Here is a 57671-nt window from a genome sequence, read left to right on the forward strand (position 1 = left end):
CTTTGGCACGTGTCAGACGTTGTTGCCCATACAGAGGGGGAGAAACGCGTCGGCCGCAAGGAGGCAGAAGGCGATGCGCGTGGGTATGTTCGTGCTGGCCGCCCAGTTCCCGGGCCAGGGCCAGGGGGAGGCGTTGCACCGGGCGGTACGGACCGCCGAGGCCGCCGAGGAGGTGGGGCTCGACTCGGTCTGGCTGGCCGAGCACCATTTCGTTCCGTACGGCGTCTGTCCGTCGGCCGTGACCCTGGCGGCGCTGCTGCTGGGCCGCACACGCCGCGTCCGGGTCGGCACCGCGGTCAGCGTGCTGCCGAGCGTCCATCCGGTGGCACTCGGCGAGCAGGCGGCGCTGCTGCACCTCATCTCCGGGGGACGGTTCACCCTCGGCGTGGGACGCGGCGGTCCGTGGGTCGACCTGGAGGTCTTCGGCGGCGGCCTGGAGGCGTACGAGAAGGGCTTCCCCGAGTCGCTCGACCTGCTGCTGCGCTGGTTGACAGAGCAGCGGGTGGGAGCCGCCGGCGAGCGGTACTCCTTCCGCGAGGTGACCGTCGTGCCGCGCCCGGACGAGCTGATCGGCGGGGACGCGGCCCCCGAGGTGGTCGTGGCCTGCACCTCCCCGCACAGCGTCCGGCTCGCCGCCGAGCGCGGCCTGCCGATGCTGCTCGGGATGCACTGCGGCGACGAGGAGAAGGCCGAGATGGTCTCCGCCTGGCGGCGTCGCGCGCGCGAGGCAGGGTACGACCCGGACGAGATCGCCCGGATCGGCGCCGGGCACGTCTCGGCGGGCGTCGCCCAGATCGCGGACCGCGGTCCGGACGCCTCCGAGGCCCTGGTGAAGGCCATGCCCGGCTGGCTGCGGCAGGGCCTCGACGCCCATGTCACCGTGGACGGCCGGCTCCGGTCGATGCGTGACCCCGTGGCGTACACGGAACTGCTGTGCGCCCTGCACCCCGTGGGCACACCACGGCTCGCGGCGGACCGGCTCGCGGCGACCTCGGAGCGCACCGGCATCACGCGCTTCGCCCTGCTCGCCGAGGGCTCGGGCGACCTCGCCGCCACCGAGGAGAACGTTCGGCGGCTGGGCGCGGAGGTACTGCCCCTGCTCGGATGAGGCGCACGCGCGCGGGAACACGGTGCCTCGTGGCGTCGCGCGGGGGATGCTGCCGCCCCGGAGTACCTCGCATCGTTCGTGTGTCCCGCGATGCGGAGCGGCAGCACCGTGCCTCAGCAGTCGCGGAGTTCCGGCGACTGGTTGAGCAGTTGGCCCCGTACGGAGGTGAAGCGGGCCAGCCGCTCGTCAACCGCCGGGTCCAGCGGGAACACCGCCACACGGTGGCAGTTCTGGAAGGCCAGACGCACGCCGAAGTGCCGCTGCAGCGCACCACGGATCGCGTCGCTCGCCAGTGCACGCAGCAGCTGACCACGTGCCTGCTCGTTCGGCGGCGGCGTCTGGTTGTCGGCGAACTCGCCGCCGTCGACCTTCAGCTGGGCCACCAGAGAACTGATCATCTCCCAGGCGTAGGGCAGGGAGGTCCGGACGCAGTCGACGAAGTCGGCTTCGTCGACCTCGCCTCGCTCGGCCTGTTCCAACAGCGCCGGTGAGACGTCGAGCGACATGGGTTCTCCTCTCGCGACCCCGACGGACGGGGTCTTACGGGCAGGGATGAAGGAGCCCCCGTGCAACACGCAGCGTGCACGGACGACGACCTCCTGCTTCCACGGTAAGCGCGCCGTCCGAAGCACACCAGGAGATTGAGAGCACAACCGGCCAATAACCGACGGGCGCGGGACGGGTGTTAACAGCCGAATCGCGCGGATGAGCATGTGTCTTGTAGCGTTGCCGACCATGCGCCTCGTCATCGCCCGCTGCTCCGTGGACTACGCGGGCCGGCTCACGGCCCACCTGCCCTCCGCCCCCCGTCTGATCCTGGTCAAGGCAGACGGCAGCGTCTCCATCCACGCGGACGACCGGGCGTACAAACCGCTCAACTGGATGTCCCCGCCGTGCACCCTGAAGGAGGGCGTCGACGGCGAGGCGGGCATCTGGACGGTCATCAACAAAGCGGGCGAGAAACTGATCATCACGATGGAGGAGATCCTCCACGACTCCTCGCACGAACTGGGCGTCGACCCGGGTCTCATCAAGGACGGCGTGGAAGCGCACCTCCAGGAACTGCTCGCCGACCGCATCGAGACACTCGGCGAGGGCCACACCCTGATCCGGCGCGAGTACCCGACCGCGATCGGTCCGGTGGACATCCTGTGCCGGGACGCCGACGGCGCGACCGTCGCCGTGGAGATCAAGCGCCGCGGCGAGATCGACGGCGTGGAGCAGCTGACCCGCTACCTGGAGCTGCTCAACCGCGACCCCCACCTGGCGCCGGTGAAGGGCGTCTTCGCCGCCCAGGAGATCAAGCCGCAGGCGCGGGTGCTCGCGACGGACCGGGGCATCGGCTGCGTGGTCCTCGACTACGACGCGCTGCGCGGCATCGAGGACGACAAACTGCGGCTCTTCTGAGAGCCGGCGGGGTGGCCTTCGGCCGCGGGGATCTGAGGGCCTGTCGACCGAAGGCCACCCGACAGGCCCTGAGGGCTGTCCCGGCATCCGCGGGGTGCCGGAGCGAGACCCGGGCCTGACGCGGCAGCGGTACCGCGTCCGGTCGTGACACGACGGACGGCCCGTCAGGCGGGGGCACCCCCGTCGGAGGGGGCGGTGGACTCGGGCGGGCCGCCGCTCAGCGTCGCCGAGGCGGAGTTGCCGGGGTTGTCGCCCTCTGTACTTCCGGACGGCGACGGTGATGTCGTCGTCGCCGAGGGCGAGGGCGACGGGCTGGACGGACTCGGGCTCGTCGACGGACTCGCGGACGGACTCGAAGAGGGGCTCGTCGGCGGCTTGGTCGTCGGGCCGGGGCTGCTCGGTGTGGTGCCGGGCGTCCCCTTGGTGGGGCTGCTCGGGCTCGTCGAGGTCGCCGGGGAAGACGGGGTCGCCGCCGTGCCGGTCGGCCCGGTGGAGGCCGACGCGGAGACGCTGGGAGAGGCCGACCCGGTCGGCTCGTCCTCCGGGTCGTCGGCGGCGGGCTCGTCGATGTCCAGGCCGTCGTCGCCGGTCTCGTCGGCGGTGCTGTCGGAGGTGACCCTTCCGGTGCCCGGATCGTCGGCGTTGCCGGATGTGGCGCCGATGATCACGACCGTGCCGAGCACGGCGGCCAGCAGGGCTCCCGTGCCGACGGCGACGATGTTGCGCCGCGCCCCGGCGACGACTCCCCGGAGGCCGGCCGGCCGGGGCTTCCCGTCGCCCTCCCCTGCCCGGTCGGGTCCGGTGACGAGGGTCGGGCCGTCGGCGAAGTCCGGGAAGGGCCGGACCGGCTTGGTGACGGCGGCGGACGGGCCGGGGGGCAGTGCGGCGATCGCGACGGAGGGAGTCCCCCGGGGCGGCGAGACGGGGCCGCCGAGCCGGGCGGTGGGCGCTTCCGTATCGGTGGGGACCCGGCCCGCGACACGGTCGGCGACCAGGGCGAGCGCCCGCCGGCCGGCCACGGTGCCCCGCTTGTCGGCGAGGACGCCCCGCATGCCGACGGATGCCTCGAGTTCGGCGCGGGCCCGTTCCAGGTTTCCGCCGCAGAGGGCCAGGACGCCCAACTCGTGGTGGAAGTACGCCTCTTCCGCGACCTCCCCGGCAAGCCGGGCGGCCTCCTGTCCGCTGCGCAGCGTCCGCTCCCAGGCACCCCAGTACAAGCCGGCGGCGAACGCGGGGGCGGCGCTGCGGGCGAGCAGGACGGCGGTGGCGGGGTGTTCGGGGTCCGTGCCCGGGACGAGCGCGGTCAGGGCCGCGATCAGGGCGTCCGCCTCGGCGACGGCGCGCGCGGGGGTCACGGAGGGGTGTCCGGCCCACCAGGCGTAGTGCTGGGCGACGGTGTGGGCGCGCTCGGCGGTGTCCTCGCCGTATCCCTGGGCGAGGAGCTGGGTCAGGACGCCGGCGGCGAGCCGGTAGCGGCCACCGGCCGGGGAGAGCAGTCCGCAGTCCATCAGCTCGCCGAGTGCGGCGTCCGCGTGGGTGTCGCCTACGAGGGCGGGGAGGTGCGCCTGGTGCGGCACCTCTCCGCCGAGGGCGACGGCGAAGCGCAGGGTGTCCTGCGCGGAACGGCTGAGCCGGGAGGCGAGCAGGGCGGCGGGGGCGGCACCCTCGCCGAGGGTGGGCAGGGGTATGTCGAGCAGTTCGACGTCGGACTCGTCGACGGCGTCCGCGGGCTCGTCGTCGCCGGAGTCGCCCGCGTCAGCCGCGTCGCCCGCGGAGAGGCCCGCGCCCGGCCCGAAGGCTTCGTCGAGGGCTCCGAAGGCGTCGAACTCGGCCGGGGTGACCCGCAGCCGGTCGCGCTGCCGGAGCAGGGCTCCGGCCTGGACGAAACGCAGCGGCAGGCCCTCGGACTCGAACCACAGGTCGCCGGCCCAGTTGCCCTCGTCCTCGGTGAGCGGTCGGCCGACGACGCTCTCCAGGAGCTCCAGGGCGGCGGCACGGCCGAGCCCGGCGAGGCCCACCTCCTCGACGTGCGCGCCGGGCGAGGCCCCGGGAACCTCGGGCGTGGCACCGAAGAGGAAGGCGCACTCAGGGGCGGCGGTGAGGAGTTCGTCGAGGGTGGTGCCGCCGAACTCGAGGTCGTCGACGACGACGACCGCGCCGATTCCTGCGACTCCGGCGAGCAGCGCGGTGCGGTCGGGGCGCTGGTCCGGTGCGTGCTCGACCACCGCGAAGAGTTCGTACAGCAGCTCGGTGGGGGTGCGGTTCAGACCGGAGAGCCGGACGACGCCGTCGGGTGCGAGGCCGGCGCAGTCGGCGGCGACGGTGTCGAGGAGGGTGGTGCGGCCGGAGCCGGAGGGTCCGGTCAGCCGGACGGAGCGGCCCTGGGACAGGAGCCGGACGAGCGTGTCGCGCGGGTCCTGTCGTTCGAGCAGCGGATGGGGCACCGCGGCGGGGCCGGGCGGCACGGGCGGGGTGGCGGTGCGGGCCGTCTCGGCGCGCTCCTCGGCGGTGCGGCGGCGGGGTGGCTCGGGCTGCTCACCGGGCGGGCACGCCTCGATCTCGCTGCCGTCGACGGGGTTGACGGTGAGCAGCAGGTCACCCGAGACGAGCCGGGTGATGCGGGCCCGGGCGGGCGTGGACGGGACGCGTTCGGGCAGCAGGCCGCCGCGGTGGTCGCGGGTCTCGTCGTCCTCGTTGTCGTGGCCGAAGTCTTCCGGCCCCCGGTTCATCGGGTCCATGATCAAAGCCCCCAAAAGCGGTGCGCGCCGAAGCCCCTCCCGGCCGATCTGCACGCTCGCTGCCGCTTCTGGTCCGGTGCCCGCCGAGTGGGTTCGTCAATGGGCAGGCGTGCCGAACCCTAGACCGTCTTCCGCCATCCGGGAACAGGCGGGGTACCACCCCGCCCCAGACGTCACGGTCTCGCGAGGATGGAGAAGGGAACATGCACACGAGCGTTTCACAGACGGTTCACACCCGTGGCAGCGACTCGGCCGCCAGGCCGCCCTCGATGGCGAGGATGCGGTGAAGCCGGGTCGCGACCAGGAGGCGCTGCATCTGGGGCGGTACCCCGCGCAGCACCAGGCGCCGCCCGCAGCGGCCTGCGCGGCGGTGTGCGCCCATGATGACCCCGAGCCCGGTCGCGTCCCAGGAGTCGAGACCGGTCAGGTCCAGGACCAGGTCGCCGACGCCGTCGTCGACGGCCGAGTGCAGGACCGTACGGGCGTCCGCCGCGCTCCGGACGTCGAGGCGGCCCCCGACGACCAGCTCGACATGGTCGCCCCTGATGTGCATATGCGCTCCCCGGGAGTGCTCCGTCTTTGCAACAACTGACTGCCCCACGAGCAGAAGCGTTGCGCCTTGTAAGCGAACTGATACCGAATTCACCCTGTGGGGTGATGGTGAACCGACCGAACAGAACTCGGTTCCGACTCGTAGCCGACTCAGTGCTCGTAGAAGCCCTGCCCGCTCTTACGGCCGATGTCACCCGCGTCCACCATCCGGCGCATCAGCTCCGGCGGGGCGAACTTCTCGTCCTGGCACTCGGTGTAGATGTTGCTCGTGGCGTTCACGAGGATGTCGACACCCGTCAGGTCGGCGGTGGCGAGCGGCCCCATGGCGTGGCCGAACCCCAGCTTGCAGGCGATGTCGATGTCCTCGGCGGTCGCCACACCGGATTCGTACAGCTTGGCCGCCTCGACCACGAGCGCGGAGATCAGCCGCGTGGTGACGAAGCCGGCCACGTCGCGGTTGACGACGATGCAGGTCTTGCCGACCGATTCGGCGAACGTCCGTGCGGCGGCGAGGGTTTCGTCACTGGTCTTGTACCCGCGGACGAGCTCGCAGAGCTGCATCATCGGGACCGGCGAGAAGAAGTGTGTGCCGACGACGGCCTCCGGGCGCTCCGTCACCGCGGCGATCTTGGTGATCGGGATGGCGGAGGTGTTGGAGGCGAGGACCGCACCCTCCTTGGCGATCTTGTCGAGGGTGCGGAAGATCTCGTGCTTGACCTCGAGCTTCTCGAAGACGGCCTCGACGACGATATCGGCGTCGGCCACGGCCTCCAGCTCGGTGGTGGCGGTGATGCGACCGAGAGCGGCCTCGGCGTCGGCGGCGTCCAGCTTGCCCTTGGCGACGAACCGGTCGTACGACGCCTTGATGCCGTCGGTGCCACGGGTGAGGGCGGCGTCGGTGACGTCACGCAGGACGACGTCCCAGCCCGCCTGGGCCGAGACCTGCGCGATTCCGGACCCCATGAGTCCGGCCCCGATGACGGCGAGCTTCCTGGCCACGATCTTCCACCCCTCAACGCCTGTTCACTTCTCTTGCTCTCCGGCGGAGATTAGCGGTCGTGAGCCGTGATGTGACCGCTAAGTAATGCGCGTCACGCCCCGTTTGACGGACGTCACACTCACGACAGGTCCGTCGGGGTGGCGCGCCGGTCCGGACGGCGCGACCCGGGCGGGGGCGGCGTCGGCCGGAGCCGCCGGCTCGGCGGCTCCCCGGCCCCCGGTCCGCCCGGCGCACCTCGGCCGACGGGCACCGGCCGTCCCGGCACTACCCTGAGGCCATGGTCAATCTGACGCGCATCTACACCCGTACCGGCGACCAGGGCACCACCGCGCTGGGCGACATGAGCCGGACCGCCAAGACCGATCTGCGGATCTCGGCGTACGCCGACGCCAACGAGGCGAACGCGGTCATCGGAACGGCCCTCGCGCTGGGACAGCTCGACGAGGAGGTCGCGAAGGTCCTCGTCCGCGTGCAGAACGACCTGTTCGACGTGGGTGCGGACCTCGCCACGCCGGTGATCGAGAACCCCGAGTACCCGCCACTGCGGGTGGAGCAGTCGTACGTCGACAAGCTGGAGGCGGACTGCGACCGTTTCCTCGCGGAGCTGGACAAGCTCCGCTCCTTCATCCTGCCGGGCGGCACGCCCGGCGCGGCGCTGCTGCACCAGGCGTGCACGGTGGTCCGCCGGGCCGAGCGGTCCACCTGGGCGGCGATCGAGATGCACGGCGAGACGATGAACCCCCTGACCGCCACCTACCTCAACCGGCTGTCCGACCTACTGTTCATCCTGGCCAGGACGGCGAACAAGACGGTCGGGGACGTGCTCTGGGTCCCGGGCGGCGAACGCTAGCCGGCGCCGGGAGAGGAGCCGGTGCGGCGGGCAGAGGCGCCGTTGGCCGGCCCCGCACGCCCCCAGACGCCTGGCGGGCCCCGGCCGGCCGGGGGTCAGGCCGTACGGTCGGAGGTCCCGCCCTCGCCACTCCCCCGCTCCGCGGCCTTCGGCTTCCTCTTCGGCCAGATCACGTACGTCAGCGCGATCAGGCCGTGGACACCGGTCACCCGCCAGGCCACGGACATCCAGTCCGACAGCGGCGCGGTGGCCCCATCGTCCCCCACGTACCCGATCGCGAGCAGCAGCAGTCCGCTCGCGACGGCCGCCGCCACCACCGATCCCAGCCAGACCCGGCCCTCGTGCCGGGCGCGGGCCATGCCGTAGCGCGGGGGCCCTTCCGGCGGTGGCGCTCCGCCGAAGCGGTGTGCGGCGTGCCCGTCGAGCCAGCGCACGGTGCGGTGACCATGGCCGACCGTGTAGCCGATGTAGAGCGCGGCCAGGCCGTGCTTCCCGCTGGGCTCGGCGCCGTTCCTCAGGTCGACCGCCGTGACGACGAGCAGGAGGACCTCCAGCAGCGGCTCGCACAACAGCAGGGCGAGCCCCGTCCGGGGCATCCTGAGCGGATAGCGGGCGGCGAGTCCGGCCGCCAGCAGGACCCAGAAGCCGACCTCGCAGACCACGATCAGCGTGACGATCACGGCTTCCTCCCTCCGGTTCCCTTCCAGACTCCCGCCCGGGCCGCCGTATCTCGTCGTCTCCGTGGACGACGTCCGCCTACATCCTTCGGCGGAGTCCCGGATCGCCCCGGGCGGCGAGGCCGGGCACCCTCGGGGCGTGTTGGATGGGACGGTGACCTTCACCCGACCACACCGCGACGATCTGCTCATCGCCGCGGCCGGTCTCGCCTGCGGCCTGCTGCTGTGGTCCTTCGGCCTGCACACCCAGGCCGATCCGCTGGTTCGGGCCCGATGGGTGAACCTGCTCCCGCTGGTCGTCATGGCCTGCGTGGAGGCCGTGCGTCGCACCCTGCCGCGGGCCGCACTGATCATCGGCACGCTCGCGCTCGTGGCCGACCAGCTCACCTACGGCAGCCTCCTGACCATGCTGATGTTCACCGACGTCGTGTACGCGTCCGTGGTCTACGGCTCGCCCGCCTCCGCCCGGCGCATCCCGTACTCCACCGGACTGATCACCATCGCCGTCACGGTCGGCTTCCTCGCCTGGCTGCAGGACGCGATCGCCCTGCTGATCGGCCTGGTCACGGGCATGGTGTCGTTCCTGCCGGCCGTCACCGGCGCCGTCGTGCGCAATCACCGGCAGGCCGCCGACGCCGCCCGGCTGCGTGCGGAACAGACCGCGCTGCTCGCCGAGATGGACCGCGCCCAGGCGGTAGCGGCCGAGCGCGCCCGGATGGCCCGCGAACTGCACGACATGGTGGCCAACCACCTCTCCGCCATCGCCATCCACTCCACGGCCGCGCTCTCGATCGACGAACCGGGGACCACCCGGCAGGCGCTGACGGTGATCCGGCGGAACAGTGTCGACGGGCTGTCCGAGATGCGTCGGCTGATCGGTCTGCTGCGGGACAGCGGCGGCGACGCCGAGCCGGCCGCCGCGCCCACCCTGGACGGGCTCGGCGCGCTGCTCGCCCAGGCCCGCGCCAACGGAGCGGCGAGCGGGCTGGCCTTCACGCTCGACGACTCCCGTGTCCGGACCGCCCCCGGCCCGGAGGTGCTGCCGGCCCCGGTCGAGCTCGCCGCGTACCGCATCGTGCAGGAGTCCTTGACCAACGCCCTCAAACACGCCCCGGCGGGCACGGTCGCCGTCTCCCTCGCCCGCGACGAACGCGCGCTGACGGTACGGGTGACCAGCCCCTTCGGCGACCGCCTCGGCCCCCGCGCACCCGGGTCGGGCGCGGGCCTGGTGGGCATGCGGGAGCGGGCGGTGCTGCTCGGCGGCGGGTTCGAGGCGGGGCCCGTCGAGAACGGGGACGGAACGAAGACCTGGCAGGTGCGGGCCGAGTTGCCCGCCGAGGAGAGGACACCGGACGCATGACGATCCGGATCGTGGTGGCCGAGGACCAGAGCGCGGTACGGGCGGGGCTCGTCCTCATCCTCGGCAGCGCCCCGGACATCGAGGTGGTCGGAGAGGCGGCGGACGGGGAGCGGGCGGTGGAACTCGCCCGGGAACTGCGCCCGGACCTCGTACTGATGGACGTCCAGATGCCCCGGATGGACGGGGTGACGGCGACCGGGCTCATCGTCTCGGAGGGGTCCGCCGAAGTCCTGGTGCTGACCACCTTCGATCTCGACGCGTACGTCTTCGGAGCGCTACGGGCCGGGGCGGTGGGCTTCCTCCTGAAGAACACCGAGGCGAAGGACCTGATCGAGGCGGTACGGACGGTGGCGGGCGGCGAAGGGGTGATCGCGCCGGCCGTGACCCGGCGTCTGATCGCCGAGTTCGCCGCGCCGGGCCGGCCTGCTCGGGCGCCGGACGCGCCCGACCCGTCCGTACTGGACGTGCTGACGCGCCGGGAGCGGGAGGTCCTCTCGACGCTGGGCGAGGGGCTGTCGAACGCGGAGATCGCGGTCCGGCTGGATATGGCGGAGGCGACGGTGAAGACGCACGTCAGCCGGGTGCTCGCGAAGCTGAAGCTGCGCTCGCGGGTCCAAGCGGCCGTGCTGTCACAGGAGTTGGGCGGCTGACGGCGGTCGTCCGGGAGGCGGGTCCGAGCCCACCGAGGTTGGTCTGGACCTCTTGACGATTGGTCCAGACCTTCCTACGCTCGCGGGGCGCGCGCACAGTTCACGGACCACCCCCACCTTGTCCGTCCGCAACTTGAGGAGCACCGTTGAGCACTCAAGCACCGACGCGCAGAACAGGGTTCAGACACCGGGCCGCCGCCGGTCTGACCGCCCTGATCCTGCCCCTGGCCGCCATGGTCGGCCTCGCCACACCCGCCGAGGCGGCCACCTCGGCCACCGCCACCTACACCAAGGTCTCCGACTGGGGCTCGGGCTTCGAGGGAAAGTGGACGGTGAAGAACACCGGCACCACCACCCTCTCCTCCTGGGCCGTGGAGTGGGACTACCCCTCCGGCACCTCCGTCACCTCCGCCTGGGACGCCACGGTCACCAGCTCCGGCACCCACTGGACCGGCAAGAACGTGGGCTGGAACGGTTCCCTGGCCCCCGGCGCCAGCATCTCCTTCGGCTTCAACGGCAGCGGCTCGGGCGCCCCGAGCGGCTGCAAGGTCAACGGGGCCTCGTGCGACGGGTCCACCCAGCCCGGCGACGACGCGCCCTCCGCGCCCGGCACCCCCGCCGCGTCGGACGTCACCAACACCTCGGTGAAGCTGACCTGGACCGCCGCCACCGACGACAAGGGCGTCAAGAACTACGACGTCAAGCGCGACGGCGCCACGGTCGCCACGGTCAACGGCCTGACGTACACCGACACGGGTCTGACCGCCGGCACCGACTACGGCTACACGGTCGTGGCCCGCGACACCATCGACCAGACCGGCCCGGCCAGCGGCATGGTCTCCGTCCGCACCACGGGCGGCGGCGGGGGCGACCCCCAGCCGAACGTCATCAAGATGGGATACTTCACCAACTGGGGTGTCTACGGCCGTAATTACCATGTCAAGAACATCGTGACCTCCGGCTCGGCCGCCAAGCTCACCCACATCAACTACGCCTTCGGCAACGTCACCGGCGGGAAGTGCACCATCGGTGACGCCTACGCCGACTACGACAAGGCATACACCGCCGCCCAGTCCGTCGACGGCGTCGCCGACACCTGGGACCAGCCGCTGCGCGGCAACTTCAACCAGCTGCGCAAGCTGAAGCAGGCGTACCCGAACATCAAGATCCTCTGGTCCTTCGGCGGCTGGACCTGGTCCGGCGGCTTCGGCCAGGCCATGCAGAACCCGGCCGCCTTCGCCCAGTCCTGCTATGACCTGGTCGAGGACCCGCGCTGGGCCGATGTCTTCGACGGCATCGACCTGGACTGGGAGTACCCGAACGCCTGTGGCCTGTCCTGCGACACCAGCGGTGCGGCCTCCTTCAAGAACATGATGCAGGCGATGCGGGCCAAGTTCGGTCCGAACAACCTGGTCACCGCGGCCGTCACGGCCGACGCCTCGGCCGGCGGCAAGATCGACGCCGCCGACTACGCGGGCGCCGCGCAGTACATGAACTGGTTCAACGTGATGACGTACGACTTCTTCGGCGCCTGGGCGGCGAAGGGCCCGACGGCCCCCCATTCCCCGCTCACCTCCTACGCCGGGATTCCGCAGTCGGGCTTCAACTCTGCCGAGGCGATCGCCAAGTTCAAGGCGAAGGGCGTCCCCGCGAACAAGCTGCTGCTCGGCATCGGCTTCTACGGCCGCGGCTGGACCGGCGTCACCCAGTCCGCCCCGGGCGGCACGGCGACCGGCCCGGCGGCGGGCACCTACGAGCAGGGCATCGAGGACTACAAGGTCCTGAAGAACTCCTGCCCCACGACCGGCACGATCGCCGGCACCGCGTACGCGCACTGCGGAACCAACTGGTGGAGCTACGACACCCCGGCCACGGTCACGTCCAAGATGAGCTGGGCGAAGAACCAGGGGCTGGGCGGCGCGTTCTTCTGGGAGTTCAGCGGTGACACCGGCAACGGCGAGCTCGTCGGCGCCATCAACAGCGGACTGAGCTAGTGCCCCTCCCGGTGAGGTCCACCCCGGGCGGACCTCACCGGTCCCGGCACTGACGTCCGGATCCGGTCGGCACCCGCGCGCCCGGCGGGAACCGGACGACGGTCCCCGGCCGTGGGCACCCCACGGGGCGCCCACGGCCGAGCGGGGGACGGCGCAGCACGCCGTCCCCCGCTTCCGCGTGTCCGGGCCCACGGCCGCCGGACCACGAGCACCGGTCCCTCCTCAGAGCCTGTCGGGTGGCCTTCGGCCGAAGGCCACCCGACAGGCTCTCAGCCGGCCCGGTACGGGTACCCCACCCGGGCATACGCCGACGGGGCCCGGTGGTACCGGGCCGGTGTGCGAGCGGGCGGGAAGGGGCGTCACGGGGAGGAAGAAGCCCGCGAGGGCGGCGGGGCACGTCGAAGCCGGCACCGTCCGCCCCGAGGGCGACGGGCGCTCAGGCCACGTTGACCCGCTGTCCGGGCGGGGCGGCCTCCAGCCAGGCGAGGAAGCCGGTGAGCGCGTCCTCGCTCATGGCGAGTTCGAGGCGGATGCCCCGGTGCATGCACCCCTGGATCACGGCGTCGGAGAGCAGCGCGAGCTCCTCCTCGCCCTCGGGCATCCGGCGCTCCAGGACCTCGATCGCCGAACGCTCCAGGACACGGCGCGGACGCGGCGCGTAGGAGAAGACGCGGAACCACGAGACCTGGTCGCCGCTGTAGCGGGCCACGCCGTACACCCAGCCCTTGCCGGTGGGTGTCCCCCCGGCCCCGCCGGGAGGCGGGTCCGGCACGTTCCAGCGCAGCGAACAGTCGAAGGTGCCACCGGCACGTTGGATCAGTCTGCGGCGCAAGCCGAAGACGAAGAGTCCGATCACCACCAGTGCGACGACCAGGCCGCTCAGGAGCAGAGCGAGGAACATCTTCACCGACCTCCTCGCTGCGTCCCGTGACCGGCCCCGCCGGCGTAACCGAATACGACCTGCATCTGCATCGCCTCAGCCGCGACACGGTCTGGAGAAATTCCAGCCGTGCCGCGGCTGAGGGCACAACTCTCGGTGCGGTCCGCTAGCGGACCGCTACCGCACGCAGCCGGACATCGGCGCGACGCTCGGCGGCGGCGTCCGATTCCGACTTGGCGCGCTCCAGCGCGCGCTCGGCGCGCTGGGCGTCGATCTCGTCCGCAAGCTCGACGATCTCCGCGAGCAGAGACAGCTTGTCGTCGGCGAACGAGATGAATCCACCGTGTACGGCGGCGACGACGGTGTTGCCCTCGCTCGTACGGATGGTCACCGGGCCCGACTCCAGCACACCGAGCAGCGGCTGGTGGCCGGGCATGACGCCGATGTCGCCGGAGGTGGTACGCGCGATGACCAGGGTGGCCTCGCCGGACCAGACACTCCGGTCCGCGGCGACCAGCTCGACGTGCAGCTCAGCAGCCAAGGGTGGCTCCTCGGGTCACCACCCGGCGGTCGTGCCGGGTGTTGGGGTCAATTCTAATGGGCGTGGAGAGGGGGGCGGGACGACCCGCCCCCCTCGGGAGAGCACGGGGCTCAGGAGACGCCGAGCTCCTTGGCGTTGGCCTTGAGGTCCTCGATGCCACCGCACATGAAGAACGCCTGCTCGGGGAAGTGGTCGTACTCACCGTCGCAGATCGCGTTGAACGCGGCGATCGACTCGTCGAGCGGAACGTCCGACCCGTCCACACCGGTGAACTGCTTCGCCGCGTGGGTGTTCTGGGAGAGGAAGCGCTCGACACGGCGGGCGCGGTGGACAACGAGCTTGTCCTCCTCGCTCAGCTCGTCGATACCGAGAATCGCGATGATGTCCTGGAGGTCCTTGTACTTCTGCAGGATCCCCTTGACGCGCGTGGCGGCGTCGTAGTGCTCCTGCGTGATGTAGCGCGGGTCCAGGATCCGGGACGTGGAGTCCAGCGGGTCCACGGCCGGGTAGATGCCCTTCTCGGAGATCGGACGGGAGAGAACCGTCGTCGCGTCGAGGTGGGCGAAGGTGGTGGCCGGAGCCGGGTCGGTCAGGTCGTCCGCGGGGACGTAGATCGCCTGCATCGAGGTGATCGAGTGACCACGGGTCGAGGTGATGCGCTCCTGGAGGAGACCCATCTCGTCGGCCAGGTTCGGCTGGTAACCCACCGCGGAGGGCATACGGCCGAGCAGGGTCGAGACCTCGGAACCGGCCTGCGTGAAGCGGAAGATGTTGTCGATGAAGAACAGCACGTCCTGCTTCTGCACATCGCGGAAGTACTCCGCCATGGTCAGACCGGCCAGGGCCACGCGCAGACGGGTGCCCGGGGGCTCGTCCATCTGGCCGAAGACCAGCGCGGTCTTGTCGAGAACGCCGGCCTCCTCCATCTCGACCATGAGGTCGTTGCCCTCACGGGTGCGCTCGCCGACGCCCGCGAAGACCGACACACCGTCGTGCAGCTTGGCCACACGGACGATCATCTCCTGGATCAGAACGGTCTTGCCGACACCGGCACCACCGAACAGACCGATCTTTCCACCCTTGACGTACGGGGTGAGGAGGTCGACGACCTTCAGGCCGGTCTCGAACATCTCGGTCTTGGACTCGAGCTGGTCGAAGGCCGGGGCCTTGCGGTGGATCGCCCAGCGCGGGGCGTCGGCCACCGTGGAGGGGTCGTCGTTCAGCACCTGGCCGAGCGTGTTGAACACACGACCCTTGGTGACGTCGCCGACGGGCACGGTGATGCCGTCGCCGGTGTTGACCACGGGGGCCTGGCGGACCAGGCCGTCGGTGGGCTGCATGGAGATGGTGCGGACGAGTCCGTCACCGAGGTGCTGGGCGACCTCGAGGGTCAGCGTCTTGGTCGCGCCCTCCTCGGCCGGGTCCGGAACCTCGACGTTCAGCGCGTTGTAGATCTCCGGCATCGCGTCGACGGGGAACTCCACGTCGACGACCGGGCCGATGACCCGGGCGACGCGGCCCGTGGCGGCGGCCGTCTCAACAGTGGTCGTCATTACTTGTCACTCCCCGCGGTCGCGTCGGCCAGGGCTGCGGTGCCACCGACGATCTCGCTGATTTCCTGGGTGATTTCGGCCTGGCGGGCCGCGTTGGCAAGTCGGGAGAGGTTGTTGATCAAGTCTCCCGCGTTGTCGGTAGCCGACTTCATCGCACGACGCGTGGCGGCGTGCTTGGAGGCAGCCGACTGGAGCAGCGCGTTGTAGATCCGGCTCTCGACGTAGCGCGGCAGCAGGGCGTCGAGGACGTCCTCCGCCGACGGCTCGAAGTCGTACAGCGGACGGAGCGTGTCCTGCTCGCCCGCCTCCTTCGCCACCTCGTCGAGGCTGAGGGGCAGCAGCCGGGCCTCGACCGCCGTCTGCGTCATCATCGAGACGAACTCGGTGTAGACGATGTGGAGTTCGTCCACTCCGCCGTCCGCCGTGTCCTTCTCGATCGCCTCGATCAGCGGTGCCGCGATCTTCTTGGCGTCCGCGTACTCCGGCTGGTCCGTGAAACCGGTCCACGAGCCGGCCAGCTTGCGCTCACGGAAGTTGTAGTGCGCGATGCCGCGGCGGCCGACGACGTACACGTCGACCTGGCGTCCCTCGCCCTCCAGCTTCTTCGTCAGCGCTTCCGCCGCCTTGATGGCGTTGGAGTTGAACGCGCCGGCCAGACCGCGGTCGCTCGAGAGGAGCAGGACCGCGGCACGGGTCGGGTTCTCCGCCTCGGTGGTCAGCGGGTGCCTGTCGTTCGCACCCGTGGCCACCGCGGTGACCGCGCGGGTCAGCTCGGTCGCGTACGGGGTCGACGCCTGCACCTTGCGCTGCGCCTTGACGACACGCGAGGCGGCGATCATCTCCATCGCCTTGGTGATCTTCTTCGTCGCGGTGACGGATTTGATGCGACGCTTGTAGACCCGGAGCTGCGCTCCCATGAGTCAGGTCCCTTCCGTCGTCACTTCGAGACGTTGACGGCAGCGGAAGCGTCGTCGCCCAGCAGCTTCCCGTCAGAGGTCTCGAACTGCTTCTTGAACTCCGCGATGGCGTCGGCGACGGCCTGGAGGGTGTCGTCCGACATCTTGCCGCCCTCACGGATGGAGCTCATGAGGCCCGAGTGGCTCTGGCGCAGGTACGCCAGCATCTCGGCCTCGAAGCGGCGGATGTCGGCGACCGGGACGTCGTCCATCTTGCCGGTGGTGCCGGCCCAGACGGAGACGACCTGGTTCTCGGTGGGCATCGGCTGGTACTGAGCCTGCTTGAGCAGCTCGACCATGCGCTGACCACGCTCCAGCTGCGCCTTCGACGCGGCGTCCAGGTCGGAACCGAAGGCGGCGAACGCCTCCAGCTCACGGAACTGGGCCAGGTCCACACGGAGGCGACCGGAGATCTGCTTCATCGCCTTGTGCTGGGCGGAGCCACCGACACGGGAGACCGAGATACCGACGTTCAGGGCCGGGCGCTGGCCGGCGTTGAACAGGTCGGACTCCAGGAAGCACTGGCCGTCGGTGATGGAGATGACGTTGGTCGGGATGAACGCCGACACGTCGTTCGCCTTGGTCTCGACGATCGGGAGACCGGTCATCGAACCCGCGCCCATCTCGTCCGACAGCTTCGCGCAGCGCTCCAGCAGGCGCGAGTGCAGGTAGAAGACGTCACCCGGGTATGCCTCACGGCCCGGCGGTCGGCGCAGCAGCAGCGACACGGCGCGGTAGGCGTCGGCCTGCTTCGACAGGTCGTCGAAGACGATCAGGACGTGCTTGCCCTGGTACATCCAGTGCTGGCCGATGGCGGAGCCGGTGTACGGCGCCAGGTACTTGAAGCCGGCCGGGTCGGACGCCGGGGCGGCGACGATCGTCGTGTACTCGAGCGCACCGGCCTCCTCCAGCGCGCCGCGCACGGCCGCGATGGTGGAGCCCTTCTGGCCGACGGCGACGTAGATGCAGCGGACCTGCTTGTTCACGTCGCCCGAGCGCCAGTTGTCGCGCTGGTTGATGATCGTGTCGACGCACAGCGCGGTCTTGCCGGTCTGACGGTCACCGATGACCAGCTGACGCTGGCCGCGGCCGACCGGGGTCATGGCGTCGACGGCCTTGTAGCCGGTCTCCATCGGCTCGTGGACCGACTTGCGCTGCATGACGCCGGGCGCCTGCAGCTCGAGGGCGCGGCGGCCCTCGGTCGCGATCTCGCCGAGGCCGTCGATCGGGTTGCCGAGCGGGTCGACAACGCGGCCGAGGTAGCCCTCGCCGACACCTACGGAGAGCACCTCACCGGTGCGCTGCACCGGCTGGCCCTCCTCGATACCGCTGAACTCGCCGAGGACGATCGCACCGATCTCGCGCTCCTCGAGGTTGAGGGCGAGACCGAGGGTGCCGTCCTCGAACTTCAGCAGCTCGTTCGCCATGGCGGAGGGCAGGCCCTCCACCTTCGCGATGCCGTCGCCGGCCAGGCTGACCGTTCCGACCTCCTCGCGCGAGGCCGCGTCCGGCTGGTACGACTGGACAAAGTTCTCCAGCGCGTCCCGGATCTCCTCCGGCCGGATCGTGAGCTCCGCCATCTGGGTTCCCTGCTCTCCTTGTTGGGCCCGAAGTTTCTTAGGGGTCTGGGGGCCGACCCCCAGGAATCTTCTGCAATCTCTGCACGGCCCAACCGGGCCGCTGGTCATGCGTGTTGAGTTGGTGGCTGTTGCCGTCAGCCGGCCAGTCGCCGGGTCGCCTCGTCGAGGCGCTCCGCGATGGTCCCGTTGATGACCTCATCGCCGACCTGCACGGCGATCCCGCCGAGGACCGTCGGGTCCACGTCGAGGTTCAGGTGCATCTGGCGGCCGTACAGCTTGGCCAGGACGGCACCGAGGCGCTGCTTCTGCCCGTCGGACAGCGGGACCGCCGTGGTGACGACCGCGACCATCCGGTCCCGGCGCGCCGCGGCGAGCTTGGAGAGGGACTCGAGTCCCGCTTCCAGGCTACGTCCACGCGGCTGGGTCACGAGACGGACGACCAGGCGCTCGGTGGCCGGGGTGGCCTTGCCGCCGAGCAGGCTGCGCAGCAGCTCGCTCTTGGCGGACGCCGTGGCGGCCTTGTCCGTCAGCGCCGAGCGGAGCCCGGTGCTGGAGGAGACGATCCGGCCGAACCGGAACAGCTCGTCCTCGACGTCGTCGAGCGCCCCGGTCCGCTGCGCCGCGGTGAGGTCGGCGGTGTTCGCCAGTTCCTCGGCCGCGTCGACCAGGTCGCGCGACTGCGACCAGCGGGAACGCACCATGCCGGACACCAGGTCGACGGTCTCCCCGCCCACCTGACCGCCGAGCAGACGCCCGGCGAGCTCGGCCTTGGCCTCGCCCGCCTGCGCCGGGTCGGTCAGGACCCGACGCAGCGACACCTCGCGGTCCAGCAGAGCGGTGACGGACGCCAGCTCGCCGGCGAGCTTCGCAGCGTCGACCGAGGTGTTGTCGGTCAGCGCGTCGAGGGACTCACGGGCGGCGGCCAGTGCCTCGCGGCTCGCTCCGTTCATCGGACGGCCTCGGCCTTCTCCTCGAGCTCGTCGAGGAAGCGGTCGATCGTGCGGCTCTGGCGGGCGTGGTCCTCCAGGGACTCGCCGACCAGCTTGCCGGCCAGGTCGGTGGCGAGCTTGCCCACGTCCTGGCGCAGCGAGGTCGCCGCGGACTTGCGGTCGGCCTCGATCTGCGTGTGTCCGGCCGCGATGATCTCCTCGCGCTGGCGCTGGCCTTCCGCCTTCATCTCCTGGATGATCGCGGTGCCCTGCTCCGTCGCCTCCTGGCGAAGACGCGCGGCCTCGTGGCGGGCCTCGGCGAGCTGGGCCTTGTACTGCTCCAGCACACTCTGGGCCTCGATCTGGGCCGACTCGGCCTTCTCGATGCCGCCTTCGATGGCCTCGCGACGCTCGTCCAGAACCTTGTTGATGTTCGGGAGGAGCTTCTTGGCGAGGAAGCCGAAGACGATGACGAAGGCGATCAGGCCGATGACGAGCTCGTCAAGATGCGGGATCAGAGGAGGCTGGGGCTCCTCCGCCTGCGCAAGAAGCAGAGCGTTCACATCAGTGCCTTCCGTAAAAAAGGTTCGGGCTGTCGGTCCGGCTTACTGGTAGACGAAGCCCATGACGATGCCGATGAGGGCGAGCGCCTCACAGAACGCGAAGCCCATGATCTGGTTGGTGCGGATCAGGCCGGCGGCCTCGGGCTGGCGGGCGAGGGCCTGCGTGCCGTTACCGAAGATGATGCCGACGCCGACGCCGGGGCCGATCGCGGCCAGACCGTAGCCGATCGAGGCGACGTTGCCGACGACGTTCTCCTTGGCGCCGGCGGCGAGGTTGACCATGTCGAGAGCAGCGGACATGCCGTTACTTCCTTCTCTTTCAATGACCCGGTGGGGGTTGGCCACCGGACGACTGTTGGCTTGGGGGTGGAGCAGCTGGTCCGGTCGGGCTCAGTGGTGCTCGGCGAGCGCGCCCTGGACGTAGCTGCAGGCCAGGAGGACGAAGACGTACGCCTGGACGGCCTGGATGAAGAGCTCGAAGGCGGTCATCACGAGGACCATCACGAAGGAGGCGCCCGCGTAGACGAAGCCGAGGCCGTTCATGAGGTACCACGTGGCCAGCGAGAACATCACGATCAGCAGGTGACCGGCGAACATGTTCGCGAACAGTCGGACCGCGTGCGTGAAGGGCCGGATGAGGAGGTTCGAGAAGAACTCGAGGACGACGACCATCGGGAGGATCGCGCCGAGCGACTTGTCGTAACCGACGATGTTCTTCCAGCCGCCGACGAAGCCGTGCTTCCTGAACGTCAGCGAGACCCAGAGGACGTACACGATCAGGGCGAGACCGGCCGGGAAGGCGATCAGCGAGGTGACCGGGAACTGGGCGAGCGGGATGATCGACCAGAGGTTGAGCATCCAGACGAAGAAGAACAGCGACACCATCAGCGGGACGTACTTCTCGCCGTCCTTCTTGCCGATGATCTCGTAGACGATGCCGCGGCGCACGAAGTCGTATCCGGCCTCGCCGACCATCTGCATCTTGCCGGGGATCAGCTTGGGCTTGTTGAAGGCGGCCCAGAAGAACCCGACGACCACGATCGAGCCCAGGATCGCGAGGAGCATGGGCTTCGTGAACTCGAAGCCGCCCCACGTGGCGATCGGCTCGTACATGAACGTGTGCAGGCCCGGCGCCGGGAAGCCGCATCCACTGAAGATGTGGCAATCCGGGTCGAAGGCAAGCGTCTGGTCAGCACTCACCGCGGGCTCCTTCAGCGTGGCGCATAGGTACGGCAACCTCGTTGTGTCGGCGCGGCACACAGCCGCGGGTCGGCACTGGACTGGTCTTACGGATAAGGGGGCGGCGGTTCGGCGTCGAGCCTCGTCGCGCTGGGACAGGCGTCGGCTCGGATGCCCGCGCCCGCAATGCCGCAGTTGGCACCGGACGATAGCAGGAAGCCGGAGGCGCCTTTATCCCGGCCCTACCCCTCACGTCGACGGCCCCGTCTTCTTGGGCTTGTCACCGTTCGAGGGCTCGGGCTCGACGTAAAGGATCTTGGCCTTCATGTAGGCACGGGCCTGTGCGGCGATCCATACGATGGTCGCCGCGAGCAGGGTGAAGGCGAACGCCTTGAAGTCGAACCAGGTCGTGTTCTTCAGCAGCGCCATCAAGACGAACAGCAGCAGCAGCTGGGCCGTGTAGAGCATCAGCCCCATGGCCTGGAACAGGTGTGGCAACGACTTCGCGGTCCGCTGGAGCACCACGAGCCCGATGCCCATGAAGGCGATGACGACCACGCAGCCGAGGACGGCGCCGAGGACACCTTCGCCGCCGGCGACCACACCGCTGATGACCGCGGCGATGGCGCCGGTGGCAGCAGCGGGAAGGGCAGCTGACAGGAGGATGCGTGCGTCGTTGGACGGCATGGCGGTGTCTCCGCTTGCTTGGTGGGGGCAGTCGTGCAGGGGTGTCGTCAGGGACGAGCGTAGGCCCGGTCCGAGTGTCTCTCGGGGCCAACAGACCGTCGCACTACGGTCTTTCGGCGCTGTCGGCGGGTCTCGTGAACCGTATCACAAACTATTTGAATAGGTCTTTACCCGTGGGTGTGCGGACTGTCACACATGAGAGCTACCGCGCGCGTGTGTGCGCGACGGGGTGGCGAGTTGTCTGGTAATGCAACTCCACGGGGCATTCGTCAACTTGGCGTTCCGGCCTTCCGCCGGTCGGTGAAGCGCGAACGGTGACCGATGGCGGTGGAGCCGTTGACACCGGCCGGCACCGGGACGCGCTCCGACCGCTCCTCCACCGGCCCCTGAGGCGCTCCCGCGGCCCCGGAGGCGGCCTCCGCCCGCGGACGCCGGGTACGGCGGTACCGGGGCGGCATGAAGGACTCCGCCCAGCGCGGGGCCCTCGGCGCGAACCGGGGCAGCAGGAGCAGCAGCAGACCGAGCGCGCTCAGCACCACGACCGTCAGCACGATCCACATCGACGTGGAGTGCACGGAGTAGGTGAGGGTGCCGAAGGCGATCAGCGCCGACCAGAAGTACATGATCAGCACCGCCCGGCTGTGGGAGTGGCCGATCTCCAGGAGCCGGTGGTGCAGATGACCCCGGTCGGCCGCGAACGGCGACTGGCCGTTCCAGGTGCGGCGCACGATCGCGAGGACCAGGTCGGCCATCGGGATCGCGATGATCGTGAGCGGCAGCAGCAGCGGGATGAAGACGGGCAGCGCGGCGTGGGTCGCCTCCCGCGTGGACCCCTCGAAGAGCTTCAGGGTGTCGGGGTCGACCTGGCCGGTGATCGAGATCGCGGACGCGGCCAGGATCAGGCCGATCAGCATCGATCCGGAGTCGCCCATGAAGATCCGCGCCGGGTGCATGTTGTGCGGCAGGAAGCCCAGGCACATCCCCATGAGGATCGCGGCGAACAGCGTCGCGGGGGCGGCGGCCTCGATCATGTAGCCGTACCAGAGCCGGTACGCGTACAGGAAGAACGCCGCCGCGGCGAGGCAGACCATGCCGGCGGCCAGACCGTCGAGACCGTCGACGAAGTTCACCGCGTTGATGGTGAGGACGACCAGGGCGACGGTCAGCAGCGTGCCCTGCCACTGGGTCAGCGCCACCGTGCCGACACCCGGGATCGGCAGCCACAGGATCGTCAGCCCCTGCATCACCATCACACCGGCGGAGATCATCTGGGCGCCCAGCTTGATCAGCGCGTCCAGTTCGAACTTGTCGTCCAGCACGCCGATGAGCCAGATCAGCGCCGCGCCCGAGAGCAGCGCGCGCGGCTCGTTGGAGAGCTCGAAGACGCTGTTGAGATTCTGCAGGTGGTCCGCGACCAGCAGTCCCGTGCACAGCCCGAAGAACATGGCGATGCCGCCGAGCCTCGGAGTCGGCTCTCGGTGCACGTCGCGGGCGCGGATCTCCGGCATCGCCCCGGTCGCGATGGCGAACTTCCGCACCGGACCGGTGAGCAGATAGGTCACGGCCGCCGTGACACAGAGCGTCAGCAGGTAATCACGCACGGGCTGCCCCACAGGAATCGCTGGCCATCTCAGCCCCACACACTAGCCGGGCCGTCCCTGTGCTTGAGGACATACGGGGGGTGCGGACGGTTGCGCGGTCCGGACACTCACCGGCCATACGGGGGAAATCGCCCGGTCAGGGCCCTGACTTCGGCGCGTACCCGGGCCGTCTCCGCCGGTTCGTCACGCAGCGCGAGCGTGAAGAGCACGGCGATCCGGGCCATCTCCGGGGGCCCCATGCCCTGCGTGGTCACGGCGGCGGTGCCGAGACGGATGCCGCGGCCGTCGCCGTGGGGCAGGGCGCAGGTGTCGAGGACCAGGCCGGCCGCCGCGAGACGCGTCCGGGCGGTGCGCCCGTCGACGCCGAGCGGCGCCGGGTCGGCGGTGATCAGGTGGGTGTCGGTGCCCCCGGTCGTGACGGCGAACCCCTCGGCCGCCAGTGCCTCGGCGAGCACCCGGGCGTGCGCGACCACCCGGTGCGCGTAGGCGGCGAAGGCCGGCGACGCCGCCTCGCCGAAGGCGACGGCCTTGGCGGCGATGGTGTGCATCTGGGCGCCGCCCTGGGTGAACGGGAAGACGGCACGGTCGACCCGGTCGGCGAGCTCGGCGCCGCAGAGCACCATCCCGCCCCGGGGGCCGCGCAGCACCTTGTGGGTGGTGGCGCAGACGATGTCGGCGTACGGGACGGGATTGGGCGCCGCTCCCCCGGCGACCAGACCGATGGGGTGGGCGGCGTCGGCGATGAGGTAGGCGCCGCACTCGTCGGCGATCTCGCGGAAGACCGCGTAGTCGAGGTGCCGGGGGTAGGAGATCGAGCCGCAGACGATCGCCTTGGGGCGGTGGTGGCGGGCGAGGGCGGCGATCTGCTCGTAGTCGACGAGACCGGTCTCCGCGTCCACGCCGTAGGGCACGAAGTCGAACCAGCGGCCGGAGAAGTTGGCGGGCGAACCATGGGTGAGGTGGCCGCCGTGGGCGAGGCCCATGGCCAGGACGGTGTCGCCGGGGCGCAGCAGCGCGGCATAGGCGGCCAGCACGGCCGAGGAGCCGGAGTGGGCCTGGACGTTCGCGTGTTCGGCACCGAAGAGCGCCGTCGCCCGGTCGACGGCGATCCGCTCGGCGGCGTCGGCGTACGCGCAGCCGCCGTGGTGGCGGGCGCCGGGATAGCCCTCGGCGTACTTGTTGGCGAGGGCCGAGCCGAGCGCGGCGAGGACGGCGGGCGAGGTGAAGTTCTCGGCGGCGATCAGCTGGAGGCTGTCGGCCTGCCGGCGCGCCTCCCCGATCAGGACGTCGGCGATCTCCGGGTCCTGGCGGCGCAGGACGTCGAGTTCCTCTGCGGGTGGAGCGGTGACCGGCATCTGTGGCTCCAGGCGTGGGCTGGGCTTCAGCTCCAATGTAGGCGCGTCGCCCCGGCTTTGCCCGCCGTTCACCGGCGCCGTGGGCCGTCCGGCCCAAGGTGCCGCCGGGCCGCCCCCTCGGAGCCTGCCGGATGGCCTCTGACCGGGTGGTCGCGCCCTGGCACGCTCGCCTGTCGATCGAAGGTCACCCGACAGGCTCTCAGCGGCGCGCGGAGACCCCCGTCAACGCCGTCACCACCGGGTCCAGTGCCTGGTTGATCTCGTCGCCGATCGAGCGGAAGAAGGTGATCGGCGCACCGTACGGGTCGTTCACCTCGTCCGCCTCCACGCTCGGGGCCAGCAGCCACCCGCGGAGCGCGGCGGCGGCCCGGACCAGGGCGCGGGCGCGTTCGGTCATGCCCTCGCCCCGGGGGTCCGGCAGTGTGGCCGGGTCTATCGCGCGGACCAGCCGGGTGAACTCCTTCAGGGTGAAGGTGCGCAGACCGGCCGAGTGGCCCATCGAGATGACCTGGGCCCGGTGGTCGCGGGTCGCCGTCAGGACGAGGTCGGCCCGGATGACGTGCTCGTCGAGCAGTTCGCGGCCCATGAAGCCGCTGTGGTCCGCGCCGAAGTCGGCGAGGACGAGCTCCGCGTTGGCCTCCATCGGGGCGCCCTCGTGCCCCCAGGTGCCCGCGCTCTCCACGATCAGACCGCCGCCGTCCGGGTCTTCGAGACGGTCGCACAGGGCATGCCGGGTCAGCCGCTCGGTGATCGGCGAGCGGCAGACGTTGCCGGTGCTGACGTGGAGGATGCGGAAGGAACCGTTCTCGTACCCCGCTATGCCACGCCCCTCAGGGGCGGTCAATTGGCCACCTCGAGGTCGGGTACCACCTTGCGGAGCTCCTCCGGCGACAGCGCGCCCTCCCGCAACAGCACCGGGACCTTCCCTGTCACGTCGACGATGGAGGACGGAACGATACCGGGGGTCGGCCCGCCGTCGAGGTACACGGACACGGAGTCGCCGAGCATGCCCTGGGCCGCGTCGCAGTCCTCCGGAGAGGGGTGTCCCGTGAGGTTCGCCGAGGACACGGCCATCGGACCGACCTCGGTCAGCAGCTCGATGGCGACCGGGTGGAGCGGCATCCGGACGGCGACGGTCCCCCGGGTGTCCCCCAGGTCCCACTGGAGCGACGGCTGGTGCCGCGCGACCAGCGTCAGGGCACCCGGCCAGAAGGCGTCGACGAGCTCCCACGCCTGTTCGGAGAAGTCCGTGACGAGCCCGTGCAGCGTGTTCGGGGAGCCGATGAGGACGGGCGTGGGCATGTTGCGGCCCCGGCCCTTCGCCGTCAGCAGGTCCGCGACCGCCTCCGAGCTGAAGGCGTCCGCACCGATCCCGTAGACGGTGTCGGTGGGCAGGACGACCAGCTCGCCGCGGCGGATGGCGGACGCGGCCTCGCGCAGACCGGTCACACGGTCGGTCGCCTCGTTGCAGTCGTATCGCCGAGCCATTTAGCGGGCCTCCCAGTTCGTGGTCACTACGTTCTCCCCCTGCCGTCCGCCACGGGACGTGCCCGGGACGCCGAAGGCCCCGCCGGCGGCCGGCCGTGCCCGGTGGTCCGTACCGTACGGGGCGGACGGCCCCGGCGGGCACGGCGTCGTCACGGCGTCGCCTTGCGGGCGGTCGCGAAACGCGGCCGGTTGTTCAGATCGGGGTGGTCGGCGGCGTCGGCCCAGCCGGCCTCCTCGTTGAAGATCCACGGCACCTGGCCCCCCTGGGTGTCCGCGTGCTCGATCACGACGAGACCCCCCGGGCGCAGCAGCCGGTGCGCGGTGCGCTCGATCCCCCGGATGGTGTCGAGGCCGTCCTCGCCGGAGAAGAGGGCCATCTCCGGGTCGTGGTCGCGGGCCTCGGGCGCCACGTACTCCCATTCGGTGAGCGGGATGTACGGCGGGTTGGAGATGACCAGGTCGACCTGGCCGTCGAGCTCGGGCAGCGCGGTGAGCGCGTCTCCCTGGTGGACGGTGACGCGGGACCCCTCCGCGTTCTTGCGGGTCCACACCAGCGCGTCGTCGGACAGCTCCACGGCGTGCACGCGAGAGCGCGGCACCTCCTGGGCCATGGCGAGCGCGATCGCGCCCGAGCCGGTGCACAGGTCGACGATGAGCGGTTCGACGACGTCCATCGCCCGGACGGCGTCTATGGCCCAGCCGACGACCGACTCGGTCTCCGGGCGGGGCACGAACACCCCCGGCCCCACCTGGAGCTCCAGGTAGCGGAAGAACGTGCGTCCGGTGATGTGCTGGAGCGGCTCGCGCGCCTCGCGGCGGGCCACCGCCTCCCAGTAGCGGGCGTCGAAGTCGGCGTCCTTGACGTTGTGCAGCTCCCCCCGCTTGACGCCGTGCACGAACGCGGCGAGCTCCTCCGCGTCGAAACGCGGTGAGGGAACGCCGGCGTCGGCCAGCCGCTGGGTGGCCTGGGCCACCTCGGCAAGCAGCAGGTTCACGCTGGTCCTCCGTGGTGCGGGGTGGGGCTGACGGGGTCGCGTACTCAGGCGGCGGCGAGCTTCGCGGCCGAGTCGGCGTCGACGCACGCCTGGATCATCGCGTCCAGTTCGCCGTCGAGCACCTGGTCCAGGTTGTACGCCTTGAAGCCGACACGGTGGTCCGAGATGCGGTTCTCCGGGAAGTTGTACGTCCGGATCTTCTCGGAACGGTCGACGGTGCGGACCTGGCTGCGGCGCGCGTCCGCGGCCTTGGACTCGGCCTCCTCCTGCGCCGCGGCGAGCAGCCGGGAACGGAGGATGCGCAGGGCCTGCTCCTTGTTCTGGAGCTGGCTCTTCTCGTTCTGGCAGGAGGCGACGATGCCGGTCGGCAGGTGCGTGATGCGCACCGCGGAGTCGGTCGTGTTGACGGACTGGCCGCCGGGTCCGGACGAGCGGTAGACGTCGATCCGCAGGTCGTTCTGGTGGATCTCGACGTCGATCTCCTCGGCCTCGGGGGTCACGAGGACACCGGCCGCGGAGGTGTGGATCCGGCCGGCCGACTCGGTGGCGGGCACGCGCTGGACACGGTGCACCCCGCCCTCGTACTTCAGCCGCGCCCAGACGCCCTGGCCGGGCTCGGTCGCGCCGTTGCCGCCCTTGGTCTTCACCGCGACCTGGACGTCCTTGTAGCCGCCGAGCTCGGACTCGGTGGAGTCGATGATCTCGGTCTTCCAGCCCACGCGCTCGGCGTAGCGCAGGTACATCCGGAGCAGGTCGCCGGCGAACAGCGCGGACTCGTCGCCGCCCGCGCCGGCCTTGATCTCCAGGATGACGTCCTTGTCGTCGCTGGGGTCGCGGGGGACGAGCAGCAGCCGCAGCTTGTCGGTGAGCTCCTCGCGCTGCTTCTCCAGCTCCTTGACCTCGGCGGCGAAGTCCGGGTCGTCGGCGGCCAGCTCCCTGGCCGTCTCGATGTCGTCCGCCGCTCGCTTCCACGCCCGGTACGTGCCGATGATCGGGGTCAGCTCCGCGTAACGCTTGTTGAGCTTGCGCGCGTTCGCCTGATCGGAGTGGACCGAAGGGTCGGCGAGCTTCTTCTCGAGGTCGGCGTGCTCGCCGACCAGGTCCTCGACCGCTTCGAACATCGGGTGCTCCTGGGTGCTCGTGAAAGGGCTGCTGCGGGGGCGACTGCGGGGACGGCAAAGCGCCGGTCCGGTCCCCCCGTGCGGGAGCGACCAAGGACCGGCGCAGTGACGTGCTACTTCGTGGCCGCAGCCTTGCCGAAGCGGGCCTCGAAGCGGGCGACGCGGCCGCCGGTGTCGAGGATCTTCTGCTTGCCCGTGTAGAACGGGTGGCACTCGGAGCAGACCTCGGCGCGGATGGCGCCTTCGGTGAGGGTGCTACGGGTGGTGAACGACGCGCCGCAGGTGCAGCTGACCTGGGTCTCGACGTACTGGGGGTGGATCTCGCGCTTCAAGGTGTCTCCTAGTTTCGGGAGGGCACCGGGTCGCCGTGCGGGATGCACATGCGTGAACCGGGGCCGACGTACCAGTCTGCCAGGACCGGCCGTATCTCCCAAAACCGGGGCCGGGCTGAAACTATTCCGCCGCCGCGCCGCGAGTGCCGGAGGCCGTCCGGGGCGCGTCCGGAGCGGCCGTCGGCGGGGCGGGGCGAAGCTCGCCTGACGCGGCGCTAGCGGATGACGCCCTCGGCCTTGCCGGTGGCGGTGTCCTCGGTCGCCGAGGCCGGGATCGGGAGGTCGGCGGCGAGCGCCTTCCAGACCTGGTCGGCCTTGGCCTGGAGCGGCACGACCCGGTTCGGGTCGGCCGGGTCGTACACGACCGGCATCGTGACCATCCGGACGTCCTCGGCGCCGATCGCACCCAGGCCGCGCGCGAAGCCCAGCAGCTCGGCCGGCGAGTCGAGTTCGGAGTCCGGCGTGATGGCCTTGGTGGCGGTGTCCGCGAGGTCGAGGAGCTTCTTCGGGTTGCCCAGCACGCCGACCTCCCTCACCTGCGCGATGAATGCCTTGACGAACGCCTGCTGGAGCTGGATGCGGCCGAGGTCGCTGCCGTCCCCGACGCTCTTGCGGGTACGCACGAGGCCGAGGGACTGTTCCCCGTCGAGGGTATGGGTGCCCGGTGGGAGGTCGAGGTGGCTCTTGGCGTCCTTGATGGGCGCCGTGGTGGTGACGTCCACCCCTCCGAGCTTGTCGATCAGCTTCTTGAAGCCGGTGAAGTCGACCTCGATGTAGTGGTCCATACGGATGCCGGACATCGACTCGACGGTCTTGACGGCGCAGGCCGGGCCGCCGACCTCGTACGCGGTGTTGAACATCGCCCGGCTCCGGCCGGCGACGGTACCGCCTTGGGAGTCGGTGCACCGGGGGCGGTCGATGAGGGTGTCACGGGGTATGGAGACGACGCTCGCCTTGCGATGGCCCTCGTAGACGTGCACGACCATCGCCGTGTCGGAGCGCGCGCCGCCCTCGTCCCGGCCGTAGGCGTCGTTGTCGCCGGCCCGGGAGTCGGAACCGAGGACGAGGATGTCCATGGAACCGTCGTCGACGTCCTCGGGCCGGTCGGTGCCGAGCCGCGCGTTGATGTCGACGCCCCGCAGATTGCCGTTGAGCTTGACGTACGTGTAGGCGAGCCCGGAGCCGCCCACGAGGACGAGCACGGCCGCGCCCCACGCGGCGACGGTCGCCACGCGACGGCCCCGGGTGGGTGGCTTGCGGCGGCGGCCGGTCCCGCGTATGTCACCGTCGCTGGTCTGCTCAGTCATCTGTTACCTCAGGTCCATGGTTCACCTTCTGTGACGGCGAAGCGTCCGAAAGGGTTGCATGGCTCTCTGTGAGGTTTCGGTGAGCGAGCGGCCGGAAAGCCCCGCACAGCACGATGCCCACCGTGCGGGCACGGTGGGCATCGCGTCGTCTGCGCAGGTCACAGCGGTGGTGGCGGCCCCAGGGCCGGTCCCCGCCGCGTGACGGACATCTCGTCAGTCGTTGTTGCCGGCCGACGGGGTCGTCTTCTGGATCTGCAGCAGGAACTCGCCGTTCGACTTCGTCTGCTTCATCTTGTCGAGCAGCAGCTCGATCGCCTGCTGCTGGTCGAGCGCGTGCAGCACACGGCGCAGCTTCCAGGTGACGGCGAGCTCGTCGCTGCCGAGGAGGATCTCCTCCTTGCGGGTACCGGACGCGTCGACGTCCACCGCGGGGAAGATGCGCTTGTCGGCGAGCTTCCGGTCGAGCTTGAGCTCCATGTTGCCGGTGCCCTTGAACTCCTCGAAGATCACCTCGTCCATGCGGGAGCCGGTGTCGACCAGCGCGGTGGCGAGGATGGTCAGCGAGCCGCCGTCCTCGATGTTGCGCGCGGCACCGAAGAAGCGCTTCGGCGGGTAGAGCGCGGTCGAGTCGACACCACCGGACAGGATGCGTCCGGAGGCGGGCGCGGCGAGGTTGTACGCGCGGCCCAGGCGGGTGATGGAGTCGAGCAGGACGACCACGTCGTGACCCAGCTCGACGAGACGCTTGGCGCGCTCGATGGCCAGCTCGGCGACGGTGGTGTGGTCCTCGGCCGGACGGTCGAAGGTCGAGGAGATGACCTCGCCCTTGACCGACCGCTGCATGTCGGTGACCTCTTCCGGACGCTCGTCGACCAGGACGACCATCAGGTGGCACTCGGGGTTGTTGGTGGTGATCGCGTTGGCGACCGCCTGCATGATCATGGTCTTGCCGGTCTTCGGCGGGGCCACGATCAGGCCGCGCTGGCCCTTGCCGATCGGCGACACGAGGTCGATGATCCGCGTGGTCAGCACACCCGGGTCGGTCTCCAGACGGAGCCGGTCCTGCGGGTAGAGCGGGGTCAGCTTGTTGAACTCCGGCCGGCCGCGGCCGGAGTCGGCGGCCATGCCGTTCGCGGAGTCCAGGCGGACCAGCGCGTTGAACTTCTCGCGACGCTCGCCCTCCTTCGGCTGGCGCACGGCGCCGGTGACGTGGTCACCCTTGCGCAGGCCGTTCTTGCGGACCTGGGCGAGGGAGACGTAGACGTCGTTCGGGCCGGGCAGGTAGCCGGACGTCCGGATGAACGCGTAGTTGTCGAGGATGTCGAGGATGCCCGCGACGGGGATCAGGACGTCGTCCTCGTTGACCTGGACCTCGGTGTTGCCGAAGTCGTCACGGCCACGCCGGCCACGGCGGTCGCGGTAGCGCCCGCGACGGCCGCGACGGCCGCCCTCGTCGTCGAAATCGTCCTGGGGCCCGTTCTGCTGGCCCTGCTGGCCGCCCTGACGCTGCTGGCGCTGGCCGCCCTGGCCACCACCCTGCTGGTCGTCGCCCCGGCCGCGATCACGGCGGTCACGCTGACGGTCACCACGGTCACCACGGTCACCACGGTCACGGCGGTCACGGCGGCTTCGGCCCTCGGCGTTGTCGGCGGCGGTCTCGGCCTTGGCGTCGCCGGACGTGTCGGGCCGGGTCTCGGCGCGGGACTCGCCCTTGGCGGCCTGCGCGGTCTCCGTCTTGGCGTCGCCCTCCGGCGCACCGGCCGGGGCGGTGGCGCGGCGGCGACGGCGCTCGCCGGTGGGCTGGTCGTCACCGGCGCCGCCCTGCTCCGACGAAGCCGGGAGCTTCGGGGAGGGCTGACCGGGAATGTCGATCTGCTGCTGGGCGGCGGCCTTCTCGGCCTTCTCCGCCTTGGGGGCGGCGGTCTCGGCCGCCGCGTCGCCCGTACGGGCCTTGGAGGTGGCGCGGCGCTTCGGCTTGGTCTCGGCCGTGTCGGCGGGGGCGGCCTTGGCGGGGGCGGAGCCTCCGGCCTGCGCCTCCTTGATGACCTCGATCAGCTGGCTCTTGCGCATCCGCGCGGTGCCCCTGATGCCGAGGCCGGACGCGACCTGCTGCAGCTCGGCCAGGACCATGCCCTCGAGGCCGGTGCCGGAGCGGCGGCGCCGTGCGGTGGTGCCAGTGGCAGCACCTGCGGCGGGCGCGGTGGCGTCGACACTGTTGTCGGCAGTCACGCCCATCAGATCGGTGGTGTCGCTCACGAAGGGTCCTTCCCTGGAGCGGACGTCGGCCATCTGGCTCGGCGACCGGTTGTGCTGTCCGACGGCGGTCCTGATGTGTGAACCGTGTCGGGGCGGTGGTCCCGCCGGGTACGGCGGAAGAGGAAACGTGCTGTGGGTCCGGCCCGAGGTCCCCTGCTCGGCCCTCACCGTGGACGCGCGAGGGGTGTCGTGCCGGTTCCGGAGCGTGCTCAAAACTGCTCAGGCAGGCTGCTCAGGCAGTTGAGGAGGCTCCCGGAAGAAGGGGTGGTCCCTGATGGGGACACTCCGCACCGCGCCACAAGGACCTCGGGTGCAGACTTGAGGTTAACACTACCGGCTCCAACAAACATTCCCCCTCTCCATCACCGGCAATCCCGCGACCTAAGGAGCGAGCGGCAGAACACTCGCTCCGGACGCGTCGAGGTCGAGCCGGTTCGCGGCCCATCCCTCGCCCGCCAGTCGGGCGACCTTGTCGGCCGTCCCGCGTTCGGCCAGCGCGAGCACCGTGGGGCCCGCGCCGGAGATGACCGCGGGAACGCCGTCCCCCCGCAGTCGGTTCACGAGCGCGACGCTCTCCGGCATCGCGGGAGCCCGGTACTCCTGGTGGAGCCGGTCCTCGGTGGCCGCGAGCAGCAGCTCGGGACGGCGGGTCAGCGCCTCCACGAGGAGCGCGGCGCGCCCGGCGTTGGCCGCGGCGTCGACGTGCGGGACGGTGCGGGGCAGCAGCCCGCGCGCGGTCTCGGTCAGCACGGGCTTCCCGGGGACGAAAACCACCGGAACGACGGAATCGGAGGGATCCATCCTGATCGCTCGCGCGGCACCGGACTCGGTCCAGGCGAGGGTGAAACCGCCGAGCAGGCAGGCGGCGACGTTGTCGGGGTGGCCCTCGATCTCGGTGGCGAGTTCCAGCAGGGCCGTCTCGTCGAGCCGGACGTCCCCGCCTATGGTCACGGCGCGGGCGGCGACGATGCCGGCGCAGATGGCCGCCGAGGAGGAACCGAGGCCCCGTCCGTGCGGGATGCGGTTGGCGCAGACGACCTCGAGGCCGCGCGGCTGCCCGCCGAGCAGGCCGAAGGCCGTACGCAGGGAGCGTACGAGCAGGTGGCTCTCGTCGCGCGGGAGCGTGTCGGCGCCTTCTCCGGCGATGTCGATGTGCAGCCCGGAGTCGGCGACCCGGACGACGACGTCGTCGTAGAGACCCAGCGACAGGCCGAAGGCATCGAAGCCCGGGCCGAGGTTGGCGCTGGTGGCGGGAACGCGCACCCTTACGGCGGCGGCGCGGAACGCGGGACCGGCCATCGCTCGATGACTCTCCTTGACTCTGACTGCGGGTTTTCCAAGAGAAGTACGCAAGACCCAGGGGCCGTTTCTGCCTCGGAGGCGACAACGGCAACGACACCGCGCATATGCAACGGGGCGGGTTCTGGTACAGCCTATCGAAGGAAGGTTCTGTGGCGACATAGGGCGCACAGGAGGCGCACGATGCGTGTCGCGAGCCTTCCTGTGCGCCTATGTACGTTCCTGGTCGGGTTTGCCTCCGCGGCACGCCCGGTGAGCATCCGCCGGACTCGGCGAAACCGGGACCGGGCAGGGCCCGCGAGGGGGCCGGCCACACCGTTCACGAGCCCGGCCGGGCACCCGACCACGGCGCACGCGACCGGAGTTGCGCGCGCCGGACGCGGACCGGGAGCCATGGCCGGGCCGACGAGGCCCGGCACACGGTCACGGTCTCGTGCCGCGTCAGGCGAGGCCGAGGCGCTCGGCCGCCGCGGCGGCGTCCACCGGGACGGTCACCGGCTGAGGCGCCCCCGCGACCGCCCAGTCGGGGTCCTTGAGGCCGTTGCCGGTGACCGTGCAGACGATCCGCTGTCCCGGGTCGACCTTGCCCTGCTCGGCCGCCTTCAGCAGGCCGGCCACCGAAGCGGCCGACGCGGGCTCGACGAAGACACCCTCCTGAGCGGCCAACAGGCGGTAGGCGCGCAGGATCTCACGGTCCGTCACCTCGTCGATGAAGCCGCCCGACTCATCGCGTGCCGCGATCGCGTACTCCCAGGAGGCGGGGTTGCCGATGCGGATCGCGGTCGCGATGGTGGAGGGGTCCTTGACGACCTCGCCCCGCACCAGCGGCGCCGAGCCGGATGCCTGGAAGCCCCACATGCGCGGCCGGTGGCCCGCCAGAGCGGGCAGCGTACGGCGAGTGCCGTCCGCGGCGGAGGTGGCCGCGACACCCGGACGGGAGTACTCGGTGTACCCCTTCCAGTAGGCCGTGATGTTGCCGGCGTTGCCGACCGGCAGCACGTGGATGTCGGGGGCGTCGCCCAGCATGTCCACGATCTCGAAGGCGGCCGTCTTCTGGCCCTCGATGCGCACCGGGTTGACCGAATTGACCAGCGCCACCGGGTAGTTCTCGGAGAGGCTGCGGGCCAGCGTCAGACAGTCGTCGAAGTTGCCGTCGACCTGGAGGATCTTCGCGCCGTGCACCAGGGCCTGGCCCATCTTGCCGAGCGCGATCTTGCCCTGCGGCACGAGGACGGCCGACACCATCCCGGCACGCACCGCGTAAGCCGCCGCGGACGCCGAGGTGTTGCCGGTGGAGGCGCAGATGACGGCCTGCGCCCCCTCCTCCTTCGCCCGGGTGATGGCCATCGTCATGCCGCGGTCCTTGAAGGACCCGGTGGGGTTGGCGCCCTCGACCTTGAGGTGCACCTCGCATCCCGTGCGCTCGGAGAGCACCTGAGCGGGGACGAGCGGCGTACCCCCCTCACGGAGCGTGACGACGGGCGTCTCTTCCGTGACCGGAAGGCGGTCCCGGTACTCCTCGATGATGCCGCGCCACTGGTGGGTGCCCTTGCTGGTCATGGGTCCTTACTCCCCTTCAACACGCATGATGCTGGCGACACCGCGCACGGTGTCGAGCTGGCGCAGTGCCTCGACGGTCCCGGAGAGGGCGGCGTCGGGTGCGCGGTGGGTGACGACGACGAGAGAGGCCTCGATGTCTCCGTCGGGCCGACCTTGCTGGCGCACCGTGTCGATGGATACGCCGTGCTCGGCGAAGACCGTCGCGACCTGGGCGAGGACGCCCGGCTTGTCGGCCACGTCGAGGCTGATGTGGTAGCGCGTCACGACCTCGCCCATGGGGCTCACGGGCAGCTGGGTGTACGCGGACTCGCCGGGGCCGTTGGCCTCGTTGAGCTTGTTGCGGCACACGGCGACCAGGTCGCCGAGCACGGCCGAGGCCGTCGGGGAACCACCGGCGCCGGGGCCGTAGAACATCAGCCGGCCGGCCGCCTCGGCCTCGACGAACACCGCGTTGTACGCCTCGCGGACGGAGGCCAGCGGGTGGCTGAGCGGGATCATCGCGGGGTGGACGCGGGCGGTGACGGACGCGCCGTCGGCGGAGCGCTCGCAGATGGCGAGGAGCTTGATGGTGCAGCCCATGCGCTTGGCGGAGGCGAAGTCCGCGGCGGTGACCTCGGTCATGCCCTCGCGGTAGACGTCGTCGAGCCGCACACGGGTATGGAAGGCGATACCGGCCAGGATGGCGGCCTTGGCGGCGGCGTCGAAGCCCTCGACGTCGGCCGTCGGATCGGCCTCGGCGTACCCGAGGGCGGTCGCCTCGTCCAGCGCCTCGGAGTAACCGGCACCGGAGGTGTCCATCTTGTCGAGGATGAAGTTCGTCGTGCCGTTGACGATGCCCATCACACGGTTGATCTTGTCGCCGGCGAGGGACTCGCGCAGCGGCCGGATCAGGGGGATGGCGCCGGCGACGGCGGCTTCGTAGTAGAGGTCCTGGCCGTGCCGCTCGGCGGCGGCGTAGAGGCTCGCGCCGTCCTGGGCGAGCAGCGCCTTGTTGGCCGAGACCACCGAGACGCCGTGCTCGAAGGCGGTGGTGATCAGACTGCGGGCCGGCTCGACACCGCCGATGACCTCGACGACGACGTCGATGTCACCCCGTTTGACCAGGGCGGTGGCGTCGGTGGTGATGAGCTCGGGCGCGATGCCCTCGCGGACCTTGTCCGGGCGGCGGACCGCCACGCCGGCGAGCTCGACCGGAGCGCCGATGCGCGCCGCGAGGTCGGCGGCGTGCGTCGTCATGATGCGCGCCACCTCTGAGCCGACCACACCACAGCCCAGCAGCGCCACCTTCAGCGGACGCGTACGCATCATCCGACCTCGTCTCTCGTACTTCTTCGTATCTCTACGGTGGGAACCAGTCTCACTCACCGGACGGAGGTTTCTGCCCTCCGTCCGGATCCTGAGACATCTATTTCATCACCCGACATCGAGGCGCAGGAGATCTTCCTCCGTCTCACGCCGGACGATCACCCGGGCCTCGCCGTCGCGGACGGCGACGACGGGTGGGCGGAGCGCGTGGTTGTAGTTGCTGGCCATGGAGCGGCAGTACGCGCCGGTGGCCGGCACGGCGATCAGGTCGCCCGGCGCCAGGTCGGCCGGCAGGAACGCGTCCTTGACCACGATGTCACCGCTCTCGCAGTGCTTGCCGACGACCCGGGAGAGCATCGGCTCGGCCGTGCTGGTCCGCGAGACGAGCGCGACGCTGTACTCCGCGTCGTACAGCGCGGTGCGGATGTTGTCCGACATGCCGCCGTCGACGCTGACGTACGTCCGCAGCCCTTCGAGGGGCTTGACCGTGCCGACCTCGTACAGGGTGAAGGCGGTGGGGCCGACGATGGCGCGCCCCGGCTCGACGGAGATGCGCGGCGTACTCAGGCCGGCGGACTCGCACTCGCGCGTCACGATCTCGGTGAGCGCCTTGGCGATGTGGTGCGGCTCGCGCGGGTCGTCCTCGGAGGTGTAGGCGATGCCGAGTCCGCCGCCGAGGTCGATCTCGGGGAGCTCGACGCCGTGCTCGTCACGCACCTCGGCGAGCAACTGGACGACACGGCGGGCGGAGACCTCGAAACCGGCCATGTCGAAGATCTGCGAGCCGATGTGCGAGTGGATGCCGATCAGCTCGAGCCCGTCCAGCTTCAGCGCCCTGCGCACCGCCTCCGCGGCCTGCCCGCCGGCGAGCGCGATACCGAACTTCTGGTCCTCGTGCGCGGTGGCGATGAACTCGTGGGTGTGCGCCTCCACGCCGACCGTGACCCGGATCTGGACGCGCTGCCGCCTGCCGAGGGCCTGAGCCGTGTGGGCGACGCGGACGATCTCCTGGAAGGAGTCGAGGACGATGCGGCCGACACCGGCGGCGACGGCGCGCTCGATCTCCTCGGGGGACTTGTTGTTGCCGTGGAAGGCGATGCGCTCGGCGGGCATGCCCGCGTCGAGGGCGGTGACCAGCTCCCCGCCGGAGCAGACGTCCAGGTTCAGCCCCTCCTCCTTCAGCCAGCGGACGACGGCGCGGGAGAGGAACGCCTTGCCGGCGTAGAAGACGTCGGCGTCCTCGCCGAAGGCGTCGGCCCAGGCACGGCACCGGGCCCGGAAGTCCGACTCGTCGAGGAAGTAGCCCGGGGTGCCGAACTCCTCGGCGAGTTCGGTCACCGTCAGTCCGCCGACGGTGACGACGCCCCGCTCGTTCCGTTCGACCGTCCGGGCCCAGACCTTGGGGTCCAGTCGGTTCAGGTCGGTGGGCGGCGCGGAGTAGTGCCCCTCGGGGAGGACGTCGGCGTGGCGGGGCCCTGCGGGGTGGGCGGAACGGCTCATGTCAGCTCTTTCAGATCCGGTCGGGTGCGCTGATGCCGAGCAGGGACAGGCCACCGGCGAGCACCGTCCCGGCGGCTTCGGCGAGCGCGAGCCGGGAGCGGTGGGCGGCCGAGGGTTTCTCGTCGCCGCGGGGCAGCACCGTGTGCTGGAAGTCGAGCAGGGCATCGGCGACGCCTTCGAGGTGCCGGGCGACGCGGTCCGGGGCGCGGTGACGGGTGGCCGCGGCGAGCACGGCCGGATGGTCGCCGAGTACGGCGAGGAGCCGCCGGGCACGCGCCTCCGAGCCCTCGGCCCCGCCGGGCGCGCGCGGGCCGGCGGTGGCGGAGGTGCGGGCGGTGCCAGGGGCGCGGGCGGCGGTCCCGGACACGCCGGCTGTCTCCCGGATACCGGGGGCCCCCGGGGTGTCGTGGGCGCCGGCGGTCCCGGGGGCGCCGTGCGCCGGGGCGCGGCCGAAGCCGAGCTGCTCGGCGTTGCGTCGGAGCGCACGCGTCCGGGAGTGGGCGTACCGGACACGGAAGAAGGGGTTGCCCTCCTGCTGCCGGAGGAGGTCGTCGCCGAGACGGGCGGTGTCGTGCGCGGCGCCGGCGAGGAGCCCCCAGCGGGCGGCGTCGGGTCCCAGCCGCTCCAGCAGTTCGCGGGCGGTGTACGGCACGGGCAACGGGGCGACCTCGGCGACGAGCCGGCCCCGGGCGGCGGCTTCGGCCTCGCCTTCCTCGCCGGGCTCGGCGCCGTCCCGTACCCCGAGCAGGGCCCAGTCGGGATCGGCCGCGCCCTCGCACACCGTACGGACCCGGTACCCCTGCGCGACGAGAAGGCGGCGCAGGGCGTCGGCGGTGACGGCGGCGCGCAGGTCGGCGCGGTGAACGGGGCGCGCGGTCTCGCCGTGCGGCTCGCGCCATCCGTAGCGGCTGCCGCGCCGCAGGATCTCGTCGACGAGTTCCTGCCCCGCGTCGGGGCACAGGGTGAAGTTGAGGAAGCCGGCCCCGGTGATGTCGACGGCGGCGAGCCCGGGAGTCCGGTCGAGCCGCGTCTTCAGGACCTCCGCGATGTCGAGCGGCGCGCGCCCGGCGGGGCGGGCCAGGGTGAGCGCGATGTTGCTCGCGTAGTCGCCGCGTCCCCCGGGCCGGGGTCGCTCGACCTTGACCCGTGTCGGCAGTGCGCCGGCGTCGACCCGCAACTCGCCGTCGTCGACCGCGCGGCGCACGGCGCGCAGCACGGTGAGGGAGAGGTCCGCGGGGGTCACGGGACAAGCCTAGGGGAGAAGGGGGGGCCGAAAGCGAACCGGTTTCGCCATGCGGTCACTCACGCGCCGGGACCTGCGGACGGCCGCCTCGGCGCACGGCGCTCCACCGACCGGGTCGGAGGCGGGGCACGGGCCGGTACCTCACTCGAATGGGGCGGGTGCGCGGGCCGGGCTTCGACTGGACGCGCGGCGCGGCGTGGTCTGGCCCGTCCCCGGATGCGCACGGACCGGACCCGGGCCGGTGTACGCCGTGACGACGGCAACGCCTCAGAGACCCCGACCCGGGACGTTCCCGCTCCCCGCGTGGTCGGCACAGCGTCTGCCGTCGGGTCTGCCGTCACGGGCAGACGGACCCTCCTGACCGTCGCGGCGCTCACGCCGGTCGCGGTGCATGAGCTGCCGCACGACACGGACCAGCTCGGCGGGCTCGAAAGGCTTGGCCAGGAAGGCGTCGACACCGACGGCGACGCCGCCGCCGGCCTCGTACTGGGTGCAGGCGCTGACGATCGCGACCGGTACATGACGGGTCCGCGGATCGGACCGCAGCCGCTCGGCGGTCCGCAGACCGTCCAGACGGGGCATGACGACGTCCAGGGTGACGACATCAGGACAAACCTGGTGAACGACATCCAGACACTCGGCACCATCGGCCGCGGTCACCACCTCGAAGCCCTCAAGCTCGAGGTTGACCCTGATCAGCTGCCGGATCACCCGGTTGTCATCGACAACGAGCACCCGACCGGACACGCCTGACACACGAACGAGAGTAGGTCCCGGCGGACGGCCGCGTCCGCGTTTTACCCACTTCCGACCCGCGCGGGGGATCGAACCCCCGGTGACGCGACGGAAATACCTGTTCACGGGCACCGCTCCGATGCTGGTAGGGTTCTACCCGTCGCCGCCGAAAACGGCGGACACGCCCCCGTAGCTCAGGGGATAGAGCAACGGCCTCCGGAGCCGTGTGCGCAGGTTCGAATCCTGCCGGGGGCACTTCCGGAAAGAGGGTCTGACCAGCGGAAACGCAGGTCAGGCCCTTTCTCGTACATGCCAAAACGTAAACGGTCTATAGACCGTTGCTCTCTTCGGCTGTCCTGACGCACCGTCGCGCGGAGCCGATGTCGTCGGATCGCGGGTTTTCTCAGGTCAGAGCCGCCGCGCCGGATGCGTCGGCATCGCGCCAGCCTGCCTGTGGCGGCTCTTCGGGATGTTTCACCCCGCCTTCGCTCAGTAGTGCGGAATTCACGCGTGACCGGCCCAGATGCGCTGGAAACGCAAGCGGTCTGGTGGGTCGTTGCTCCTGGCGCTCGATATATGACATTTGCGCGATTAGCTTGGTTTCGTACCCGGCTGCCCGAGTACCGTCTTCCGCCCACGCGGACATCGACCCGGCCGATCGACCCGGCCATCGGCCCGGGGCCACGGTTCACCGCGTCGACAGCCATGGGCCTGGCGAGTCGGCGTGGGCGCCGTCGACGCCGTAGAGGGGCCCGAACGGCCCCTATCGTCATCATGGGGCGTTGACGCAGCCTGGGAGAGTCGGCGTAGTCGATACCTCAGCCGGAAGGTGGGCAGCCCGCAATGAGCGCCGGGGCCAGGGGTGATCCCGAGGAGACACGGGTGCTGGTCGTTGAGGACGACCGGGGCATCGCGGAGTCCTTGGTACGCGGCCTCCGGCAGGCCGGATACGAGGCCGAGGGTGTGCGGACCGGGCGGGCGGCGCTGTCGTCGCCCACGCCCGACGTCGTCCTGCTGGATCTTGGGCTGCCGGATATCGACGGTGTCGAGGTGTGCCGGAGACTGCGGGCACGGTCGGACGCCGCGATCATCGCGGTGACCGCGCGGGGCGAGGAGGCGGACCGGGTGGTGGCCCTGGACGAGGGCGCCGACGACTACCTGGTCAAACCCTTCGGTCTTGCCGAGCTCCTCGCGCGGATCCGGGCCGTGCTGCGCCGTCGGCGTCCGGCCGAGGCGGAGCTCCTGCGGCACGGGCCGCTGACGGTCGACCTCCGAACCCGGCAGGTCTCGGTCGACGGACATGCGGTGGCGCTGACGCCGAAGGAGTTCGGCATCCTGGAATGCCTGGCCGCGGACCCGGGCCGGGTGGTGAGCCGGCAGCAGATCCTGGAGCGGGCGTGGGACGCCCACTGGTACGGGCCGACGAAGGTGCTGGACGTGCACGTGGCGGCGCTGCGCCGCAAGCTCGGCGTGCCGGGCCTTGTCGAGACGGTCTACGGGCAGGGGTTCCGGCTCGGGGCGGTCGAGGTGCCGAGGGAGGGGTCGTGACCCGCCGGATCACCTGGACCCTGCTGGTCCTGACCGCCGTGCTGCTGGTCCTTGCCGTCGTGCCACTGGCGGTGTCACTGACGGCGCGCGAGCGCGTCGCCTACCGCGACAGCCAGCGGGCGGCCGCACGGGTGATCGCCGCGGCGGCCGAGGAGCACCTCTCCGACAACAAGCCCCCGACCGTCCTGAACCAGGAGCTCGACGCCGCGGCCCGGGCCGGGGACTGCGCGGTGGTGTACGACGCCGCCGGGCGGCTGGTGGCCGGTACGCCGTGTACGGCGGCCCGGGGCGAGGAGGCGGAGGAGCTGGTGGAGGACGTGCTGGCCGGTCATGAGCCGGAGCCGCCGGAGAACGAGGGGTGGCTGCTGGCCGCGGAACCGGCCGGTGAGGTACGCCGGCCCGCAGGGGCCGTCGTGCTGGCCCGCTCCGCTGGTCCGCTGGATGCCCGGATCGCGGCGATCTGGGGTTGGTCCGCCGTGATCAGCGTCGCGGGTCTCGCCGCGGCCGCGCTGCTGTCCGTACGGCTCGCCCGCTGGGTCAGCCGCCCGTTGTCGACGCTGGACGCCAGCGCCCGGCGGCTGGGCGAGGGCGCCCTCGACGAGCGGGCCGAGGTCAGGGCCGGCCCACCGGAAGTGCGCCGGCTGGCCGCTACCTTCAACACCATGGCCGCCCGCACGGAGGCCCTCGTCCACGGTCACCGTGCCGTGATCGCCGATGTGTCCCACCAGTTGCGCACGCCGCTGGCCGCGCTGCGGCTGCGCCTCGACGTGCTGGCCGCCGGTGCCGAGGGCGACACCGCCGTGGAGCTGGCCGCCGCGCAGGAGGAGATCGCACGGCTGTCCCGGCTGGTCGACGGACTCCTGGCGGTCGCGCGTGCCGAGCAGGCGACACCGTGTCCGGCTGCGGTGCGGGTCGACGAGGTGGTCGCCGAGCGGGTGGCGGCCTGGTCCCCTGTCGCTGAGGAGCACGGCATCCGGCTGACCGCCATGCCTGCGGGGCTGGCCCTGTCCGTCGCGATGGGCGCGGGTCATCTGGAACAGATCCTCGACAACCTGATCGCGAACGCCGTGGAGGCCGTGCCCGAAGGCGGGAGCATCACCATCGGCCATGATGCCGTACGTGGCGTGGCCCGGGTGTTCGTGCGAGACGACGGTCCCGGGATGGCGGACCAGGCGAGGGCGGTGGCCTTCCGTCGGTTCGGCAACCCTGAGGCAAAGGGCGCGGGACTGGGGCTCGCCATCGTGCACCGGCTGGTCACCGTCAACGGCGGTACGGTGCGCCTCGAGGACACCCCGGGCGGCGGGCTGACCGTCGTACTGGAGCTTCTTCTGTGGGCTGAGGACGGGCACGGGCGGGGCGGGGCGTAGAGCTTCACGGCGTGGAGATCTTTACCGGTTCTGAAGGAGACGTGAGCGAGTTCCCGGGTGCGGTGAGCACAGCCTGGAGGTGCACGCAGCCGATCCGGGCCGCCGATTCTCCAGGAGCGCTGCCATGGCCCCCTCGCCCGAAGACTTCCAGCCGACACCCACCCCCGCCGCTTCCTACGCGCGCGATCGCGGTCTGCGCCGCAGCCGCCGCACCACCCGGTGGATCGCGGTCACGGCCGCCGCCGCTGCGGCAGCCCTGGGCGGCTTCTACACACACCTGCTGCCGGGCGGTTCGGCCGCCTCCGCACCCACGAACGTACCGGCGAACGCACCGGTGCAGAATGCCGCGCCGTCGACTTCCGCCACCGTGGGGAAGGACGACGAGGGGCGCGAGGAGCAGGACGGCGACGAGAACGAGGACGACGCGGAGGGTAGGGTTCCGGTCGCGCAACCAGCTCCGCAGCCGCCGACCCAGCCGACCACCGTGGCGCCACCGGCCCCGCAGCCCCCGGCCCAGCCGCCCGTCGCGACCCAGCAGCAGCCGCAGACCACGACGGGGGCATCATGAACACCTACCCCTGGTCGCCCGCTCCCGCCCAGATCGTCTTCCCGGCGCTGGGCACCACGGCCGTCCTGCTCGTCACCGATCCGGACGCTCTGCCCGCCGCGGAAGCGGTGCTGCGCACCGAGCTGGCCGCCGTCGACCGTGCGTGCAGCCGCTTCCGGCCTGATTCCGAGCTCAGCCGTGTGAACCTGAACGCGGGCTGCACGACGGCGGTCAGCGCGTACTTCGCGGTGGCCCTGGAAGCCGCGCTGCGGGCCGCCAGGCTCACGGACGGCGCGGTGGACCCGACCGTGGGCAGCGCGGTGATCGCGCTCGGCTACGACCGTACGTTCGCGTCCGTACGCCCCGACGACGCCCGCCCCGTGCCCGTGGCCCGGCCCGTGCCCGGCTGGCGGCACATCGACTTCGACTCGCGCGCCCGCCGGCTGCGCCTGCCTGCGGGCACCCGTCTCGATCTGGGCGCGACGGCCAAGGCCCTGGCCGCCGACCGGGCCGCCCGGCAGGCCGCCACCCTGACGGGCTGCGGGGTGCTGGTCGGTCTCGGCGGCGACCTGGCGACCGCCGGGCCGGCTCCCGAGGGCGGCTGGCGGATCGCCCTCGCCGACGACCACGCCCGACCCGACCCGCAGGGCGGTGCCGCTGTGGCGGTGACCGGTGGGGCGCTGGCGACCTCGGGCATCCGGGTGCGGACCTGGCGGCGCGGCGGCCGGGTGCTGCATCACATCGTCGACCCGGCCACCGGAGAACCCGCCGCACCCGCGTGGCGCACGGTCACCGTCGCGGCCGCCACGTGCGTGGACGCCAATGCCGTCAGTACGGCGGCGATCGTGCTCGGCAACCCGGCTCTGGACTGGGTACGCGCCACCGCCCTGCCCGCCCGGCTGACGGGCCTCGACGGCACCGTCGTACGCCTCGGCGGCTGGCCGGCCGACTCCCACGCCCCCGCCCCGTCGGGTTCCCCGGCCGCAGTCGTGGGAGGCTCGCGATGACGACACTGGCCCTGGTCGGCAGCCCCCTGTGGTACGCCAGCCGTGCGGGCGGCACCGTCGCCCTGGTCCTGCTCACCGCCACCGTGGTGCTCGGCATCGCCTCCGGCGGACGGACCTCGCCCCGGCGGATCGGCCGCTTCGAGATCGGGCTGCTGCACCGCAACCTGTCCCTGCTCACCCTGGTGTTCCTCACCCTGCATGTGGCGACGGCGGTCCTCGATCCGTTCGTGCACCTGAGCTGGGCCGTGTCCGTGGTGCCGTACGGGGCGTCCTACCGGCCCCTGTGGCTCGGACTCGGCACGGCCGCCTTCGATCTGCTGATCGCCGTCCTGGTCACCAGCGCGGTGCGGCACCGGTTGGGCGTGCGCCGGTGGAAGGCCGTGCACTGGCTGGCCTACGCGGCCTGGCCGATCGCCCTGTTCCACAGCGTCGGGACCGGCACCGACACCCGGCTCCCCCTCCAACTGTGGCTGTACGCCGCCTGCCTCGCAGCGGTGGTCGCTGCCGTGGGGTGGCGGCTGGCGAAGGCCGGTCCGGGGCATGTCACCGGGCGTCTGACGGCCGCCGTGGCCGCGATCGCCGTACCCGTGGTGTTGACCGCGTTCCTCGCCACCGGGCCGCTCCAGCCGGGCTGGGCGCAGCGCGCCGCCGTGACGCCAACGGTCCTGATCGGAGGTGGACGATGAACACGACGACGGGCGCGATGAACTCCTCCGCCTTCTCCCCGGCGCACCACGCGCCCCGGCTCCTCTCCGGCTGGTGTTCCACCGGTGCGACGGCCACCCTCGTCGAGCATCTGCGGCGCTACGGCCCGCCGGCTCTGGGCACTCGTACGTCGCCGATGTCCGTGGTGGAGGCCGTCGAGGCGGCCGGGCTCACCGGGCGCGGCGGTGCCGGGTTCCCCACCGGCCGCAAGCTGCGCGCGGTCGCGGAACGGGGCGGCCGGGCCGTGGTGGTCGTGAACGCGATGGAGAGCGAACCGGCGAGCCTCAAGGACGAGTTCCTGCTCACCGTCGCACCCCATCTGGTCCTGGACGGCGCCGTGCTTGCCGCGACCGTGGTCGGTGCCGACATCGTCCATGTGTGTCTGCCCCGCACTCGCGCCGTCCAGTTCGGGCAGCTGCGCGCGGCCCTGGACGAACGGCGGAGCGCCCGCCTCGACCCGGTGCGGCTGCGCCTCCACGCTCTTCCGCACACCTATGTGTCCAGCGAGTCGACGTCCCTGGTGCGCTGGCTCAACGGTGGCCCGGCACGCCCGCAGGGCAGCCCGCCCCGTACCCATGAACGCGGTGTCGCCCGCCGCCCCACGCTGGTGAGCAACACCGAGACCTTCGCCCACCTGGCCCTGATCGCCCGCTACGGGGCGGACTGGTTCCGGCAGGCGGGAACGCCGGACGAGCCCGGCACGCTGCTCGTCACCGTCTCCGGTGCGGTCGCGGCGCCGGGCGTCCTGGAGACCGCGTTCGGGACACCCCTCGACGTGATCCTGGACCGCGCCGGAGGCCGTACGGAGTCCCTGCAAGCGCTCTTGCTGGGCGGGCTCGGTGGCACCTGGCTTCCCGCGGAGCATCTGCGCGTGCCGCTCGCCCGGCGCGAGCTGGCCCCGTTGGGCGCCGCACCCGGTGCGGGCGTGCTCGTCGCTCTGCCCCGGGCGGCCTGCGGCCTGTCCGAGACGGCGCGCATGCTCGCGTACCTCGCCGCCGACGGCGCCGGTCAGTGCGGTCCGTGCCGCTTCGGACTGCCCGCCGTGGCGGAGGACTTCGCCGCGCTGGCTGCGGGACGGTCCGACCCGGACCGGCTGTCCCGGCTGCGCCGGCGGGTCGGTCTGCTGCCGGATCGGGGTGCCTGCCGCCACCCCGACGGCGCCGCCCGCCTGGCCGCCTCCGCCCTGCGCGCCTTCGCCGACGACATCGACCACCACCTCACCCAGGGCGCCTGCGCCGCGGCCCACCGGCCGCCGCGGATCCCCGTGCCGCCCGCCGTACCCCCGGAGACCTGGCGATGACCCCCGCGACCCCCGTGACGTCCGCCAAGACCCTGCGTATCGACCGCATCGCCTGCACCGGGCAGGGCCTGTGCGGGGAACTACTGCCCGAGCTGATCGACCTCGACGAATGGGGCTACCCCATCGTCAAGGACCGGGCCGTCCCCGACCACCTGCGCGCCCACGCCCGCCGGGCCGCCGCGGCCTGCCCCCTGCTGGCGCTCCACCTCGATGCCGGCCGGACGTGACGGGCGGGCGCCGATCCCGGCCGTCCGGCCCGGCAGAAGGGCCGGACGGCCCCTGCCGCCGAGGACACCGCCACGATGGGATGGAGGGACCTAGCCCCGCGGTCGCCGCACCGCACGGATCGAGGTGCGCCATGAACCCCGCCGCGGCAGGTCTGCGCCGCATCGCCGCCGCCATCACCTCTCTGCGGCTCGAGCCGGTCCTCCTGGCCGTCACCGCGGCCGCGCTGGCCGGCGGCGGCATCGCCTGGCTCGTCGGCGCGCACGGCCTGTCGGACCTGTTGTGGGCTCTGGGAACCGTCGCCGCCGTCGTGCCCGCCGTGGTGTGGGTGCTCACCGCGCTGCGCCGCGGACACGCGGGCGTCGACCTGATCGCCGTACTCGCACTCGGCGGCACCCTGGCCGTGGGCGAGTACCTGGCCGGCGCCCTGATCGCCCTCATGCTCGCCACCGGCCGCACCCTCGAAGCCGCGGCCCAGCGGCGTGCCTCGCACGACCTGCGCGCCCTGCTGGAGCACGCGCCGCGCTCGGCACGCCGCCGCACGGACGCCGGGGTGGTCACGGTCCCACTGGCCGAGGTCGCCGTCGGTGACCTGCTCGTCGTCGGCCCCGGCGAGGTCGTGCCCGTCGACGGCCGAGTGGAGAGCGCCGCCGCCGTCCTTGACGAGTCGGTCCTCACCGGCGAGTCCCTCCAGGTCGAGCGGCCCCGGGGCGAGGCGGTCCGCAGCGGCGTGGTCAACGCGGGCGGCGCCTTCGAACTGCGGGCCACCGCCACCGAGCAGGACAGCACGTATGCGGGGATCGTGCGGCTGGCCCGCCAGGCCGGGGCCGAGTCCGCGCCGGTCGTGCGGCTGGCGGACCGGTACGCGGCCTGGTTCCTGCCCCTGTCCCTCGTGGTGGCGGGACTGGCCTGGCTGGTCAGCGGCTCCGCGGTACGCGCGGTCGCCGTCCTGGTCGTCGCCACGCCCTGCCCTCTGCTGCTGGCCGCCCCGGTCGCCATCGTCTCGGGTCTCTCCCGCGCCTCGCGCCTCGGCGTGGTCATCCGCGACGGCGGCGCACTGGAGAACCTCGGCCGCGCCCGTACCCTTCTGCTCGACAAAACCGGCACCCTCACCCGCGGCCGCCCCCGCGTCCTCGATGTCACCGCGGCCCCCGGCACCACTCCCTCGGAAGTCCTGCGTCTGGCGGCCTCGGTCGACCAGTACTCGCCGCACGTCCTCGCGCAGGCCATCGCCGACACCGCCCGGGAACGCGACCTCGCGCTCTCGGTCCCGGCGGACGTCTCCGAGGAGCCCGGCCGGGGAGCCACCGGCAGCGTGGACGGGCACCGGGTCTCCATCGGCCGCCTCGGCCCCGACGACGCACGGCCCCCGTGGGCCAAGGCGGTCGACAACCGTGCGCTCCTCGACGGCGCGTCCGTGGCCTGGCTCACCGTTGACGGCCGGCTCTCCGGTGCGATCCTGCTGCGCGACCCGCTGCGGCACGACGCCCCGCGCACCCTGCGCCATCTGCGGGCGGCGGGCATCCAGCGGCTCCTGATGCTCACCGGCGACCGTGCCGCACCCGCCCACGAGGTCGCCGCCGTCCTCGGCCTCGACGGCGTGCTCGCCGAACTGACCCCGGCAGGCAAGGTCACCGCCGTACGCGACGAGCGTGAGCGCGCGGTCACCGTCATGGTCGGCGACGGCGTCAACGACGCCCCCGCCCTCGCCGCCGCCGACATCGGCGTCGCCATGGGCGCCCGAGGTTCCACGGCCTCCTCGGAAGCCGCCGACATCGTCCTGACCACCGACCGCGTGGACCGCCTCGCCGACGCCGTCACCATCGCCCAGCGCGCCCGCCGCATCGCCGTGCAGAGCGCCCTGGGCGGCATGGTCATGTCGCTGGCGGCCATGGCCGCTGCCGCCGCCGGTCTGCTGCCGCCCGCCGCCGGCGCACTGCTCCAGGAAGCCATCGACGTCGCCGTGATCCTGAACGCCCTGCGCGCCCTGCGCGTCGACCAGGCCGCGCGTCCGGCCCTCACCCCCGCCGCCGAAGCCCTCATCCACCGCTTCGCGGCCGAACACGACGACCTGCGCGACGTCCTCGACTCCGTACGTGACGCCGCCGACCGGCTCTCCGACACCCCCGGCCCGACCGCCCTGGCGGCCGTGGAGGAAACGCACCGGCTGCTGACCGAACGCCTGCTGCCTCACGAGTACGCCGAGGAGCACCAGCTCTACCCGGCGCTGGCCCCCACGCTCGGGGGACCCGAGGCCACCGCCACCATGAGCCGCGCCCACACCGAGATCGAACGACTCTCCCGCCGCATCGCCACCCACCTGCAACTCGCCCGCACAAGCGGCGCACTGGCCCCCGAACAAGTCGACGACCTGCGCTCCTGCCTCTACGGCCTGAACACCGTCCTGCGCCTGCACTTCACCCAGGAAGAAGAGAACTACTTCTCCCTCGCGCCATGAAACGACGGCGTACCGGGCACGTGCCCCACCGGTGTTGTGTCTTCGGCCGGCCCGTGGGCAAGCACTCCTACGGGGGCTACCCGCCCGAATAGGCCACTGCCCTCCAACCATCGCCTGGGGCGATTGCTGGAGATGACCCAAGTACCCTGCGCCACGGCTGGACCGGCTACCTGGTCGATCGGCATCTGCCAGACTCTCCGTCGAGCGGCCGGGGCGACGGAACCGCTCCAGCGGGGACCAAGGCGAGTTCGAGTGCTCGCCCTCCAGCGGTCCCGCCGCGAGGCGGCGGGACCGGGCCATCAGCTCCGCTCGGCGACCGCGGCCAGGCGGTCGCGGTAGTGGTCCCACCACTGCTCGTTCGCCGAGGGCAGTCGCTCGCCCTTGGGCAGTAGCCCGCCGACCTCGCGGATCCTGGCAGCAACCGCTTCAACAGGGCCGTACGATGCAGACGCGGGGGCCGCTGTGAGTTCCCGGGTATCGAATCAATGAAGCCCCGCTTTCAAGGGCAGCCGCATCAGGAGGGTGACAGGCGACGGCAGCGAACGCCGAGCACCTGAAAGCCCTGGTGCGCGCACATGGCGACGCCGATGACGATCTCTTCTACAGCGTTGCCCTGCAGGTAGCGGCGAAGTCCGCCCGGCAGGGGCAGGGAAAGTTCGCTGTGGACCTACGCGAGCTGGTCGAGACCGCGCGGCAGAAACAAGGGCAGGTCGGAAAACGGCGTGCCGCGACGCCGGTGGTGCAGCCCCGCGGCGAGCTCTCCAGCCTGCTGACGGCCGGGTACCCCGACATCCAGCTGGACGACATGACGCTCGATGCCGGGCTGCGCGCTTCCCTGGACCGGGTGCTGCACGAGCAGCGCCAGCGCGCCCGGCTGGAGCGGTTCGGCTTCACCCCAGTACACCGGATCCTGCTGTCGGGGCCTCCGGGGACGGGCAAGAGCATGACCGCCGCAGCGTTGGCGGGCGAGCTGAAGCTGCCGTTGTTCACCATCCGTCTGGACGGTCTGATCAGCCGGTTCATGGGCGAGACGGCGGCGAAGCTGCGTCTGGTCTTCGACGCGGTGGCCCAGACACGGGCGGTGTATCTGTTCGACGAGTTCGACGCGCTCGGGGCTGAGCGGGCGGCGGGCAATGACGTCGGCGAGGCCCGCCGGATCCTGAACTCGTTTCTTCTGTTCCTGGACGAGGCGCCTTCCGAGAGCCTCGTGGTGGCCGGCACCAATCACCACCAGCTGCTGGACCGGGCGCTCTTCCGCCGATTCGACATGGTCGCCACCTACGGTCCCCCCACGCCGGAGCAGGCGGTTGCGGTGATGCGCCGGCGTCTGGCCGGAATGGATACGAGCACAGTACGACCAGGACGCGGTGAGTGAGCAGCTCCTGCTGGAAGCGCTGACCGAGCGGCATGCCTCCCGCCATGCATGAGCCCTCCGCCTCCGCACGGTCCGCTCCGCACCTGATCGTGCCCTGGCAGGCCACCACGCTGACACCGCGCTCCGAACCCTCTGGCGGAGGCGGTCCGAAGCTGGTCCGTCGCGAACCGCAACGGGCACGCCACCGCGCTGGTGGACGGTCTGGAAACCGCCGAGCAGGAGTCGGTCCGGCTCGCCCAGGAGACTCCCGACGCCTTCCAGCCCGACGGTCTCGCGGTGCGGATCGAGGCGACACGGGACCACCCGCTGCAGTTGGAGCGTCTGGACGGCTCGGGTCTGACCCTGATGAGCACTCCAGCTCGGACAGCGTGATCAAAGCGTTGACCAGTGAGAGTGCCAATCACAGAGACCCGGACTCAGTCCCACTGAGTCCGGGTCTCTGTGATTGTGTGTCACTGATCGCGAGTGAGAGCTTGGGGCGCCGGCGCCCACGCTTGCCCGGACCGCCACCCTCGCGCGAGCAACGTCGGCTGCAGGGCCCGCGATCACACCGCCGCGACCTGCACACCCTCATGATCACCAGGACTTTGAATCAGCCCTGAGCCACTCCGCGAGCGGACAATGCAGTTCGATGTCCACACGCGGTCTCCCTGTCACAGTGACTCGACGGCGCGGTAGACGTGGCCCGCCGCACCGCGTGCCCGATCCCCGACGACATCGGGCACGTGGAGAACTGACAGCTCGCACTCGACATGCTCGACGAGACCCGCTCGTGGGGCATCGAGGTGTCGCTGCGCCGCCGGCGCACGCCGGCCGGGTTCAGTCCGGGGTGCCAGGCTCCTCGTCCGCCGGGCGGCGGGACCCGGCGAGAGCGGCCGTGTGCGCGAACCAGTCGAGGACGCCGCGGAGCTCCTCGCCGTGTTCGGCGAAGACTTCCAGCGGGAACGAGGGACGCAGGTCCAGCTTCGCCTCCGCGAGGTCGACGCCCCGCACACGGTTCAGGCGGGCCATCAGCTCGCGCCGCAGCAGCTCGTCGTCGAAGGGCGGCCGGCGCTTCAGGTGCTGGAAGACCACCTCGGCGGTGCCCGTCACCGGGTACAGGGCGAGGAGCCACAGCGAACGGGCCCGGGTGCCCGCGGACAGCGTGGGGAAACAACTGGTCTCGCTCCTCCTGCCGTAGTCGAGAGTGCCGCCCCGCTCCTCCCAGAACCGCAGGGACGCGAGGACTCCCGCGACCGTGTCGGGTGTCTGGTTGTCGCGCAGCAGCTTCTCGAACCGGGTGGCCGCGGACTCCCCGTCGGCTCCGGAGCGCCCGGGGTCCTGAGCGGGTGACTCGTCCTCGAAGTCCTCCCTGCCGACCAGGGTGGCCAGGTCCGCCGCCGTCAGCCGGTGCGAGCGGCGGGCGCGGCCCCACTCGTCGAACGGCACCCCTTCGAACTCCAGGACCTCGCGCGGATCGGGCCCGCCTTCGCGCTCTTCCGGCCAGCGGAAGCCGGGCGAGATCTTGCCGTCGGCCATCAGTACGCGATAGGCCCCGTGCAGCGCGGGCCTGGTACCGAGGTGGTTGCCGACCGCGACGGCATGGGTGCCGATGAGAGCGGCGAGGTCACCGTACGTCGTCCAGGTTCCCGCCGGCAGGCTCAGCAGCGCGTGCCGCAGCTCACCCCAGCCGGCCCATTCGGCGTCGGCGTGGACCACACCATCGAGGGGCCCCGGCCACAGCTCCGTCGACCGCTGGGCGAGTTCCTCGGCGCGCGCGAGGATCTCGGTCCTCCCCCAGCGCTCCTGGCCCGCGATGCGCTGGTTCATGCGCAGGGCACTGGAGTCCAGGATCTGCTGCTTGCGGCGGAACGGATGGTTGGAGAGTCTCGCGTTGTCGCCGGAGAGCGTCAGGTTGCCGAGGGTGTGGACCAGTTGGGTGTGCAGCTCCTCCGGGCTCTCTCCCTCCCCGGACTCCTCGGCGAGGAGGTCGAACCACTGCTGAGCGGGCTTCTGCGGCAGCACGTGCTCCACGGTGAGTCTCGCCTTGGCGTAGTCGACCGGTTCGCTGGCGCCGTAACTCTCCTCGAACCGGCGCAGAATCTCGAATCGCTGGTTCGACCGACCGGACTTGTAGAAGGGGCGGCTGCGGATCGACTCCCGCGTCACCGTGTCGGAGGGCCAGGCGCGTGTCCCCGTCTTCGTGGACAGGGCGTGGCGTACGGCGTCGGCGAGCGAGCGCTCGTTCTCGAGTTCCCTCTCGACCTCCTTGGGGAGTTCCATGAAGGTGCGGTTGTTGCCCGTGGTGGAATGGCCGGCGATCAGACGCCGCACCAGGTAGCTCTCGGCGTAGGAGAGGGCGGTGGCCGCTTCCCGGGGGTCGCAGCCGCCTTCGTCCAGCCGGTCGAGCAGGAGCAGCGCCAGCGGGTAGTGAGTCTGACCGCCCCAGCGGGCGAGGCGTTCCAGGACGTCGCGCAGGCCAGGGTCGCTCTCCCGCCACGGCTCGGCGATCCGCATGAGGCGGCCGGCCCGCAGGTGCAGCCGGGAGACCTCCGCCTCCAACGCCTCCTCGTCCGAGCTCAGCGGTTCGAGGCGTTTCTTCTGGTCGCGGTAGATCTCGCTCTGCTTGGCCCGGTTGTCGCCGCCGACGACCAGGTCGAGCCAGACGAGGAGCTCCAGCCTGGCCGGGCCCAGCAGCTCCTGCATCGGAAGCCACAGGTTGCGGTAGACGGCCTCGCCGCGCTTGGGGAGGCACATGAAGAGGTAGTTGCGGAGCAGGTCGCTCTGGCTGAGGCCGACACCGGTGTTGTTGATGGACTCGAAGATCCGGTACACGTTGTCGCCCTCGGCGGCGGTGATCGACACGACGGAGAGGAAGTCCCGCAGGACGGACTCCACGGCGCCGACCCATTGTTCGCCGGCGTTCTCCTGGTGGGTCTCCTCGTCGGCGTTCTCCTCGCCGACCCGTTGTTCGCCGGCGCTCTCCTCGCCCTCGGTCAGGGCGGCGAGGAAGAACCGGTACGCACCTCCGATGTTGCCCGGACCTCCGGCCGTCGGGTACGCCTCCACGCAGGCGACGAACGCCTCACGGTCGGCCTGCGTCGGCAGGAGGCGGTAGTGGTCGTTCCCGTCCTGATAGCCGTTGACCAGGATGAGGTCGTGAATGCGGGCGGCCTTCTTCTCCCGTCCCCGGGCTCGGTGACGGTCCCGCAGAGCGGTGAAGGCGAGCATCAGGGTGGTGAGACGCTGCTGGCCGTCCACGACGAGCCAGCGCTGCATCCCGCCCGCCGCGACCCGTTCCGGCGCGAGCACGACCGACCCGAGGAAGTGTGCCGCCGGCGCGTTGCCCGCTCGCTTGTCGTCGACGAGTTCCAGGACGTCGTCCCACAACCGGCGCAGCTCGTCGCGCTGCCAGGTGTAGGTGCGTTGGTAGAGAGGGACCTGGAACTGTGTCTCGCCGTGGACCAGCTTGCTGAACGTCGTCTCCTGCGCGTGCACGCGCGTCCCCTCCCCGACTGCTGCTTCGCAGGCCCGTCATTGTGCCGCATCCGGTCGTGGTGACCGGCGGAATCGGCGGCGGTACCGGTCGGCGGCGAATGCGAGGATGCCGGTCGTCCGTCAGCCGGATCGAGTCGACTCCCCTGTACGGCAAGGGAGTCGGCCGTCGACTGACCGCGTTCCGCCCACCCCGTCCGGCGAAAGGGAACCCATGAGCACCGAAGGGGCCGCGCGCGTGAGACCGGGCGGCGCGGAGTCCTGAAAGGCAGGTGGCGGCCTCGCCACCGCTCTGCTGGGCGGCTCCGTCCTGCTCCTCTCACCGCCTCCGCGGCGAGCTCGGCGGTGCCCGACTCGCCGCGGTTCAGGCTCGACGGAGCCGGCGACAAGCCGATATGGAAGAAGTCGCTGCACGCCAACTGGGTGATGTGTTCGTTCGGTTACGGCAACGTCCACCAGCATGTCCACTTCCTGCAGCCGAAGACCGGTTCCACGAACGGGGACATCCGGGTCACCAGGAAGGACACGGCGGGCAACCAGCCGGGCTCCACGGCCCCGCACGACTTCGGCCAGCCGCAGGGCATGTCCGTCCGGCTGTCGTCCGCCGGGTCCCGGCCGGCCTTCGGCATGTACTCCCGCACCAACGACGTCCGCCAGGCCAGCGTCTTCTACGAGAGCACGCTCGTGCAGTCCGGTGGCCCCGCCGACGCGGACGGCCCGCGACCGCCCCATCACATCGATAAGGAGTCCTGATCCCGGGCTCGTTGTCCCCCTCCATTCGCCGCCCTAGCGTGAGGGCAAACGTCAGCCGTATTCGGACTGACCGAAGGGGGCGAAATGAAGTTCGGGGTATATCCGGCCTACATCGGTGGCCAGGACATCACCGGCGACAATCCGCAGTACGTACACACCGTGACCGCCCGTTCCCTCATCGAGGACACCTTCCCCAGTCTGCGCCTCAAGCGTGATCTCGATCTCGGGGTCGTCGGTCCGGACGCGGCGGGGGAACGGGTCGTCGGGGCCTGCGTGGTGGCCGACGAGGACATGGCGCGGCAGGCGCTGGAGGCGGCGGCGGGTGCCGCCGCGGAGTGGCGGCGGGTGCCGCTGGAGCGGCGGCTGGAGGTGGGGCGCCGGATCGGCGAGCGGCTGCTGGCGCACCGTGAGCCGCTCGTCGAGATCCTCGTCGCGGAAGGGACTCCGCGGGACGCCGCCGAGGGAATGCTCACCGGAATTCCGTTCACCAGCTGGAGCAAGGAAACGCTCGAATGGTGCGCCGAACAAATGGAGTTCCGGCGTGTCGACGGTGAGCGCGAGATGATTCTGCGACGACTCCCCGACGGGGTCGTCTGCATCAATCCACCGCAGAACGCCGCGACCGTGAACGCGCTGAACGGACTCACGGCGCTGCTCGCCGGGAACACCGTGGTGGTGCGGGCGCCTCGGGGCGTCGCGCTCAGCTGCATGTACGCGATGCGCGAGGTCGTGGCGCCGGTACTGGAGGAGATGGGGGCGCCGGCCGGCACCGTCAACGCGTTCTGCGGGGCGCCGATGCTGGAGACCTGGCTGGCCAGTGAGCACGTCGACGACGTCCTCTACTTCGGCGGCAGCAAGAAGGGCCTGGAGTTCGAGGCCGACGCGATCGCCGCCGGCAAGAAGCCGATCCTGGAGCTCGCCGGGAACGACTGCTGCGTCGTCTGGCACGACGCGGACCTGGACGCCGCGGTGGACTCCATCGCGCAGTTCTTCCTGAACTCCGGCCAGATCTGCAACGTGCCCAACCAGGTCGTGGCGCACCCGGCGATCGCCGACGAACTCATCGCGCGCGTGGTCGCCGCCACGGCCCGGATCAAGCCCGGATATCCGGACGAGCCCGGCGTGGTGCTCACCCCGGTACTCGGCGTGGACTGGTTCTACGGCTGCCTCGGCGAGGCCCTCGCCAAGGGGGCGCGGCTGGTGCACGGCGGGCGGCGGCTGGAGGTCGACGGAACACCGTCGAGCACCGGCTTCTTCGTAGAGCCGAGCATCGTCCGGGTGGACGGGCTGCGGGGCGCGCGCTCCCTCTCCGTCGTACGCGACGAGACCTTCTTCCCGCTGTTGCCGATCATCGTGCCCGAGGCCGGCTCGTCGGACGACGAACTCCTCGCCGAGGTGCTCGGCTTCGTCAACTCCAACGCGTACGGCCTGCGCAACTCCGTCTGGTCGCGCGACCCGGACATCGTCGGGCGGTTCCTGGACGGCGTCACCAACGCCGGAAACCTGAAGATCAACGACTCGCACAGCGGGTTCGTCCCCTTCCTGCCCAACCAGGGCGGCCCCGGTCTCACCGGTGGGGCCTTCGGGGAGGCGAGCCACCCCATGCTGCGCACCACACGCCTCCAGGGCGTCAGCATCCTGCGCCCGTCGGCCGACAAGGAGCACGCGTCATGACCACCCGTGTACTGAAGGCCACGGTGCCCTCGACGGCCGCCGAGGTGATCGGCCGTCTCGCCGACGAGACGGCGTTCCCCTCGTACGCCGAGGACATCCTCTCGGTCACCCCTGACGCGGACGGCGACGGAGGCGACGGGAGCGGAGCCGGGGGCGGCCGGTACGCCTGGGTGCTGGCCTTCCGCGGCGGTGCGGCCCGCTGGGTGCAGGACAGCCGGCGCGCCGGGCACGCCACGGACGACGGTGCCGACGGCAGCGCGGACGGCGCCGGAGAAAACGGCGGGAGCGGCGGCGCACCGGCGCACCGGATCGTCTTCGAGCAGGTCGGTGGGGACTTCCAGCACCTCAAGGGGTCCTGGACCAGCACCGACGTTCCCGGTGGCGGCTGCGAGGTCGCCTTCGAGGTCAGTTACAGCACGAGCGTGCCCCATCTCGCCGGAGCGATCGACTCGGCCGTCGGCCGGGTCCTCGTCGGCGGTGCCCACCAGGTCATCACGGCCGTCGCGGGCGGCCCCGTGCGGGTCACCGCCGGCCACCACCACCTGGGAGACCCGGCCGCACACCTCCGGCAGTCCTGAACCCCCGGTCGGCGGACCCGACCGGCCTCGGCCCACAAGGAGAAGCACACACCATGGAGAACGTCTGCATCATCGGAGCGGGCTGGTCGGGACTCGCGGCCTGCCAGGTCCTCCACGAACGCGGGATCCCCTTCGACTGCTACGAAGCCGGCTCCGAGGTCGGCGGGAACTGGCGCTACCTCAACGACAACGGGATGTCCTCGGGCTACCAGTCCCTGCACATCAACACGTCCAAGAAGCTGTCGGAGTACCGCAGTCACCCGATGCCGAAGGACTATCCGCACTATCCCGACCACACCCTGATCGCACGCTACCTGGACGACTACGTCGACCACTTCGGCTTCCGCGGGGCGATCGCCTTCCGCACCTCGGTCACCCATGTGGAGCCGGCTGAGGGAGGCGGCTGGACCGTCACCGCCCGCCACCGCGACACCGGGGAGGAGACCGTCCGTCACTACGGTTCGGTGATCGTGGCCAACGGTCACCACTGGGACCCGCGCGACCCCGAGCCCGCGTTCCCCGGCGCGGACACCTTCACCGGTACGCAGATCCACTCGCACTACTACCGGGTCCCGGACGAGTACGCGGGCAAGCGGGTGCTGGTGCTCGGTTTCGGCAACTCGGCGTCGGACATCGCGGTGGAGACCTCCACGGTCTCCGAGCGTACGTTCCTGTCCATCCGCACCGGCGGGTACGTCTTCCCGAAGTTCATGTTCGGCAAGCCCGGCGACGACATGATCAGCCCCTTCATCACCCGGGTCATGCCGCGTGAGACGCAGCGCTGGGTGATGGCCGCGCTGCTGCGGATGACGATCGGGAAGGTCACGGACTTCGGGCTGCCGAAGCCGGGCCACAAGCTGTTCAACTCCCACCCGACGGTCTCGGAGTCGCTGCTCCCGCGCCTCGGCCACGGTGGTCTGTCGGTCAAGCCGAACGTGTCCCGCTTCGACGGTGACACGGTGCACTTCACCGACGGCAGCAGCGAGGTCGTCGACGCGGTGATCTACAGCACCGGGTACAAGATCAGCTTCCCGTTCCTGGACGAGTCCGTGATCGCCCCGACGGACAACGACGTCTCGCTCTTCCACCGGGTCGTCGACCCGAACCATCCCGGTCTGTACTTCGTGGGTCTGTTCCAGCCCCTGGGGGCGACGACCGTGCTGGCCGAGGCCCAGTCTCACTGGGTGGCCGACCTGCTCCAGGGCCGGGCGGCGCTGCCGTCGACGGCGAAGATGTGGAAGGAGATCACCCGCTACAAGGAGAAGCTCGCCAAGCGCTACATCACCTCCAAGCGGCACACCATGCAGGTGGACCACTATCCGTACCTGGCCGAGCTGCGCGGGGCCCGGCGCAGGGGTG

51 protein-coding genes and 1 tRNA gene (1 of these 52 only partly in view) are annotated in these 57671 nt (G+C 71.3%); 21 read left to right on the plus strand and 31 right to left on the minus strand.

Annotated elements, in window-relative coordinates; translation table 11 throughout:
* Positions 1-73 precede the first annotated feature (73 nt).
* Positions 74-1108 carry an LLM class flavin-dependent oxidoreductase gene (locus OG393_RS08870; RefSeq protein ID WP_327374086.1) on the plus strand — a complete coding sequence of 345 codons (1035 nt, stop codon included), beginning with the start codon at positions 74-76 and terminating at the stop codon, positions 1106-1108.
* 113 nt (positions 1109-1221) lie between these two features.
* On the opposite strand, the gene OG393_RS08875 is transcribed toward OG393_RS08870, so the two are convergent.
* Positions 1222-1614, minus strand: a complete 393-nt coding sequence (locus OG393_RS08875) for an SCO5389 family protein (RefSeq protein WP_017236120.1) — start codon at positions 1612-1614, stop codon at positions 1222-1224.
* A gap of 229 nt (positions 1615-1843) precedes the next feature.
* On the opposite strand from OG393_RS08875, the gene nucS reads away from it, so the two are divergent.
* Positions 1844-2515: an endonuclease NucS gene (nucS, locus tag OG393_RS08880; RefSeq protein WP_327374087.1), complete on the plus strand. Its 672-nt coding sequence runs from the start codon at positions 1844-1846 to the stop codon at positions 2513-2515.
* A 164-nt stretch (positions 2516-2679) separates the two neighbouring features.
* Here the strand turns inward: nucS and OG393_RS08885 are convergent, their stop codons facing one another.
* The 3 genes from OG393_RS08885 to OG393_RS08895 form a co-directional block, all read right to left on the minus strand.
* Positions 2680-5253, minus strand: a complete 2574-nt coding sequence (locus tag OG393_RS08885; RefSeq protein ID WP_327374089.1) for an ATP-binding protein — start codon at positions 5251-5253, stop codon at positions 2680-2682.
* Between the two features lie 229 nt (positions 5254-5482).
* On the minus strand, positions 5483-5806 hold the full coding sequence (locus OG393_RS08890) for an STAS domain-containing protein (RefSeq protein WP_024761898.1): 324 nt from the start codon (positions 5804-5806) through the stop codon (positions 5483-5485).
* A 149-nt stretch (positions 5807-5955) separates the two neighbouring features.
* Positions 5956-6804 carry a 3-hydroxyacyl-CoA dehydrogenase family protein gene (locus OG393_RS08895; protein WP_327374090.1) on the minus strand — a complete coding sequence of 283 codons (849 nt, stop codon included), beginning with the start codon at positions 6802-6804 and terminating at the stop codon, positions 5956-5958.
* A 278-nt stretch (positions 6805-7082) separates the two neighbouring features.
* Here OG393_RS08895 and OG393_RS08900 point away from each other — a divergent pair, with 278 nt between their 5' ends.
* On the plus strand, positions 7083-7655 hold the full coding sequence (locus OG393_RS08900; RefSeq protein WP_327374091.1) for a cob(I)yrinic acid a,c-diamide adenosyltransferase: 573 nt from the start codon (positions 7083-7085) through the stop codon (positions 7653-7655).
* Positions 7656-7750: 95 nt separating this feature from the next.
* On the opposite strand, the gene OG393_RS08905 is transcribed toward OG393_RS08900, so the two are convergent.
* Positions 7751-8335, minus strand: coding sequence for a hypothetical protein (locus OG393_RS08905; RefSeq protein ID WP_327374092.1), 585 nt, complete (start codon positions 8333-8335; stop codon positions 7751-7753).
* A gap of 151 nt (positions 8336-8486) precedes the next feature.
* Here OG393_RS08905 and OG393_RS08910 point away from each other — a divergent pair, with 151 nt between their 5' ends.
* The 3 genes from OG393_RS08910 to OG393_RS08920 all read left to right on the plus strand — a co-directional run bounded on the left by OG393_RS08910 (position 8487) and on the right by OG393_RS08920 (position 12336).
* Complete coding sequence (locus OG393_RS08910) at positions 8487-9692, plus strand: sensor histidine kinase (RefSeq protein WP_327374093.1); 1206 nt, start codon at positions 8487-8489, stop codon at positions 9690-9692.
* Positions 9689-10342 carry a response regulator transcription factor gene (locus OG393_RS08915; protein WP_327374094.1) on the plus strand — a complete coding sequence of 218 codons (654 nt, stop codon included), beginning with the start codon at positions 9689-9691 and terminating at the stop codon, positions 10340-10342. The genes OG393_RS08910 and OG393_RS08915 overlap by 4 nt, the downstream gene beginning before the upstream one ends.
* A gap of 146 nt (positions 10343-10488) precedes the next feature.
* On the plus strand, positions 10489-12336 hold the full coding sequence (locus tag OG393_RS08920; RefSeq protein ID WP_442817278.1) for a glycosyl hydrolase family 18 protein: 1848 nt from the start codon (positions 10489-10491) through the stop codon (positions 12334-12336).
* 436 nt (positions 12337-12772) lie between these two features.
* Here OG393_RS08920 and OG393_RS08925 read toward each other — a convergent pair whose 3' ends face one another.
* From OG393_RS08925 to OG393_RS09045, 25 genes are all read right to left on the minus strand, one after another.
* Positions 12773-13237 (minus strand): DUF2550 domain-containing protein, encoded by a 465-nt coding sequence (locus tag OG393_RS08925; protein WP_327374095.1) that lies wholly within the window; start codon positions 13235-13237, stop codon positions 12773-12775.
* Between the two features lie 145 nt (positions 13238-13382).
* Positions 13383-13757 (minus strand): F0F1 ATP synthase subunit epsilon, encoded by a 375-nt coding sequence (locus OG393_RS08930; RefSeq protein ID WP_327374096.1) that lies wholly within the window; start codon positions 13755-13757, stop codon positions 13383-13385.
* 110 nt (positions 13758-13867) lie between these two features.
* Positions 13868-15310, minus strand: a complete 1443-nt coding sequence (atpD, locus tag OG393_RS08935) for a F0F1 ATP synthase subunit beta (protein WP_327374097.1) — start codon at positions 15308-15310, stop codon at positions 13868-13870.
* Complete coding sequence (locus tag OG393_RS08940) at positions 15310-16227, minus strand: F0F1 ATP synthase subunit gamma (RefSeq protein ID WP_327374098.1); 918 nt, start codon at positions 16225-16227, stop codon at positions 15310-15312. Before OG393_RS08940 ends, atpD begins: the two co-directional genes overlap by 1 nt.
* A gap of 20 nt (positions 16228-16247) precedes the next feature.
* Entirely contained in the window at positions 16248-17846 is a 1599-nt protein-coding gene (atpA, locus tag OG393_RS08945; RefSeq protein ID WP_327374099.1) for a F0F1 ATP synthase subunit alpha, read from the minus strand.
* 134 nt (positions 17847-17980) lie between these two features.
* On the minus strand, positions 17981-18796 hold the full coding sequence (locus OG393_RS08950) for a F0F1 ATP synthase subunit delta (protein WP_327374100.1): 816 nt from the start codon (positions 18794-18796) through the stop codon (positions 17981-17983).
* Complete coding sequence (locus tag OG393_RS08955; RefSeq protein ID WP_327374101.1) at positions 18793-19338, minus strand: F0F1 ATP synthase subunit B; 546 nt, start codon at positions 19336-19338, stop codon at positions 18793-18795. Before OG393_RS08955 ends, OG393_RS08950 begins: the two co-directional genes overlap by 4 nt.
* A 42-nt stretch (positions 19339-19380) precedes the next feature.
* Positions 19381-19638, minus strand: coding sequence for an ATP synthase F0 subunit C (atpE, locus tag OG393_RS08960; protein ID WP_093874070.1), 258 nt, complete (start codon positions 19636-19638; stop codon positions 19381-19383).
* Between the two features lie 90 nt (positions 19639-19728).
* Complete coding sequence (gene atpB / locus OG393_RS08965) at positions 19729-20538, minus strand: F0F1 ATP synthase subunit A (protein ID WP_327374102.1); 810 nt, start codon at positions 20536-20538, stop codon at positions 19729-19731.
* A 228-nt stretch (positions 20539-20766) separates the two neighbouring features.
* Positions 20767-21204 (minus strand): hypothetical protein, encoded by a 438-nt coding sequence (locus OG393_RS08970; protein WP_327374103.1) that lies wholly within the window; start codon positions 21202-21204, stop codon positions 20767-20769.
* 269 nt (positions 21205-21473) lie between these two features.
* On the minus strand, positions 21474-22805 hold the full coding sequence (locus tag OG393_RS08975) for an MraY family glycosyltransferase (protein ID WP_327374104.1): 1332 nt from the start codon (positions 22803-22805) through the stop codon (positions 21474-21476).
* Between the two features lie 107 nt (positions 22806-22912).
* Positions 22913-24160 carry a serine hydroxymethyltransferase gene (glyA, locus tag OG393_RS08980; protein ID WP_327374105.1) on the minus strand — a complete coding sequence of 416 codons (1248 nt, stop codon included), beginning with the start codon at positions 24158-24160 and terminating at the stop codon, positions 22913-22915.
* A 199-nt stretch (positions 24161-24359) separates the two neighbouring features.
* Complete coding sequence (locus tag OG393_RS08985; RefSeq protein ID WP_327374106.1) at positions 24360-25004, minus strand: arsenate reductase/protein-tyrosine-phosphatase family protein; 645 nt, start codon at positions 25002-25004, stop codon at positions 24360-24362.
* The gene (locus tag OG393_RS08990; RefSeq protein WP_327374107.1) at positions 25001-25648 is read right to left on the minus strand and encodes an L-threonylcarbamoyladenylate synthase; all 648 of its coding nucleotides are present in this window, start codon (positions 25646-25648) and stop codon (positions 25001-25003) included. The genes OG393_RS08985 and OG393_RS08990 overlap by 4 nt, the downstream gene beginning before the upstream one ends.
* A 149-nt stretch (positions 25649-25797) precedes the next feature.
* Positions 25798-26643, minus strand: coding sequence for a peptide chain release factor N(5)-glutamine methyltransferase (gene prmC / locus OG393_RS08995; RefSeq protein ID WP_327374108.1), 846 nt, complete (start codon positions 26641-26643; stop codon positions 25798-25800).
* Positions 26644-26687: 44 nt separating this feature from the next.
* Positions 26688-27764 (minus strand): peptide chain release factor 1, encoded by a 1077-nt coding sequence (gene prfA / locus OG393_RS09000; RefSeq protein WP_327374109.1) that lies wholly within the window; start codon positions 27762-27764, stop codon positions 26688-26690.
* 113 nt (positions 27765-27877) lie between these two features.
* A complete protein-coding gene (gene rpmE / locus OG393_RS09005) occupies positions 27878-28096 on the minus strand; it encodes a 50S ribosomal protein L31 (protein ID WP_327374110.1) in 219 nt (72 codons plus the stop codon).
* A gap of 215 nt (positions 28097-28311) precedes the next feature.
* The gene (locus tag OG393_RS09010; protein WP_327374111.1) at positions 28312-29403 is read right to left on the minus strand and encodes an LCP family protein; all 1092 of its coding nucleotides are present in this window, start codon (positions 29401-29403) and stop codon (positions 28312-28314) included.
* Positions 29404-29616: 213 nt separating this feature from the next.
* Positions 29617-31659: a transcription termination factor Rho gene (rho, locus tag OG393_RS09015; protein ID WP_327374112.1), complete on the minus strand. Its 2043-nt coding sequence runs from the start codon at positions 31657-31659 to the stop codon at positions 29617-29619.
* A gap of 381 nt (positions 31660-32040) precedes the next feature.
* On the minus strand, positions 32041-32958 hold the full coding sequence (gene thrB, locus OG393_RS09020) for a homoserine kinase (protein WP_327374113.1): 918 nt from the start codon (positions 32956-32958) through the stop codon (positions 32041-32043).
* 441 nt (positions 32959-33399) lie between these two features.
* On the minus strand, positions 33400-34518 hold the full coding sequence (thrC, locus tag OG393_RS09025; protein WP_327374114.1) for a threonine synthase: 1119 nt from the start codon (positions 34516-34518) through the stop codon (positions 33400-33402).
* A gap of 6 nt (positions 34519-34524) precedes the next feature.
* The gene (locus OG393_RS09030) at positions 34525-35823 is read right to left on the minus strand and encodes a homoserine dehydrogenase (RefSeq protein ID WP_327378362.1); all 1299 of its coding nucleotides are present in this window, start codon (positions 35821-35823) and stop codon (positions 34525-34527) included.
* Positions 35824-35931: 108 nt separating this feature from the next.
* On the minus strand, positions 35932-37323 hold the full coding sequence (gene lysA / locus OG393_RS09035; RefSeq protein WP_327374115.1) for a diaminopimelate decarboxylase: 1392 nt from the start codon (positions 37321-37323) through the stop codon (positions 35932-35934).
* Positions 37324-37333: 10 nt separating this feature from the next.
* Positions 37334-38566, minus strand: a complete 1233-nt coding sequence (gene nrtL / locus OG393_RS09040) for an ArgS-related anticodon-binding protein NrtL (RefSeq protein ID WP_327374116.1) — start codon at positions 38564-38566, stop codon at positions 37334-37336.
* 267 nt (positions 38567-38833) lie between these two features.
* Positions 38834-39433: a response regulator gene (locus OG393_RS09045; protein ID WP_442817279.1), complete on the minus strand. Its 600-nt coding sequence runs from the start codon at positions 39431-39433 to the stop codon at positions 38834-38836.
* Positions 39434-39484: 51 nt separating this feature from the next.
* Here OG393_RS09045 and OG393_RS09050 point away from each other — a divergent pair.
* The 11 genes from OG393_RS09050 to OG393_RS09100 all read left to right on the plus strand — a co-directional run bounded on the left by OG393_RS09050 (position 39485) and on the right by OG393_RS09100 (position 50205).
* Positions 39485-39556 (plus strand) — tRNA-Arg (locus tag OG393_RS09050).
* Between the two features lie 588 nt (positions 39557-40144).
* The gene (locus tag OG393_RS09055; protein WP_327374117.1) at positions 40145-40849 is read left to right on the plus strand and encodes a response regulator transcription factor; all 705 of its coding nucleotides are present in this window, start codon (positions 40145-40147) and stop codon (positions 40847-40849) included.
* Entirely contained in the window at positions 40846-42216 is a 1371-nt protein-coding gene (locus tag OG393_RS09060; RefSeq protein WP_327374118.1) for a sensor histidine kinase, read from the plus strand. The genes OG393_RS09055 and OG393_RS09060 overlap by 4 nt, the downstream gene beginning before the upstream one ends.
* A gap of 124 nt (positions 42217-42340) precedes the next feature.
* A complete protein-coding gene (locus OG393_RS09065; protein WP_327374119.1) occupies positions 42341-42784 on the plus strand; it encodes a hypothetical protein in 444 nt (147 codons plus the stop codon).
* Positions 42781-43770 carry an FAD:protein FMN transferase gene (locus tag OG393_RS09070; protein ID WP_327374120.1) on the plus strand — a complete coding sequence of 330 codons (990 nt, stop codon included), beginning with the start codon at positions 42781-42783 and terminating at the stop codon, positions 43768-43770. Before OG393_RS09065 ends, OG393_RS09070 begins: the two co-directional genes overlap by 4 nt.
* On the plus strand, positions 43767-44456 hold the full coding sequence (locus OG393_RS09075) for a ferric reductase-like transmembrane domain-containing protein (protein ID WP_327374121.1): 690 nt from the start codon (positions 43767-43769) through the stop codon (positions 44454-44456). The genes OG393_RS09070 and OG393_RS09075 overlap by 4 nt, the downstream gene beginning before the upstream one ends.
* A complete protein-coding gene (locus tag OG393_RS09080; protein ID WP_327374122.1) occupies positions 44453-45775 on the plus strand; it encodes an NADH-ubiquinone oxidoreductase-F iron-sulfur binding region domain-containing protein in 1323 nt (440 codons plus the stop codon). Before OG393_RS09075 ends, OG393_RS09080 begins: the two co-directional genes overlap by 4 nt.
* On the plus strand, positions 45772-46002 hold the full coding sequence (locus tag OG393_RS09085) for a ferredoxin (RefSeq protein ID WP_327374123.1): 231 nt from the start codon (positions 45772-45774) through the stop codon (positions 46000-46002). The genes OG393_RS09080 and OG393_RS09085 overlap by 4 nt, the downstream gene beginning before the upstream one ends.
* Before the next feature lie 131 nt (positions 46003-46133).
* Positions 46134-48458, plus strand: a complete 2325-nt coding sequence (locus OG393_RS09090) for a heavy metal translocating P-type ATPase (RefSeq protein ID WP_327374124.1) — start codon at positions 46134-46136, stop codon at positions 48456-48458.
* A gap of 565 nt (positions 48459-49023) precedes the next feature.
* Positions 49024-49833, plus strand: a complete 810-nt coding sequence (locus OG393_RS09095; RefSeq protein ID WP_327374125.1) for an AAA family ATPase — start codon at positions 49024-49026, stop codon at positions 49831-49833.
* Between the two features lie 192 nt (positions 49834-50025).
* Complete coding sequence (locus OG393_RS09100) at positions 50026-50205, plus strand: hypothetical protein (RefSeq protein ID WP_327374126.1); 180 nt, start codon at positions 50026-50028, stop codon at positions 50203-50205.
* 447 nt (positions 50206-50652) lie between these two features.
* Here the strand turns inward: OG393_RS09100 and OG393_RS09105 are convergent, their stop codons facing one another.
* Positions 50653-53310 (minus strand): GmrSD restriction endonuclease domain-containing protein, encoded by a 2658-nt coding sequence (locus OG393_RS09105; protein WP_327374128.1) that lies wholly within the window; start codon positions 53308-53310, stop codon positions 50653-50655.
* Positions 53311-53652: 342 nt separating this feature from the next.
* Here OG393_RS09105 and OG393_RS09110 point away from each other — a divergent pair, with 342 nt between their 5' ends.
* The 4 genes from OG393_RS09110 to OG393_RS09125 all read left to right on the plus strand — a co-directional run.
* Positions 53653-54060 (plus strand): hypothetical protein, encoded by a 408-nt coding sequence (locus tag OG393_RS09110; protein ID WP_327374129.1) that lies wholly within the window; start codon positions 53653-53655, stop codon positions 54058-54060.
* A gap of 84 nt (positions 54061-54144) precedes the next feature.
* A complete protein-coding gene (locus OG393_RS09115; protein ID WP_327374130.1) occupies positions 54145-55734 on the plus strand; it encodes an aldehyde dehydrogenase family protein in 1590 nt (529 codons plus the stop codon).
* The gene (locus tag OG393_RS09120) at positions 55731-56312 is read left to right on the plus strand and encodes an SRPBCC family protein (RefSeq protein ID WP_327374131.1); all 582 of its coding nucleotides are present in this window, start codon (positions 55731-55733) and stop codon (positions 56310-56312) included. Before OG393_RS09115 ends, OG393_RS09120 begins: the two co-directional genes overlap by 4 nt.
* Before the next feature lie 53 nt (positions 56313-56365).
* Positions 56366-57671, plus strand: the 5' portion of a protein-coding gene (locus OG393_RS09125) for an NAD(P)-binding domain-containing protein (RefSeq protein WP_327374132.1). The gene runs 602 nt beyond the window's last position; 1306 of the gene's 1908 nt are visible here — the first part of the coding sequence; its start codon is at positions 56366-56368; its stop codon lies beyond the right edge, outside the window.

This window comes from Streptomyces sp. NBC_01216 (genome assembly GCF_035994945.1).
Taxonomy (GTDB): Bacteria; Actinomycetota; Actinomycetes; order Streptomycetales; family Streptomycetaceae; genus Streptomyces.

What these genes read in the sequence shown, in the direction of transcription:
- OG393_RS08875 (WP_017236120.1), bottom strand. Translation starts at nt 1,614, where the DNA reads ATGTCGCTCGACGTCTCACCGGCGCTGTTGGAACAGGCCGAGCGAGGC.
- lysA (WP_327374115.1), bottom strand. Translation starts at nt 37,323, where the DNA reads ATGAGCCGTTCCGCCCACCCCGCAGGGCCCCGCCACGCCGACGTCCTC.
- prfA (WP_327374109.1), bottom strand. Translation starts at nt 27,764, where the DNA reads ATGTTCGAAGCGGTCGAGGACCTGGTCGGCGAGCACGCCGACCTCGAG.
- glyA (WP_327374105.1), bottom strand. Translation starts at nt 24,160, where the DNA reads ATGCCGGTCACCGCTCCACCCGCAGAGGAACTCGACGTCCTGCGCCGC.
- OG393_RS09055 (WP_327374117.1), top strand. Translation starts at nt 40,145, where the DNA reads ATGAGCGCCGGGGCCAGGGGTGATCCCGAGGAGACACGGGTGCTGGTC.
- OG393_RS08900 (WP_327374091.1), top strand. Translation starts at nt 7,083, where the DNA reads ATGGTCAATCTGACGCGCATCTACACCCGTACCGGCGACCAGGGCACC.
- OG393_RS08970 (WP_327374103.1), bottom strand. Translation starts at nt 21,204, where the DNA reads ATGCCGTCCAACGACGCACGCATCCTCCTGTCAGCTGCCCTTCCCGCT.
- atpE (WP_093874070.1), bottom strand. Translation starts at nt 19,638, where the DNA reads ATGTCCGCTGCTCTCGACATGGTCAACCTCGCCGCCGGCGCCAAGGAG.
- atpA (WP_327374099.1), bottom strand. Translation starts at nt 17,846, where the DNA reads ATGGCGGAGCTCACGATCCGGCCGGAGGAGATCCGGGACGCGCTGGAG.
- OG393_RS09120 (WP_327374131.1), top strand. Translation starts at nt 55,731, where the DNA reads ATGACCACCCGTGTACTGAAGGCCACGGTGCCCTCGACGGCCGCCGAG.
- atpD (WP_327374097.1), bottom strand. Translation starts at nt 15,310, where the DNA reads ATGACGACCACTGTTGAGACGGCCGCCGCCACGGGCCGCGTCGCCCGG.
- OG393_RS08870 (WP_327374086.1), top strand. Translation starts at nt 74, where the DNA reads ATGCGCGTGGGTATGTTCGTGCTGGCCGCCCAGTTCCCGGGCCAGGGC.
- OG393_RS09090 (WP_327374124.1), top strand. Translation starts at nt 46,134, where the DNA reads ATGAACCCCGCCGCGGCAGGTCTGCGCCGCATCGCCGCCGCCATCACC.
- OG393_RS09080 (WP_327374122.1), top strand. Translation starts at nt 44,453, where the DNA reads ATGAACACGACGACGGGCGCGATGAACTCCTCCGCCTTCTCCCCGGCG.
- OG393_RS08950 (WP_327374100.1), bottom strand. Translation starts at nt 18,796, where the DNA reads ATGAACGGAGCGAGCCGCGAGGCACTGGCCGCCGCCCGTGAGTCCCTC.
- OG393_RS09030 (WP_327378362.1), bottom strand. Translation starts at nt 35,823, where the DNA reads ATGCGTACGCGTCCGCTGAAGGTGGCGCTGCTGGGCTGTGGTGTGGTC.
- thrC (WP_327374114.1), bottom strand. Translation starts at nt 34,518, where the DNA reads ATGACCAGCAAGGGCACCCACCAGTGGCGCGGCATCATCGAGGAGTAC.
- OG393_RS08990 (WP_327374107.1), bottom strand. Translation starts at nt 25,648, where the DNA reads ATGGCTCGGCGATACGACTGCAACGAGGCGACCGACCGTGTGACCGGT.
- OG393_RS09065 (WP_327374119.1), top strand. Translation starts at nt 42,341, where the DNA reads ATGGCCCCCTCGCCCGAAGACTTCCAGCCGACACCCACCCCCGCCGCT.
- thrB (WP_327374113.1), bottom strand. Translation starts at nt 32,958, where the DNA reads ATGGCCGGTCCCGCGTTCCGCGCCGCCGCCGTAAGGGTGCGCGTTCCC.
- nucS (WP_327374087.1), top strand. Translation starts at nt 1,844, where the DNA reads ATGCGCCTCGTCATCGCCCGCTGCTCCGTGGACTACGCGGGCCGGCTC.
- OG393_RS08925 (WP_327374095.1), bottom strand. Translation starts at nt 13,237, where the DNA reads ATGTTCCTCGCTCTGCTCCTGAGCGGCCTGGTCGTCGCACTGGTGGTG.
- OG393_RS09070 (WP_327374120.1), top strand. Translation starts at nt 42,781, where the DNA reads ATGAACACCTACCCCTGGTCGCCCGCTCCCGCCCAGATCGTCTTCCCG.
- OG393_RS09075 (WP_327374121.1), top strand. Translation starts at nt 43,767, where the DNA reads ATGACGACACTGGCCCTGGTCGGCAGCCCCCTGTGGTACGCCAGCCGT.
- OG393_RS08940 (WP_327374098.1), bottom strand. Translation starts at nt 16,227, where the DNA reads ATGGGAGCGCAGCTCCGGGTCTACAAGCGTCGCATCAAATCCGTCACC.
- OG393_RS09085 (WP_327374123.1), top strand. Translation starts at nt 45,772, where the DNA reads ATGACCCCCGCGACCCCCGTGACGTCCGCCAAGACCCTGCGTATCGAC.
- OG393_RS08890 (WP_024761898.1), bottom strand. Translation starts at nt 5,806, where the DNA reads ATGCACATCAGGGGCGACCATGTCGAGCTGGTCGTCGGGGGCCGCCTC.
- OG393_RS09115 (WP_327374130.1), top strand. Translation starts at nt 54,145, where the DNA reads ATGAAGTTCGGGGTATATCCGGCCTACATCGGTGGCCAGGACATCACC.
- OG393_RS08915 (WP_327374094.1), top strand. Translation starts at nt 9,689, where the DNA reads ATGACGATCCGGATCGTGGTGGCCGAGGACCAGAGCGCGGTACGGGCG.
- OG393_RS09010 (WP_327374111.1), bottom strand. Translation starts at nt 29,403, where the DNA reads ATGACTGAGCAGACCAGCGACGGTGACATACGCGGGACCGGCCGCCGC.
- OG393_RS08885 (WP_327374089.1), bottom strand. Translation starts at nt 5,253, where the DNA reads ATGGACCCGATGAACCGGGGGCCGGAAGACTTCGGCCACGACAACGAG.